This window comes from Rhodococcus sp. 06-1474-1B, from assembly GCF_002258885.1.
Lineage (GTDB): Bacteria > Actinomycetota > Actinomycetes > Mycobacteriales > Mycobacteriaceae > Rhodococcoides > Rhodococcoides fascians.
On sequence record NZ_NOYR01000023.1, the window covers coordinates 460,284 to 517,208 of the forward strand.

58 protein-coding genes and 4 tRNA genes (2 of these 62 running past the window's edge) are annotated in these 56,925 nt (G+C 65.2%); 33 read left to right on the top strand and 29 right to left on the bottom strand.

Annotated elements, in window-relative coordinates; genetic code table 11:
- Positions 1–227 carry the 3' portion of a dUTP diphosphatase gene (gene dut, locus CH266_RS12405; RefSeq protein ID WP_027496893.1) on the top strand. The gene continues 241 nt to the left of window position 1, outside the view, so 227 of the gene's 468 nt are visible here — the last part of the coding sequence; its start codon lies off the left edge, out of view; the stop codon is at positions 225–227.
- A 78-nt stretch (positions 228–305) separates the two neighbouring features.
- On the top strand, positions 306–1,130 hold the full coding sequence (locus CH266_RS12410; RefSeq protein ID WP_094715362.1) for a DUF3710 domain-containing protein: 825 nt from the start codon (positions 306–308) through the stop codon (positions 1,128–1,130).
- Between the two features lie 6 nt (positions 1,131–1,136).
- On the opposite strand, the gene CH266_RS12415 is transcribed toward CH266_RS12410, so the two are convergent.
- Complete coding sequence (locus tag CH266_RS12415) at positions 1,137–1,847, bottom strand: alpha/beta fold hydrolase (protein ID WP_255175893.1); 711 nt, start codon at positions 1,845–1,847, stop codon at positions 1,137–1,139.
- Between the two features lie 167 nt (positions 1,848–2,014).
- Here CH266_RS12415 and CH266_RS12420 point away from each other — a divergent pair, with 167 nt between their 5' ends.
- On the top strand, positions 2,015–2,392 hold the full coding sequence (locus CH266_RS12420) for an OB-fold nucleic acid binding domain-containing protein (protein ID WP_027496896.1): 378 nt from the start codon (positions 2,015–2,017) through the stop codon (positions 2,390–2,392).
- Positions 2,393–2,465: 73 nt separating this feature from the next.
- Positions 2,466–3,164, top strand: coding sequence for a DUF3159 domain-containing protein (locus CH266_RS12425; RefSeq protein WP_094715518.1), 699 nt, complete (start codon positions 2,466–2,468; stop codon positions 3,162–3,164).
- Here the strand turns inward: CH266_RS12425 and CH266_RS12430 are convergent.
- Positions 3,138–3,797, bottom strand: a complete 660-nt coding sequence (locus CH266_RS12430; protein WP_032365054.1) for a potassium channel family protein — start codon at positions 3,795–3,797, stop codon at positions 3,138–3,140. The genes CH266_RS12425 and CH266_RS12430 overlap by 27 nt on opposite strands.
- A gap of 49 nt (positions 3,798–3,846) precedes the next feature.
- Complete coding sequence (locus CH266_RS12435; RefSeq protein ID WP_027496899.1) at positions 3,847–4,512, bottom strand: potassium channel family protein; 666 nt, start codon at positions 4,510–4,512, stop codon at positions 3,847–3,849.
- Positions 4,513–4,692: 180 nt separating this feature from the next.
- On the opposite strand from CH266_RS12435, the gene CH266_RS12440 reads away from it, so the two are divergent.
- From CH266_RS12440 to CH266_RS12450, 3 genes are read left to right on the top strand one after another with little or no spacing between them, the layout of a single operon-like run.
- A complete protein-coding gene (locus CH266_RS12440; protein WP_032365101.1) occupies positions 4,693–6,690 on the top strand; it encodes an APC family permease in 1,998 nt (665 codons plus the stop codon).
- The gene (locus CH266_RS12445; protein WP_094715364.1) at positions 6,687–7,958 is read left to right on the top strand and encodes a class I SAM-dependent RNA methyltransferase; all 1,272 of its coding nucleotides are present in this window, start codon (positions 6,687–6,689) and stop codon (positions 7,956–7,958) included. The genes CH266_RS12440 and CH266_RS12445 overlap by 4 nt, the downstream gene beginning before the upstream one ends.
- A gap of 44 nt (positions 7,959–8,002) precedes the next feature.
- Positions 8,003–8,998, top strand: a complete 996-nt coding sequence (locus CH266_RS12450) for an iron-siderophore ABC transporter substrate-binding protein (RefSeq protein ID WP_230592979.1) — start codon at positions 8,003–8,005, stop codon at positions 8,996–8,998.
- Here the strand turns inward: CH266_RS12450 and CH266_RS25170 are convergent.
- Positions 8,950–9,147, bottom strand: a complete 198-nt coding sequence (locus tag CH266_RS25170) for a hypothetical protein (RefSeq protein WP_037219315.1) — start codon at positions 9,145–9,147, stop codon at positions 8,950–8,952. The two genes, CH266_RS12450 and CH266_RS25170, sit on opposite strands and share 49 nt — an antisense overlap.
- A 25-nt stretch (positions 9,148–9,172) precedes the next feature.
- Between CH266_RS25170 and CH266_RS12455 the strand changes: the two genes are divergently transcribed.
- Complete coding sequence (locus CH266_RS12455; RefSeq protein WP_027496903.1) at positions 9,173–9,694, top strand: CGNR zinc finger domain-containing protein; 522 nt, start codon at positions 9,173–9,175, stop codon at positions 9,692–9,694.
- 22 nt (positions 9,695–9,716) lie between these two features.
- Here the strand turns inward: CH266_RS12455 and CH266_RS12460 are convergent, their stop codons facing one another.
- Positions 9,717–10,556, bottom strand: coding sequence for an ABC transporter permease (locus CH266_RS12460; protein WP_027496904.1), 840 nt, complete (start codon positions 10,554–10,556; stop codon positions 9,717–9,719).
- A complete protein-coding gene (locus CH266_RS12465; RefSeq protein WP_045841783.1) occupies positions 10,553–11,566 on the bottom strand; it encodes a daunorubicin resistance protein DrrA family ABC transporter ATP-binding protein in 1,014 nt (337 codons plus the stop codon). Before CH266_RS12465 ends, CH266_RS12460 begins: the two co-directional genes overlap by 4 nt.
- A gap of 164 nt (positions 11,567–11,730) precedes the next feature.
- Between CH266_RS12465 and CH266_RS12470 the strand changes: the two genes are divergently transcribed.
- Entirely contained in the window at positions 11,731–12,486 is a 756-nt protein-coding gene (locus CH266_RS12470) for a sigma-70 family RNA polymerase sigma factor (protein WP_027496905.1), read from the top strand.
- Complete coding sequence (locus CH266_RS12475) at positions 12,483–13,241, top strand: anti-sigma factor (RefSeq protein ID WP_032382119.1); 759 nt, start codon at positions 12,483–12,485, stop codon at positions 13,239–13,241. Before CH266_RS12470 ends, CH266_RS12475 begins: the two co-directional genes overlap by 4 nt.
- A 42-nt stretch (positions 13,242–13,283) precedes the next feature.
- Here the strand turns inward: CH266_RS12475 and glsA are convergent, their stop codons facing one another.
- Positions 13,284–15,110, bottom strand: a complete 1,827-nt coding sequence (gene glsA, locus CH266_RS12480; protein WP_094643157.1) for a glutaminase A — start codon at positions 15,108–15,110, stop codon at positions 13,284–13,286.
- A 180-nt stretch (positions 15,111–15,290) separates the two neighbouring features.
- Between glsA and dxs the strand changes: the two genes are divergently transcribed.
- The gene (dxs, locus tag CH266_RS12485) at positions 15,291–17,171 is read left to right on the top strand and encodes a 1-deoxy-D-xylulose-5-phosphate synthase (protein WP_027496908.1); all 1,881 of its coding nucleotides are present in this window, start codon (positions 15,291–15,293) and stop codon (positions 17,169–17,171) included.
- On the opposite strand, the gene CH266_RS12490 is transcribed toward dxs, so the two are convergent.
- From CH266_RS12490 to CH266_RS12525, 8 genes are all read right to left on the bottom strand, one after another.
- On the bottom strand, positions 17,158–18,486 hold the full coding sequence (locus CH266_RS12490; protein ID WP_094715365.1) for an MFS transporter: 1,329 nt from the start codon (positions 18,484–18,486) through the stop codon (positions 17,158–17,160). The two genes, dxs and CH266_RS12490, sit on opposite strands and share 14 nt — an antisense overlap.
- Before the next feature lie 99 nt (positions 18,487–18,585).
- Positions 18,586–19,983, bottom strand: coding sequence for a sugar porter family MFS transporter (locus CH266_RS12495; protein WP_032365061.1), 1,398 nt, complete (start codon positions 19,981–19,983; stop codon positions 18,586–18,588).
- A 157-nt stretch (positions 19,984–20,140) separates the two neighbouring features.
- Positions 20,141–20,887 carry an SDR family oxidoreductase gene (locus CH266_RS12500; protein ID WP_094715366.1) on the bottom strand — a complete coding sequence of 249 codons (747 nt, stop codon included), beginning with the start codon at positions 20,885–20,887 and terminating at the stop codon, positions 20,141–20,143.
- 92 nt (positions 20,888–20,979) lie between these two features.
- The gene (gene sigJ, locus CH266_RS12505; RefSeq protein ID WP_094715367.1) at positions 20,980–21,840 is read right to left on the bottom strand and encodes an RNA polymerase sigma factor SigJ; all 861 of its coding nucleotides are present in this window, start codon (positions 21,838–21,840) and stop codon (positions 20,980–20,982) included.
- A gap of 97 nt (positions 21,841–21,937) precedes the next feature.
- Positions 21,938–24,043 (bottom strand): 3-hydroxyacyl-CoA dehydrogenase NAD-binding domain-containing protein, encoded by a 2,106-nt coding sequence (locus CH266_RS12510; RefSeq protein WP_094715368.1) that lies wholly within the window; start codon positions 24,041–24,043, stop codon positions 21,938–21,940.
- The gene (locus CH266_RS12515) at positions 24,040–25,266 is read right to left on the bottom strand and encodes a thiolase family protein (RefSeq protein ID WP_094715369.1); all 1,227 of its coding nucleotides are present in this window, start codon (positions 25,264–25,266) and stop codon (positions 24,040–24,042) included. Before CH266_RS12515 ends, CH266_RS12510 begins: the two co-directional genes overlap by 4 nt.
- A gap of 72 nt (positions 25,267–25,338) precedes the next feature.
- A complete protein-coding gene (locus CH266_RS12520; protein ID WP_094715370.1) occupies positions 25,339–26,619 on the bottom strand; it encodes an HRDC domain-containing protein in 1,281 nt (426 codons plus the stop codon).
- A 59-nt stretch (positions 26,620–26,678) separates the two neighbouring features.
- Positions 26,679–27,278: a DUF3000 domain-containing protein gene (locus tag CH266_RS12525; RefSeq protein WP_027496917.1), complete on the bottom strand. Its 600-nt coding sequence runs from the start codon at positions 27,276–27,278 to the stop codon at positions 26,679–26,681.
- A 164-nt stretch (positions 27,279–27,442) separates the two neighbouring features.
- Between CH266_RS12525 and hemE the strand changes: the two genes are divergently transcribed.
- From hemE to CH266_RS12550, 5 genes are read left to right on the top strand one after another with little or no spacing between them, the layout of a single operon-like run.
- The gene (gene hemE, locus CH266_RS12530) at positions 27,443–28,516 is read left to right on the top strand and encodes a uroporphyrinogen decarboxylase (protein ID WP_032370620.1); all 1,074 of its coding nucleotides are present in this window, start codon (positions 27,443–27,445) and stop codon (positions 28,514–28,516) included.
- Complete coding sequence (locus CH266_RS12535) at positions 28,513–29,868, top strand: protoporphyrinogen oxidase (protein WP_094715372.1); 1,356 nt, start codon at positions 28,513–28,515, stop codon at positions 29,866–29,868. The genes hemE and CH266_RS12535 overlap by 4 nt, the downstream gene beginning before the upstream one ends.
- Before the next feature lie 5 nt (positions 29,869–29,873).
- The gene (gene hemQ, locus CH266_RS12540) at positions 29,874–30,569 is read left to right on the top strand and encodes a hydrogen peroxide-dependent heme synthase (RefSeq protein ID WP_094715373.1); all 696 of its coding nucleotides are present in this window, start codon (positions 29,874–29,876) and stop codon (positions 30,567–30,569) included.
- On the top strand, positions 30,566–31,270 hold the full coding sequence (locus CH266_RS12545) for an HAD family hydrolase (RefSeq protein WP_235580079.1): 705 nt from the start codon (positions 30,566–30,568) through the stop codon (positions 31,268–31,270). The genes hemQ and CH266_RS12545 overlap by 4 nt, the downstream gene beginning before the upstream one ends.
- A complete protein-coding gene (locus CH266_RS12550) occupies positions 31,267–33,588 on the top strand; it encodes a molybdopterin-dependent oxidoreductase (protein ID WP_255175894.1) in 2,322 nt (773 codons plus the stop codon). The genes CH266_RS12545 and CH266_RS12550 overlap by 4 nt, the downstream gene beginning before the upstream one ends.
- Here CH266_RS12550 and CH266_RS12555 read toward each other — a convergent pair.
- The 6 genes from CH266_RS12555 to CH266_RS12580 all read right to left on the bottom strand — a co-directional run bounded on the left by CH266_RS12555 (position 33,566) and on the right by CH266_RS12580 (position 39,240).
- Complete coding sequence (locus CH266_RS12555; protein ID WP_176457078.1) at positions 33,566–34,024, bottom strand: MaoC family dehydratase; 459 nt, start codon at positions 34,022–34,024, stop codon at positions 33,566–33,568. The two genes, CH266_RS12550 and CH266_RS12555, sit on opposite strands and share 23 nt — an antisense overlap.
- A gap of 88 nt (positions 34,025–34,112) precedes the next feature.
- Complete coding sequence (locus tag CH266_RS12560) at positions 34,113–34,925, bottom strand: polysaccharide pyruvyl transferase family protein (protein ID WP_094715374.1); 813 nt, start codon at positions 34,923–34,925, stop codon at positions 34,113–34,115.
- Positions 34,926–35,050: 125 nt separating this feature from the next.
- On the bottom strand, positions 35,051–35,479 hold the full coding sequence (msrB, locus tag CH266_RS12565) for a peptide-methionine (R)-S-oxide reductase MsrB (RefSeq protein WP_027496925.1): 429 nt from the start codon (positions 35,477–35,479) through the stop codon (positions 35,051–35,053).
- Between the two features lie 27 nt (positions 35,480–35,506).
- On the bottom strand, positions 35,507–36,784 hold the full coding sequence (locus CH266_RS12570; RefSeq protein ID WP_239536511.1) for a glycosyltransferase family 87 protein: 1,278 nt from the start codon (positions 36,782–36,784) through the stop codon (positions 35,507–35,509).
- 47 nt (positions 36,785–36,831) lie between these two features.
- On the bottom strand, positions 36,832–38,406 hold the full coding sequence (locus CH266_RS12575; protein WP_045841772.1) for an alpha/beta fold hydrolase: 1,575 nt from the start codon (positions 38,404–38,406) through the stop codon (positions 36,832–36,834).
- Positions 38,407–38,454: 48 nt separating this feature from the next.
- A complete protein-coding gene (locus tag CH266_RS12580; RefSeq protein WP_032365069.1) occupies positions 38,455–39,240 on the bottom strand; it encodes a pyrimidine reductase family protein in 786 nt (261 codons plus the stop codon).
- Positions 39,241–39,274: 34 nt separating this feature from the next.
- On the opposite strand from CH266_RS12580, the gene zapE reads away from it, so the two are divergent.
- Positions 39,275–40,288 (top strand): cell division protein ZapE, encoded by a 1,014-nt coding sequence (gene zapE, locus CH266_RS12585; RefSeq protein ID WP_032365070.1) that lies wholly within the window; start codon positions 39,275–39,277, stop codon positions 40,286–40,288.
- A gap of 21 nt (positions 40,289–40,309) precedes the next feature.
- Here the strand turns inward: zapE and CH266_RS12590 are convergent, their stop codons facing one another.
- The 7 genes from CH266_RS12590 to CH266_RS12615 all read right to left on the bottom strand — a co-directional run bounded on the left by CH266_RS12590 (position 40,310) and on the right by CH266_RS12615 (position 42,753).
- A complete protein-coding gene (locus tag CH266_RS12590) occupies positions 40,310–40,837 on the bottom strand; it encodes a GNAT family N-acetyltransferase (RefSeq protein WP_255175895.1) in 528 nt (175 codons plus the stop codon).
- Positions 40,834–41,286: a hypothetical protein gene (locus CH266_RS25865; protein ID WP_255175896.1), complete on the bottom strand. Its 453-nt coding sequence runs from the start codon at positions 41,284–41,286 to the stop codon at positions 40,834–40,836. Before CH266_RS25865 ends, CH266_RS12590 begins: the two co-directional genes overlap by 4 nt.
- 17 nt (positions 41,287–41,303) lie before the next feature.
- Positions 41,304–42,011 (bottom strand): alpha/beta hydrolase family protein, encoded by a 708-nt coding sequence (locus CH266_RS12595; protein WP_094715376.1) that lies wholly within the window; start codon positions 42,009–42,011, stop codon positions 41,304–41,306.
- Complete coding sequence (locus CH266_RS12600) at positions 42,004–42,354, bottom strand: hypothetical protein (protein WP_052718683.1); 351 nt, start codon at positions 42,352–42,354, stop codon at positions 42,004–42,006. Before CH266_RS12600 ends, CH266_RS12595 begins: the two co-directional genes overlap by 8 nt.
- Before the next feature lie 126 nt (positions 42,355–42,480).
- Positions 42,481–42,555, bottom strand: a tRNA-Val gene (locus CH266_RS12605).
- Positions 42,556–42,593: 38 nt separating this feature from the next.
- Positions 42,594–42,664: transfer RNA gene (locus CH266_RS12610), tRNA-Cys, on the bottom strand.
- 17 nt (positions 42,665–42,681) lie between these two features.
- Positions 42,682–42,753 (bottom strand) — tRNA-Gly (locus tag CH266_RS12615).
- A gap of 265 nt (positions 42,754–43,018) precedes the next feature.
- On the opposite strand from CH266_RS12615, the gene CH266_RS12620 reads away from it, so the two are divergent.
- The 9 genes from CH266_RS12620 (at position 43,019) to pdxS (ending at position 51,220) form a co-directional block, all read left to right on the top strand.
- Positions 43,019–43,090, top strand: a tRNA-Val gene (locus CH266_RS12620).
- A gap of 147 nt (positions 43,091–43,237) precedes the next feature.
- Positions 43,238–43,630, top strand: coding sequence for a TIGR02611 family protein (locus CH266_RS12625; protein ID WP_094621941.1), 393 nt, complete (start codon positions 43,238–43,240; stop codon positions 43,628–43,630).
- A gap of 101 nt (positions 43,631–43,731) precedes the next feature.
- Positions 43,732–45,792 carry a threonine--tRNA ligase gene (gene thrS / locus CH266_RS12630; RefSeq protein WP_032391465.1) on the top strand — a complete coding sequence of 687 codons (2,061 nt, stop codon included), beginning with the start codon at positions 43,732–43,734 and terminating at the stop codon, positions 45,790–45,792.
- Between the two features lies 1 nt (position 45,793).
- Positions 45,794–46,348 carry an HIT family protein gene (locus tag CH266_RS12635; RefSeq protein WP_032400793.1) on the top strand — a complete coding sequence of 185 codons (555 nt, stop codon included), beginning with the start codon at positions 45,794–45,796 and terminating at the stop codon, positions 46,346–46,348.
- 25 nt (positions 46,349–46,373) lie between these two features.
- A complete protein-coding gene (gene pgsA / locus CH266_RS12640; protein WP_032400792.1) occupies positions 46,374–47,057 on the top strand; it encodes a phosphatidylinositol phosphate synthase in 684 nt (227 codons plus the stop codon).
- Positions 47,054–47,959 (top strand): phosphatidylinositol mannoside acyltransferase, encoded by a 906-nt coding sequence (locus tag CH266_RS12645; protein ID WP_032370467.1) that lies wholly within the window; start codon positions 47,054–47,056, stop codon positions 47,957–47,959. Before pgsA ends, CH266_RS12645 begins: the two co-directional genes overlap by 4 nt.
- The gene (locus CH266_RS12650; protein WP_094715377.1) at positions 47,956–49,080 is read left to right on the top strand and encodes a glycosyltransferase family 4 protein; all 1,125 of its coding nucleotides are present in this window, start codon (positions 47,956–47,958) and stop codon (positions 49,078–49,080) included. The genes CH266_RS12645 and CH266_RS12650 overlap by 4 nt, the downstream gene beginning before the upstream one ends.
- Positions 49,080–50,105: an NUDIX hydrolase gene (locus tag CH266_RS12655; RefSeq protein ID WP_032365079.1), complete on the top strand. Its 1,026-nt coding sequence runs from the start codon at positions 49,080–49,082 to the stop codon at positions 50,103–50,105. The genes CH266_RS12650 and CH266_RS12655 overlap by 1 nt, the downstream gene beginning before the upstream one ends.
- 239 nt (positions 50,106–50,344) lie before the next feature.
- Positions 50,345–51,220 (top strand): pyridoxal 5'-phosphate synthase lyase subunit PdxS, encoded by an 876-nt coding sequence (gene pdxS / locus CH266_RS12660; protein WP_094652899.1) that lies wholly within the window; start codon positions 50,345–50,347, stop codon positions 51,218–51,220.
- Between the two features lie 22 nt (positions 51,221–51,242).
- On the opposite strand, the gene CH266_RS12665 is transcribed toward pdxS, so the two are convergent.
- The gene (locus tag CH266_RS12665; protein WP_230073520.1) at positions 51,243–51,896 is read right to left on the bottom strand and encodes a hypothetical protein; all 654 of its coding nucleotides are present in this window, start codon (positions 51,894–51,896) and stop codon (positions 51,243–51,245) included.
- Positions 51,897–51,936: 40 nt separating this feature from the next.
- Between CH266_RS12665 and CH266_RS12670 the strand changes: the two genes are divergently transcribed.
- From CH266_RS12670 to yajC, 7 genes are all read left to right on the top strand, one after another.
- The gene (locus CH266_RS12670) at positions 51,937–52,788 is read left to right on the top strand and encodes an acyl-CoA thioesterase (protein ID WP_027496942.1); all 852 of its coding nucleotides are present in this window, start codon (positions 51,937–51,939) and stop codon (positions 52,786–52,788) included.
- Positions 52,785–53,387, top strand: a complete 603-nt coding sequence (gene pdxT, locus CH266_RS12675; RefSeq protein ID WP_094715378.1) for a pyridoxal 5'-phosphate synthase glutaminase subunit PdxT — start codon at positions 52,785–52,787, stop codon at positions 53,385–53,387. The genes CH266_RS12670 and pdxT overlap by 4 nt, the downstream gene beginning before the upstream one ends.
- Positions 53,388–53,475: 88 nt before the next feature.
- Positions 53,476–54,234, top strand: coding sequence for a YebC/PmpR family DNA-binding transcriptional regulator (locus CH266_RS12680; protein WP_027496944.1), 759 nt, complete (start codon positions 53,476–53,478; stop codon positions 54,232–54,234).
- A gap of 106 nt (positions 54,235–54,340) precedes the next feature.
- On the top strand, positions 54,341–54,958 hold the full coding sequence (gene ruvC, locus CH266_RS12685) for a crossover junction endodeoxyribonuclease RuvC (protein ID WP_032370470.1): 618 nt from the start codon (positions 54,341–54,343) through the stop codon (positions 54,956–54,958).
- The gene (gene ruvA / locus CH266_RS12690; RefSeq protein WP_094715379.1) at positions 54,955–55,560 is read left to right on the top strand and encodes a Holliday junction branch migration protein RuvA; all 606 of its coding nucleotides are present in this window, start codon (positions 54,955–54,957) and stop codon (positions 55,558–55,560) included. The genes ruvC and ruvA overlap by 4 nt, the downstream gene beginning before the upstream one ends.
- A gap of 54 nt (positions 55,561–55,614) precedes the next feature.
- A complete protein-coding gene (gene ruvB, locus CH266_RS12695; protein WP_045841916.1) occupies positions 55,615–56,643 on the top strand; it encodes a Holliday junction branch migration DNA helicase RuvB in 1,029 nt (342 codons plus the stop codon).
- 138 nt (positions 56,644–56,781) lie between these two features.
- A protein-coding gene (gene yajC, locus CH266_RS12700; protein ID WP_027496947.1) for a preprotein translocase subunit YajC crosses the window boundary here: on the top strand, positions 56,782–56,925 show its 5' portion. 282 nt of this gene lie beyond the right edge of the window; the window shows 144 of its 426 coding nt (coding positions 1–144); it begins with the start codon at positions 56,782–56,784; its stop codon lies beyond the right edge, outside the window.

Here is a 56,925-nt window from a genome sequence, read left to right on the forward strand (position 1 = left end):
ACACCCCTGGCACCATCGACGCTGGATACCGCGGGGAGATCAAGGTCTGCTTGATCAACCACGATCTCCGGACGCCCATCGTGCTCGATCGCGGCGATCGAATCGCTCAGTTGGTGGTGCAGCGCGTCGAATTGGTCGAGTTCGTCGAAGTGGATCGACTCGACGACACCGTTCGAGGGGACGGCGGTCACGGTTCGACCGGCGGACATGCGAGTCTGGTGCAGTGACGTCCTACGTAGTGCGTCTGTCGCGACGGTCGTCGGTGTACAGCGAACTGAATGCAACCGAGAAGAAGAGAGCTGAACATGTTCGGACGGCGTAAGAAGAACGACGCCGGCAGTGCCTCCGCGTCCAGCGCGGAGCCATTCGTCGACGGCCGCGACGACGACAACGACGATGCGACCGCGGACACCACCGAGGGGCCCCACGATCTCGGTGATCTGGACGAGGATCGCGAGAGCGTTGCGGCGAACCGGCTGGATCTCGGCTCGGTGTTGATCCCTCTCCCCGAGGGCGGGCAACTGCAGGTCGAGATGTCTCAGGCGGGCAGCCCGCAAGCAGTACACATCGTCACCCAGTTCGGGCGCATCACCATCGCCGCCTACGCTGCCCCGAAGTCTCCGGGGCAGTGGCGCGAGGTGGCAGCCGATCTGGCGACATCGCTCCGCAACGACAAGGCCGAGACGACCGTGGAGACCGGGCCGTGGGGCCGCGAGTTGGTCGGTGTCACCGCCAACGCCGATCTGCGCTTCATCGGTGTCGACGGGTATCGCTGGATGGTTCGATGCGTCCTCGCCGGGCCGTCGGGCGCGGTGGCGGAGGGCCAGCCCCTGGTCCAGCTCGCGCACTCGATTCTTCGACAGACCGTCGTCGACCGCGGCACCGATCCACACCCGGTGCGTACTCCGTTGCCGGTGGTTCTGCCGCAGGTGTTGGCCGAGCAACTGGCGGCTGCCGCGCAGCAGCAAGCAGCGCAGCAGGCCGTGCCGGCGCAGCCCACCGCCCCTGATGCGAACACCGATGCGGCGCAGCAGCAGTCGACTCCGCAACCGGACGCCGAACAACCCGGTGCCGAGCGCGCGCCGCGCCGCGGGGCGTCCGGATCGGCGATTCAGCAACTGGGGGGCTGATCGGCGTCAGCCGTCGAGCGCCGCGGTCAGAGCGTCGACGGCTTCTCGGCCCAGGACCCCCGGGTCGAGTCCGATATCCGTCAATGTCACGGTCCGCAGTACGCCTCTCGGTAGGGCGCGAGCCCACTGCTCCGCCACCGCGATCGGATGCACCGGGTCGTCGACCGCGCCGACCACGACGGTCGGCGCGTCGATCCGCGCGAGACGGTCCAACTCCGGGCCTCGGTACGAGGCCGCCTCGTCCAGCGCGCGGGGGAGCGCCGGCCACTGCGACGCCCAGGATCGCGCCAGGGTGCGCGCGAGCCATTCTGGGCTCGACTCGGCCATGGTCGCCGTGACGCTGTCGAGCCCGCGTTCGCGAAGCGACCCGGCCGTGAACCGTGCACTCAGTGCAGCCGGTGAGCCGGTGGGATCGCCCGTCCACGCCGGCAGCGCCAGCGCCAACGCGACTACACTCGAGCGGTTGCGTTCGGCCCAGTGCGCCGCGACGGCTGCACCCAGTGAGATTCCGGCGACCACGACGGGACCGTGCGCGCGTACAGCGTCGTCGAGGGCACCGAGGTAGCTCCTCACCACGCCGGTCGGGTCGGGTTCCACGGCGACAGTGGTCAATCCCACAACGTCGAACGCCTGCCCGAATGCCTCCTGCGCGAACTGCGCGTCCGATCCCGTCCCCGGTAGAACGATCGCGGTGGAGGTCTCGAATCGGGTGTGCACGAGACGATTGTGCACGCCCCCGTTCGACGGCGTGGCGGTGGTTGGTCAGCGCGCCGGATCGGGTCTACAGTGGCGAAGTACCAGCTATGACGAGGGAAACTCCCAGGTCGCCGCAACTGCTCCCAGGAGTGGAGCTGCGAGACGACCCCCACCCGCAGGAGCGCACAATGGCACCCGCTGCCGCAGGATACTTTCGCCGTTTGACGCGAAAGTTGACCGAGGACATCGATCAGCTCGACGCCGAGGAGATGGCCGAATCCTCCGAAGCGTCCGGAGCCCGACGCGCCTGCGATTGCTCGCGTGGCGAAGAGGTCACGATGTTGGGTCGTCTACGCAGCGTCGAAGCGTGTTCCAAGGCCGCGAACGCCAACATCGAAGCGGAGTTCTTCGACGGCACCGACACGGTGACCCTCCTGTGGATCGGCCGGCGCAAGATTGCCGGAATCGAGCCGGGCAAGACGGTCCTGGTGCGTGGCCGGGTCGGCGAACGCGATGGGCGCAAGATCGTCTACAACCCGTACTACGAACTGCGCGACGACAACTGATCGTCCCCGGTATGGCACTCTCGTTCTCGTGACGAACAGCGACGATGCAGTGCCGCACCCGAGAACGTCGAACATGCCGGAACCGGTACCCGACACGTCGACGCCGGACGCCGAGAAGACCGCCGCCCCCACCGTGCTCGAGCAGCTCGGCGGTGTGAGCGGATTGGTGTATTCCACACTGCCCGTGGTCGTCTTCGTCCCGTTCAACAGCTACTTCGGCCTGTCGGTCGCTCTGTGGGCGGCGTTGGGTGTCGCCGCGGCCGTTCTGGTGTGGCGGCTGGTACGCCGCAGCCCGTTACAACCGGCCATCTCCGGATTCTTCGGCGTCGGCATCTGCGCTTTCATCGCGTACCGCACCGGGGACGCCAAGGGCTACTTCCTGTTCGGCATCTATACATCACTCGTCTACGGCGGGGCGTTCGTGCTGTCGGTACTCGCCCGGTGGCCGCTCGTCGGCGTCATCTGGGGTTACCTCAACGGCAAGGGAACATCGTGGCGTCGGGAGCGGTCTGCGGTTCGTTACTACGACGTGGCCACCATCGCCTGGGCGTCGGTGTTCGCTGCGCGCTATATCGTTCAGTCCCAGCTCTACGACTCGGACCAGACCGGCTGGCTCGCGGTGGCACGGATCGGGATGGGGTGGCCCCTGACCGGCGTAGCCCTACTGGTGACTCTGTGGGCGGTGCGTCAAGCGGATCGAGCGCTCGACCTCGCATCGAACGACGAACAGGCCGACGAGCTGCCGTCAGGTCAGACCGACCGCAGCACGTAGTTCGTCCTCCACCTCTTTCGCCGCGACGAAAAGCAACTCGTCACCGCCTTCGAGCGGATCGTCGTGCTGCGGAACGATGACACGGCCACCGCGAAGAATCGTCACCAGTGCTGCGTCCCGCGGTAGCTGGAGCTTGCGTACCGGCTTGCCCGCCAGGGGCGTGTTCTCGGGCAGAGTGATCTCCACGAGATTTGCCTGTCCCTTGCGGAATGTCATCAGGTGGACCAGATCGCCTACCGAGACGGCCTCCTCCACCAGTGACGCCAGCATGCGCGGGGTCGAGACTGCGACATCGACACCCCAGGCCGCATCGAAGAGCCATTCGTTTCTGGGGTCGTTGACCCGGGCCACCACGCGGTTCACGCCGAACTCGGTTTTGGCCAGCAAGCTGAGCACCAGGTTCGCTTTGTCGTCGCCGGTAGCGGCGATCACCACGTCGTAGTTCTCGAGATGGGCGGCCTCGAGCAGACTCAACTCGCAGGCGTCCGCGAGCACCCATTCGGCCTCGGGTACCGCGGCCTGATCGACGTGGTCGAGTTTGCGTTCGAGGAGCATCACCTCGTGCTCGCTTCGGATCAATTCGCGTGCAATGGATCTGCCGACTGCGCCGGCACCGGCGATGGCGACTTTCATGGCTTCCCGTTCGGGTCGATGGGGGAGGAGAACAACGTACGGGCGAGCATCAGTCGTCCGACGGCGGCGGATTGCCGGCCAATGCGATGGCCTCGGCGACGGTCCCGGAGACGGCAGCGACGTACACCTCGTCGCCTGCCTGGATCACGGTGCGCTTGTCGGGCAGCAGTCCGGTGCCGAAACGGATGACGAACGCGGCCCGCGACCGGGTCGCATCCTCGAGTACCGACAATTTCTTGCCGATCCACGCATCGTGGAAGTCGAGCAGCACCACCGCGACGCTCCCGGACGGATCTCGCCACTTGGTGGTGGGGTCGTCCCGCAGAAGATTGTGCAGAAACCGGTCGGTCGCCCACGGCACTGTGGCCACGGTCGGAATACCGAGGCGCTCGTACACGGCGGCGCGTTTGGCGTCGTAAATCCGTGCGACGACCTTCTCGACGCCGAACGTCTCGCGCGCGACGCGCGCGGAGATGATGTTGGAATTGTCACCGGATGATACGGCTGCGAATGCCTCCGCCTTCTCGATTCCGGCGCGCACCAACACATCTCGGTCGAATCCCATACCGACTACTCGATGCCCGCCGAAGTCGGGGTCGAGGCGCAGAAACGCGGTTTCGTCGCGGTCGATGATCGCCACCTCGTGCCCGATGCGCTCGAGCGCCCCGGCCAGCGATGCGCCGACACGGCCACACCCCATCACAACTACGTACAACGCCCAGCTCCGTCCCGATCTCGATTGCCGACCAACACTGCCGACGACATTGCCACCGTGTGCATGCGAGCACCAACGTATCGGGGATTCGTCACCGGCTCGACCGTGGGTGGGCATCGGATGGAAGTCAAAGGGCGCGTGGTTGCGCCGCCGGCGACCCGACGGCCTACGCTTCTGATCGTGTCCAAGGTCTCGACTGCCGCAAAGCGGCTGGTTCTCGGTAAGCCGTTCCGCAGCGACAAGCTCGGTCATACCTTGCTACCCAAGCGAATCGCGCTACCGGTGTTCGCCTCGGACGCCATGTCCTCGGTTGCGTACGCACCCGAAGAGATCTTCCTGGTGTTGTCCGTGGCCGGGATATCGGCGCTCACGTTCACTCCGTGGATCGGTCTCGCGGTCTGTGTCGTGATGGCGGTGGTGGTCGCCAGCTACCGGCAGAACGTGCACGCCTACCCGTCCGGCGGTGGTGATTACGAGGTCGCGACCACCAACCTCGGTCCTGCGGCGGGTCTGACCGTGGGTAGTGCGTTGTTGGTGGACTACGTGCTGACCGTGGCGGTCTCCATTTCGGCGGCCGCGTCGAACATCGGTTCGGCCGTACCCTTCGTCGCGCAGCACAAGGTGCTGTTCGCGGTGGTGGCCATCGTGTTCATCACGTCGATCAACCTGCGCGGTATCCGCGAGTCGGGTGCCGCGTTCGCCATTCCCACATACGCCTTCATGGGCGGCATGTTCCTGATGTTGGGCTACGGGTTGTTCCGGGTCTACGTGCTCGGAGACGACATTCACGCCGAGTCGGCGACGTTCGATCTGAAAGCGGAGGACTCGCATCTGTACGGGATTGCGTTCGCGTTCCTCGTCGCGCGGGCGTTCTCGTCGGGTTGCGCGGCGCTGACCGGAGTCGAGGCCATCAGTAACGGGGTGCCTGCATTCGAGAAACCCAAGTCCCGTAACGCGGCAACCACGCTGTTGCTGCTCGGCGGTATCGGCATCACGTTGTTGATGGGCATCATCGTGCTGGCGCAGAAGATCGGCATCAAGTACGCGATGGACCCGGAGACGCAGCTGATCGGGGCACCGGATGGCTACCACCAGAAGACGTTGATCGCGCAGTTGGCGGAGGCAGTGTTCAGCGGGTTCCCCGTTGGGTTCTTCTTCATCACCGCCGTGACGGCGTTGATCCTGGTACTCGCCGCGAACACGGCATTCAACGGCTTCCCCGTGCTGGGCTCGGTGCTCGCTCAGGACCGGTATCTACCCCGACAGTTGCACACACGCGGCGATCGCCTTGCCTTCAGTAACGGCATTCTGTTCCTGTCCGGCGCAGCCATCGTGTTCGTCGTGGTGTTCGGAGCAGAGGTCACCAAGCTCATCCAGCTCTACATCGTGGGTGTGTTCGTCTCGTTCACCCTGAGCCAGACCGGCATGATCCGGCACTGGACCCGCCTGCTCCGAACCGAGACCGATGGCGAGCAGCGCGGCAGGATGCAGCGCTCGCGGGTGGTCAACAGCGTCGGTCTGGCCATGACGGCGACCGTTCTCGTGATCGTGTTGATCACCAAGTTCGCTGCCGGAGCCTGGATCGCGATCGTGGCGATGGTGGCCATCTTCATCCTGATGCGGATGATCAGAAAGCACTACGACACCGTGGCGCGCGAGCTCGAGAACGAGGTGTGGGACGGCGTACTACCCAGCCGCACGCACTCGATCGTGCTGGTGTCCAAGCTGCACATGCCGACCCTGCGGGCTCTCGCCTACGCACGCGCGACCAGGCCCGACACTCTCGAAGCCGTCACCGTCAACGTCGACGAGGTGGACACCCGAGCATTGGTACGTGAATGGGAGGCCAGTGACGTCTCGGTACCCCTCAAGGTCGTCGAATCGCCCTACCGCGAAGTCACCAAGCCGGTTCTGGACTACGTCAAACGAGTTCGACGCGACTCACCACGTGATGTGGTGACCGTCTTCATCCCCGAGTACGTCGTCGGTCACTGGTGGGAGCAGGTCCTGCACAACCAGAGCGCGCTGAGATTGAAGTCCCGACTGCTGTTCCAACCCGGCGTGATGGTCACCAGCGTTCCGTGGCAGCTGCGCTCGTCGGAGAAGGCCAGGCGCGAGGTGCTCGGAAATGCGCCGGGTGCATCGCGTCGCGGCTACGAACCGCCGGCGGGCAAATGACCGAGAACTGGTTCGGGCTGATGCTCGACGTCGAACTGGGCGCTCCCGGACACGGTGGGTTCTGCGTGGCCCGTCACGAAGGTCGAGTGGTGTTCGTGCGCCACGGGCTACCGGGGGAACGCGTCATGGCCAAGGTGACCGAGGATCGCGGTGGGTCGTTCTGCCGCGCCGACGCGATCGAGATCCTCACCGCGTCGCCGGACCGCATCGACGCTCGCTGCCCCATCTCCGGCCCCGGTGGTTCGGGATGCTGCGACTATTCTCACGCGACCCCCGAAGCCGGTCGTCGACTCAAGTCCTCCGTCGTCGCCGAACAGCTGCGCCGCGTCGCGGGCATCGAGCGGGACGTTCCGGTCGAGGAGTTGCCGGGTACCGGCGACGGCACCGGATGGCGGACCCGTGTTCGGCTGGCAGTGGATTCGGGTGGACGGCCCGGCTACCACCGCTATCGAAGCAGTTCGATCGTCATGGAGTTGTCGTGCCCGCAAATGGATCCGGTTGCGTTCGACGGATTGTCGGATCGTGAGTGGCGCGCAGGTGCCGAATTGCAGGTGGTCCTCGACGGTACGGGTGAACGCCATGTGGTTGAGGTGGCACCGGCCCAGTTGACGCGAACCGGACGCCGGTCTCCGGGCCGCCGCGGTGCGTCGGCGCGTCGAGCAGCGTCGTCCCGGGCCAGGCCTGAAAGGGCCGTCATCGGCTCGGGTCGCGTCACCGAATTCGTCTCGGCGCGGCCATGGACACTCGATGCCACCGGCTTCTGGCAGGCGCACAAGGGAGCGGCTCAGGTGTACACCGACGTCGTACGCGACTGGGCGGACGCCGAGCCGGGTGACGGCGCATGGGATCTCTACGGCGGTGTCGGCGTGTTCGCGGCGGCTCTCGCCGAGCGGGTGGGATCGAGCGGACAAGTCACCAGCGTCGAGTTCTCGCGCCGGGCCGCCGAGGACGGGCGTTCGGCGCTGCGCGACCTTGCTCAGGTCTCGTTCGCGCCGGGCCGGGTCGAGCGATCGATGGATTCGTTGCCGAAATCGGTGGCGGTGGCGGTACTCGATCCGCCGCGAGCCGGTGCCGGACGCGACGTCATCGAAGGTCTCGCGACGCGGTCTCCCCGCACGATCGTCCACATCGGCTGCGATCCGGCATCGTTCGCGCGGGACGCGAGCCTCTACCGGGCAGCCGGTTACGAGCTGACGGACGTGCGCGCGTTCGACGCGTTTCCTCTGACCAGCCACGTCGAATGTATCGGCCGCTTCGTCCGTAAATAGGGTTGCCTCACCAATCTTGGCGAGTCTGACGTACCGTTTCTCGGGTGAGAATTCGTCGCACCGTCGGTGCTGTGTCGGTCGCCATGCTGTTCCTGACCGCCGTCGTCTCGTGTGGGTCGGGCGGGGACGACGGACCCGGATCGGAGGCGCCGTCCGACGGATCGGCGGCTGCGTTCCCTGTCACGATCGATACCGAGTTCGGCGACGTGACCGTCGACAGTGCCCCGCAGCGCGTCGTCGCGCTCGGCTGGGGCGACGCGGAAACCGCACTCGCGCTCGGTGTCTCACCGGTCGGTGCGAGCGACTGGCTCGCCTTCGGCGGCGACGGCGTCGGTCCGTGGGCGGCCGGGCTCTACGACGCACCACCGCAGATCATCGGGACGCAGGAGCCGTCGTTCGAGCAGGTCGCGGCGCTGGAGCCGGATCTGATCCTCGACACCAAGAGCTCCGGTGACGCCGATCGGTACGCCACGCTGTCCGCCATTGCTCCGACGGTGGGTATACCGGCGGGGGCGGACAACTACCTGACAACGCTCGAGCAGCAGGTCACGATGGTGGCCACGGCACTCGGCAAGCAGTCCGAAGGGGACGCGCTGCTCGCAGGAATCGCCGACCGTTTCGATGCAGCGGCCGCTGCCCATCCGGAATTCGCCGGCAAGACAGCGGTGGTCGGGGCCTACAGCGGCACCGGATACGGCGCATACATCTCGTCGAACAGTCGACTCGAGTTCATGAAGAAGCTCGGCTTCGTCACCAGCCCGACCATCGATTCTCTTCCGCCGCGCGGCTTTTCGGTTCCGATTTCCGGGGAGGAGCTCGACCTGCTCGACGCCGACGTACTGATCGTCTTCCCCATCCAGAAGGCGCCGTCCGAGGTGACCGACAATCCGCTGTTCCAACGGATTCCGGCTGTCGCGGACGGTCGCTACGTCGTGTTCGACGACCCGGAAGTCGCGAAGTCCTACGCCACCAACTCGGCGCTGTCCATCGGCTATGCACTCGACACGGTGGTGCCTGCGGTGGCGAACGTGCTGGGGTGATCCACTTCGGCAACCGGGGCGAATGTCTGCGCGGGTACCGAGACGATGCGTTGAGCTCCGCAGTGGCAGCCCTGGTAGCCGACGAGTCCTTCGCTGGTGTCGTGGAGCGAGCGGGTGGTCCAGGAGTGTGTGCTGTGTTCGATGTCCATGCATCCACTGTGATGTAATGGTCTTGTGCACATCAACCCTTACGGAGAATATGCCGTGAAACTGGGCATCGACCTCCTCAACCGGCCACCCACGTCGCCGAGCGAATTGGGGGCCCGCTGCATCGACGCCGGCCTCGTTCCCGACTGGACTGCCACCGACGCCGATCTCGCGGACACACTCGAATTCCTCCGCGAGTGGGCTCGCGTGGTGGATGCAGAGACAGCCGAGGAGCGCGCCGAGGCCCTGAACGCCCTCCTTGCACAGGCATCCGCGTACCCGCGACTGACCAACCATGCCGACGACGGCTGGCACATGCATTATCGCGACCCCAACATCGCGTTGGGCGGCGTCATCAGGGCACTGGTCGGTGTCGGTACCGCGCTGCACTTGACCGGTCGAGGAATGGACAGACTCCATCGGTGCGCCGCAGCCGACTGCACGACCGCCTTCGCCGACACCTCACGTACCGGACGGCAGCGGTACTGCGGAACCGTGTGCTCGAACCGGGACGCAGTCCGCCGACACCGAGCCCGCGCCGCATCCTGACGCTTGCACCGGGAGGCGCGGATCAGGACTTGCGGTTGTACAGCCGCATCGTGATCGGTCCGAAGATCGCCAGCATCGCCGCCGACAGCACCAGAGTCACTCCGAGTTGGCCGGTGTCGACATCGCCCTGCATCAGGCCTCGAAGTGACGTCACCAGAAAGCTGACCGGGTTGACGTCGACGAACGCACGAAGCCACCCCGGCATCGTGTTGGGGTCGACGAAGATGTTGCTCGCGAACGTCAGCGGAAACAGGATGAACATCGACATCCCCATCACGGCTGCCTCGGTGCGCACGATCATGGCGATCATCGTCCAGATCCAGGACAGACAGAACGAGAACACGAGCAACAGCACGATCGATGCGATCACACCGAGTAGCCCGCCTTGAGGCCGGAAACCGAGAATCAGCCCCAAGATCAGTACGATCACCGACGCCAACGTGTAGCGTACGACGTCACCCAGCAACGCACCGACCAGCGGCGACGGACGCCAGATCGGCAACGATCGGAACCGGTCGAACACACCCTTCTCGATGTCCTTGTTCATCGTCACGCCGGTGTACATCGTGATCATCACCACGGTCTGCACCAGGATGCCCGGCAGCAGAAACTGGATGTACGCGTCGGTCGAACCGGCCAGAGCGCCACCGAACAGGTACGTGAACAACAGCGTGAACATGATCGGAAACGCCGTCACGTCGAACAACTGCTCCGGTACGTGCTTGATCTTCAGCAACGCCCGCCAGCCGAAACTCAGCGAGGTCGACAGCGACGACGGACGCTCCGGCCTCGGACCTGCGGCTGAGAGAACATCGATGATCGTCGACGCCTGTGGGGCGGATCGTTGGGCCTCGGTGGTCATGACGCGATCTCCCCGTTGTCGATTTCAGCTTTTTTCGCACCCACCGGCTCCACTCCCGCTCCCGCGTCGTGCCCGGTCAGCGCCAGGAACACCTCGTCCAGACTCGGCTGACCGAGGGTGAAGGATGCGATGGCGATTCCGGCGGATTCGAGAGCAGGAAGGATCGGTGCCGCCTGCGCCGGATTGTCCAGTCGTGCGGACACGGTGAACGGGTCGGCGTCCTCGGTCACGGTGCTGCCGACCAGATCTCGAACGATTCTCGCCGCGGCATTCCGGTGCCCGGCATCGAGCACGCGCAGGTGCAATGAGTTCGATCCCACCGATGCCTTCAGCTCGCCCGTCGTGCCCTCGGCGATGACTTTGCCGTGGTCGATCACCGCCACGCGCCCGGCCAGGTGGTCGGCCTCGTCGAGATACTGCGTCGTCAGCAGTACCGTCGTGCCGCCTGCCACCAGTGCACGGACGATCTCCCAGACGTGATTGCGACTGCGCGGGTCCAGGCCGGTGGTGGGTTCGTCGAGAAAGATCAGCTCGGGGGTGACGATGATGCTCGCCGCGATGTCGATGCGCCTGCGCATGCCACCGGAGTAGGTCTTGACCTGTCGCGGTCCGGCGTCGGCGATGTCGAATGCTGTCAACAGTTGATCAGCGCGCGCTCGGGCGGCCGGACGTGAGTAGCCGAGCAGCCGCGCCAGCAGAACGAGATTCTCGGTGCCGGTCAGATCCTCGTCGAGCGAGGCGAATTGACCCGTGAGAGAGACTTTTCGGCGAACGGCCTCCGGCTCGGTTGCCACGTCGTGTCCCAGGACTCGTGCGCTGCCGCCGTCTATCGGAAGAAGTGTCGCCAGCATCCGGATGGTCGTGGTTTTCCCGGCCCCGTTGGGTCCGAGTACGCCGTACACCCCGCCGGACGGGATCGACAGATCCACGCCGTCGACTGCGGCGGTGGTGCCGAAATGTTTGACGAGCCCGTGGGTTTCGATGGCCGTCATGCGTGTCCGTCCCTCCATCGAGCTGTCCGCCCGATTGCCCGCGTTTGTCCGATTCTCGCACCCAGGATGAAGCCCGGTCCAATTCTGCGCAAACGAATTTCGGTCGCGGACCATCCCTCGGGGTGTTTGTTCCGAATATGTACTGCGGCGGGAAAACGCGGAGGTTTCGATATGAGGGCTACATGACCACTAGTGTCATGATCGATGAACTCGATCATGAACCCGTCTGCTGGGACGACAGTCCGATGAGCGTGCCGTTCTCCGACGCTTCCGGATCTGCGGGCACCGGCCGTGACCGAACGCCGCCCGAGTCCGAGGACAGCACCTCGGTCGAGGATGCGGTGTGCGCAGTACCGAGCCCGCAGCTGAAGAATCTGCGTGCCGAGGAGACGGACCGTCTCCGTCGCCTGATGGCCGCCGTTGCCCAGGGCGACCGGTCGGCCTTCGCCGAACTGTACGACGCCACGTCCTCCCGTGTGTACGGGATGGTGGTGCGCGTGCTTCGCGATCCGGGGTACAGCGAGGAGACCGCGCAGGAGGTGTTCCTCCAGATCTGGCGTGCGGCACCGAATTACGATCCGAGCCAGGGGAGTCCGCTGGCGTGGATCATGACGCTGGCACATCGCCGGGCGGTCGATCGGGTACGTAGCGAACAGTCGGGTACCGACCGCGAGGCGGCGTACGGTGCCGTGAGTCACACACCCGAGCACGACGAGGTACTCGAGACGGTGACCCAGCGGCTCGAATCGGAGGCGGTCGTGGCCTGTCTCGACACTCTGACCGATACGCAGAGCGAGTCGGTACGAATGGCTTATTACAGCGGGTACACCTATCGCGAGGTTGCCGAACGGCTCGGGGTGGCCGTGCCGACGATCAAATCGCGCATACGAGATGGATTGATCAAGTTGAAGACATGCCTGGGGGTGATCCCGCAATGAGTGAAGCGTCACGGCAACGACTGCTGGACGAAGCGGAGGTCTATGCCCTCCACGCGATGAGCGAGTCCGAGCGGCGCGCCATCGAATCCGAGCGAATCCGCGTCGACGAGACGACCCGGGCACAATTCGACATCCTCGTGGGTGAGATTCACGAAACGCTGGCGTTGGCTGCGGCGGCAGACGCCACTCCCGCACCCGAACGCGTGCGGGAGGCCGTGCTAGCGCGTGTCGCCGCGAGCGATCAGGAGCCGACGGTCCGAGAACTTCCGCCGAACGTCACTCCACTGCACCGGCACCGACGTGAGCGCTCGAAGACGTGGCGATACTCGATGGTGTCCGCGGCTGCCGCGATCGTCGTCGCAGTCGGCGGTGTAGTCGTCGTCACGCAGACCATGGGCTCGGACCCGCAGCCTTCCCAGGCCGAGCAGATCGTCGCAGCGCCCGACGCTCGTGAGGCGTCCGCGGAGTTCCCGGGTGGCGGCACTGCAAAGGTGTCGTACTCGCTGAGCCGAGATGCGGTCGTGGTGACTCTGAACGGTGTCCCGGAGCCGCCCTCGGGCCGGGTCTACCAGATGTGGTTCGTCGACGGTGCGCCGCGCTCCGCCGGCGTTGTCACCGAGGATCAGCTCACGTCGAGCGACGGCACCGTGGTGGACGGCATGGGAGCGTCGACCAACTTCGCGTTCTCGCTCGAGCCTGCCGGCGGCTCGGCGCAGCCCACCGAGGTCCTCACGATGATCACGCTCGACGCCTGATCAGGGGCCAAGCACGTCCACTCGGGCGGTTCGACAGTCGGATCAGATGCCGATGTCGAACCGCCCGAGCGTCTTGACGACGGCCGCCATCTGGCCGTACGCGCCGCTGGCCAGATTTTCCAGTAGCGCCAGCTTCACTTCCGGGGCGTCCCGAGTCAGTGCCTCGAAATGCGATACCGACACGACCACCAGATCGACAGGGGTGTCGGCCACCATGTCCAGCAGGAACGGCACCGACATCAGCAGCGGCATCTCGCCGAAGCTCATCCCGGGGGAGAGCGTCGTGATGCGGTGTGTGCCCCCGTCTGCGGACACGGCCGTCGATGTCACTTCTCCGCGCAGAATCAAGAACAGACCCGCTGCAGGCGCACCACGGTGAACGATGACGTCGCCCCGTGCGTAGTGACGTTTCTCCAGATAAGGAGTCACCGAGTCGAATTGCTCGGTGGACAGACCGGCGAGCAACGGGTGCTCGGCCGGAGTGATCTCTGCCGGTTGCCGCGCGCCGGAGCAGTGCCGATCGAGCAGCAGGTTCTCTGCCCACTGGATGGCCGAGCTCAGACTCGAGTACACCCGGCCCGCCGGATCATTCGGGTCCAGGCTCGACGTCGTGTGGCCCATGATGGCTCTGGGATCCACCAGGCACACCACACAGCCGTGGTCGGCGAGATCGCGGCGTAGGTCCTCGAACATCGAACGGGCGATGTCGCTCACCTCGTCGACGCCACGAACGTCGATGACGAGTGCATCGAGATTCCGGTCGAGGTTGCCGATCTCGCGGACCGCTGTCTCGGCACCCGAGAACAGCAGGTCCCCGTGCAACTCGTAGACCCGCGCGCGGTCGCCGACTGCAGCGAGTGTGGCCTGTTCGATCTCGGATCGTCGTTTTCGCGACGGTGCCTCGGTGAGAACGTACCGACGTCGAATCGACGATTTCGCGGCCCGAGTGACGTGCAGAAAGTGCAATTCGAGTCTGGTGGAGAGTTCTCGGCAGGCAGCAACGCCGCGCACGCTGTTGCCGTGCGAATCGAGGCGGGGGGAGTAGACGGCGATGCCCATCTGCCCGGGAAGCACCGCCAGGATGCCGCCGCCGACCCCACTCTTGGCCGGCATACCCACCCGCGCCACCCAGTCGCCTGCGCCGTCGTACATGCCACAGGTCGTCATCACCGACAGCACGCGTTCGACCAGTGCGGGTGCCAGGGCGCGCTCCTTGGTGTGGGGATTGACTCCGTTGTTGGCCATCGTGGCGGCCATCATGGCCAGATCAGCCGCCGTGACGTCGATCGAGCACTGGCGGAAGTACAGGTCCACGGCGGCCTCCGGATCGTGGTCGATGATGCCGAAGGACCGCAGCATGTAGCCGATGGCGCGATTGCGGTGTCCGGTGCGCGCTTCGGATCGATACACCGCGTCGTTGAAGCTCAGAGACCTTCCTGCGTACCGGGAATACGACGCTCGGATGCGCTCGAATCGTTCCTCTGCGGTGCGGCCGCCGATGAGCGACGCGGACGTGATCGCACCCGCGTTGATCATCGGGTTTCGGGGCCGCTCGGTGACGGCGTCCAGGCTGATCTCGTTGAACGGCTCACCCGAGGGTTCGACGTCGATCTTGCCCGCGACGACGTCGAGGCCGCGGTCGGCCAGCGCGAGTGCATAGGTGAAGGGCTTGGAGATGGATTGGATGGTGAACGGCATCCTCGTGTCGCCGACTTCGTACACGTAGCCGTCGGTGGTCGTCAGGGCGATACCGAAGCCGTCCGGCGTCACGGCTGCGAGTTCGGGGATGTAGTCGGCAACCTGTCCCGACGCGTCGTCCCGGCACAGTTCGTGAACCCGGGTCAGGATGGCATCGACGACGTTGCTCATGGGCGACACTGTATGTCGGGTGTCCGTTTCGAGCGTATTCGAGGTTAGGGGCGACTGACCCCGGGCACCTGCCTACTCGACGGTAGTGTCGGCGAGACAATGCTGGACGGGGCGGCTGGGTGCAGCCACTCCGTAGACTGGTTTTTCGAATATGTTTTCCGGCCGGAGGGAGCGATCTCGTTGGGTGTCCTAGCGCGAATTCAGACGCCCGAGGACTTGCGCGACCTCGATAGTGCGGAGCTGGCCGAACTGGCTCGCGAGATCCGCGCCTTCCTGGTCGAGAAGGTATCGGCAACAGGGGGCCACCTCGGTCCCAATCTGGGAGTGGTGGAGCTGACTCTGGCGATCCACCGCACCTTCGACTCACCGCGTGATCCGGTCATCTTCGACACGGGCCACCAGGCCTACGTGCACAAGATGCTCACCGGACGCGCCGGAATGTTCGACACACTCCGCAAGCAGGGCGGGCTGTCCGGCTATCCGTCTCGGGTCGAGAGCGAACACGACTGGGTCGAGTCCTCGCACGCATCGGCATCCTTGTCGTATGCCGACGGGTTGGCCAAAGCGTTCGCCCTCAAGGGAGAGACCGACCGGCATGTCGTGGCTGTGGTCGGTGACGGCGCGCTGACCGGCGGTATGTGCTGGGAGGCGCTGAACAACATCGCAGCCGGCCGAGACCGGTCGCTGGTGATCGTCGTCAACGACAACGGCCGTTCGTACGCCCCGACCATCGGCGGGCTGGCCGATCACCTGGCAGCTCTGCGACTGCAGCCGGGATACGAGAAGATTCTCGACAACGGCCGCCGGATCGTGCGACGGATCCCCGTCGTCGGCCGCGCCGCCTACACGATGCTGCACGGCATGAAAGCCGGAGTGAAGGACGCCATCAGCCCGCAGGTCATGTTCACCGATCTCGGCATCAAGTACCTGGGCCCGGTGGACGGTCACGACCAGCACGCCATGGAATCGGCACTGCGCAGAGCCAAGGCGTACGGCGGCCCGGTCATCGTGCATGCGGTGACCCGCAAGGGCATGGGCTACATCCATGCCGAGAACGACGTGGCCGACCAGATGCACGCCACCGGCGTCATCGATCCTGCGACCGGCCTGGCCCGATCCAAATCGGCTCCGGATTGGACGTCGGTATTCTCGGCGGCGCTCATCGAGCAGGGCGAGCAGAACGAGGACGTCGTGGCCATCACCGCCGCAATGGCCGCGCCCACCGGGCTCGCGGCGTTCGGGGTGCGGTTTCCGGACCGAATGTTCGACGTGGGTATCGCCGAGCAGCATGCGATGACGTCGGCCGCCGGGCTTGCGCTCGGCGGCATGCATCCCGTGGTCGCCATCTACTCCACGTTCCTCAACCGCGCGTTCGATCAACTGCTGATGGACGTCGCCCTGTTGGGTCTTCCCGTCACCATCGTGTTGGATCGCGCGGGAGTCACCGGTGCCGACGGCGCGTCCCACAACGGCATGTGGGACATGTCTCTACTCGGCATCGTTCCGGGCATGAAGGTGGCAGCGCCACGAGACGCCGCCACTCTTCGAGAGGAGCTGGCCGAGGCGATCGCCACCTCGGACGGCCCTACGGCTCTTCGCTTCCCGAAGGGCGCGGTCACCGAGACGGTGCCTGCGGTGCGCAGGTTGGACGGAATACTCGACGTGCTGACCGAGCCGTCCGAGGCCACCGGCGACGTGCTGATCGTTGCCGTCGGGGTGTTCGGGTCGCTCGCCCTCGACGCAGCGAAAAAGCTGGAAGCAGAGGGTATTTCGGTTGCCGTCGTGGATCCACGCTGGGTGCTCCCGGTCCCGCAGTCGCTGCTCAAGATGGCCGAGGATTACCGGTTGGTCGTCACCGTCGAGGACAGCGGCCTGCACGGCGGGATAGGTTCGACGCTCTCGGCCGCGCTGCGCGGTGCCGGTGTCGACGTGCCCTGCCGCGATCTCGGTGTGCCGCAACGATTCCTGGACCACGCATCTCGGGAGCAACTGCACCACGAGTTCGGACTCACCTGCGAAACCGTGGTGCAGCAAGTTTCGCATTGGGTCAAGAGCCTCTGACGGCGTCGGCCGGCTCCGCCTCGCTTCCGACCACGACGCGGCGGCCGGCCACCGCACCTGCTGCAGCCATGGGGATCGTCACCACCAGAAGAAACACAATCGACGGTTCCCACCGCTGCGTCGCCGAATGAACGGCCCCGCACACCAGCGGACCGGTAGCAGCCAGCACGTATCCGACCGTCTGCGCCATGGAACTGAGCGACGCAGCATCACGGGCGTTCGCGGCCCGCAGGTTCATCAGCGTCAGCGCGAGCGACAACTGCCCGCCCTGGCCCAAACCGAGCAGTACCGCCCACACCAGGGACCAGGAATCGGCCGACGACACTATCCCGAGCAGGCCCACGCACGTCGGTAGCGTCACGGCGACCGCCAACGCGCTCTGATTCCCCAACCTTGTCGCGAGGCTCGGAACCGTCAATGCAGTCAGCACGCTGCTGACCGACAATGCCGTCAACAGCAGACCGGCATCACGCGCGTCCACCCCGCGGTCACGAAAGATCGTCGGTAACCACGCGATCATCGAATACGCCATCAGCGACTGCAAACCCATGAATGCCGTCAACGACCACGCCACGGGCGATGTCAGAACCCCCGTGCGACTCCCAGGAGCGTCGTCGGGGAGTGTCGCCGACCCGGCAACCGACCGCCCGCGCGACAGCGTTCGCCCGAAGATCGCCATACATCCGGCGGCCAACACGACCGGAATCGACCACAGCCCCAGAACAATCCGCCAACCACCGTCGAAGGCCTCGGCCAAGGGAACGGACACTCCCGACGCCACTCCCGCACTGGCACTGATCACAGCGGTCAACACCCCGGTCAACAACCCCAGTCGTCGCCCCGCCGCCGCATCGGGTTCACCTATCGAACTCCACTCTCTGCCCCTGGGTCGTTCCGACAGGCTCCACTCCCTGCCCCTGGGTCGTTCCGACAGGCTCCACTCCCGCACCACCAGACGGACGAAAACCGGACCCAACACATTCGCCACCGCGATACCCGCCGCCGCGACGAGAGTGCCGACCACGAGGATCGGCCACGACGGCACCGCGCGTACAGCTGTGCCGACGGCCACCAGGAACAGGCACACCACGAGAACGTGCGTGACCTGGGCGCGGCGCACGAAATAGCGTGCGGTGGCGGCGAATACACCGAGGCAGATCACCGGACCCGTGGTCAGCAACGCCATGGATGTCGAGTTCGCGGAGTAGAACTCGGCGATGTCGGAGGTGAGTGCCGACGTACTGCCGAACAGCAGGCGCAGGCTCAGTCCGAACACCACGACGGTGCCCACGGCGCATGCGATACGAAGCTTCATGTCCTACTTTCGACGGCAGATCGACCGACAGAGTGCACCCCCACCCTGCCTTATCGGTCGAGAGAACCGCGGACCCGCCGTCGTTCGGGCAACCTCGATTCAGACGCCCATCTCTTCGAGTTCCATCCCCTTGGTCTCGGTGATCTTGTATTTGACGAAGAAGAAGGAAAGGAGAGCGAACAGTGCGAAGAACGAGTAGATGAAGCCGAGTCCGATGGTGTCGGACAACGGCGGGAATGCCAATGTGATGGCGAAATTCGCTATCCAGTTCGCGGCGGTACTGATGCCCAACGCCACGGCACGCATTCGATTGGGGAACATCTCTCCGAGCATCACCCACATGATCGGTCCCCATGTTGCTGCGAAGAAGACCACGAACAGATTTGCGCCGACGAGCGCGACCGGGCCCCACGGCGACGGCAATTCCAGTTGGTCGCCGCTTCCGACGGCTTGCGTGAACGAGACTGCGGCCAGGACCAAACCGACGAACATGCCGATCGAGCCGATCATCAACAGATTTCGGCGACCGAATCGATCGACGAACAAGATTGCGACGAATGTCATCGATACATTGATGACGGACGTGATCACCGACGTGACGAACGATTGATTCTCGCTGAAGCCCACCGATTTCCACAGCGTCGTCGAGTAGTAGAAGATCGCGTTGATCCCGACGAATTGCTGCAGAATCGCCATCGTGATACCGACCCACACGATCGGCTGCAGACCGAATTTGGGTCCTCGGATATCGGCGAACGAGGATTTGGATTCTCGCCGGAGAGTCAGGCGAATTTCCCGGATGCGTTCGTCGGGGTTCACTTCGCCGGTGATGTCGCCCAGAATGCGCGCAGCTTCCTCGTCGAGGTGTTTACCCACCAGGTACCGAGGTGATTCTGGAATGAGTGTCGCGAGAAATCCGTAGACCAGTGCGGGCGCGACGCCGACCAGGAACATCCACCGCCACGCTTCGAGGCCGAACCACAGATCGTTCGACGGTCCGCCTGCCGCGTTCTGAAGAACCGCATCCGAGAGCAGCGCGGCAAAGATTCCGACGGTGATTGCCAATTGCTGCAGCGATGCCAATCCACCGCGATAGCGAGCCGGTGCTATCTCCGAGATGTACGCGGGCGCGATCACCGACGCAATTCCGATACCCAGCCCGCCGAGGACCCTCCACAACATCAGATCGGGGACGCTGAAGGCGAACCCGGACCCCACCGAGGAAATGGTGAACAGCGCAGAGCCCAGCAGCATCACCTTCTTGCGGCCCCAACTGTCGGCCAGGCGACCGGCGAACCAGGCTCCGACCGCACACCCGAGTAGCGCGATTGCGACCGCGAACCCCGTGACGAACGACGACAGAGCGAAATTTTCCTGGATCGAGTCGACTGCACCGTTGACGACGGACGAATCGAATCCGAACAGAAACCCGCCGACAGCGGCGGCGATGGTGACTCCGATGACCTTTGCGGTGTGCCGATCGGTCGATTGCGTCATGGCATGAACCAGCTTTCGGGTGAACAGCGTCCATGGTGGTCATCGCCATCTTCGTCCTCGCACACACGGAATGGGAGCGAAATCGCCTCGATATTCGTGGCGTGCAGCAATCCAAGTGCCGAAATAGGTGAATTGTCCGATATTCCGAAGATGCGACTCAGTGCGACTGGGCGACCACCCATTCCTCGAAGCTCTGCCGGCCGTGGTCCGCATCGGGTGTCGGCACCAACGTTCCGTCTCGCATCGCGCGACCGTATGCGCTGGGAATTGGGACCTCGAGCACCACGCCGCGGGCACCGATGGCACGTGCATAGCGCCGCACCATCTCGGCCATGCGTTCTTCACGTGGTCCACCGAGGTCGGCAACCCGACCTGCCGGGGACCGCTCCGCGAGGTCGATCAGTCGTTCGGCGACCTCGCGGGCGGCGATCGGTTGCGAGACCATCTTCGGGACGATGCTCACCGGACCGAACGACGCGCGTGCACGGATCTGAGCGGCGAATTCGTGGAATTGAGTGGCTCGCAGGATCGTCCACGGCACCGACCCGGACCGAATCATGTTCTCCTGCTGGACTTTTCCGGCGTAGTACGAGCGCGGAGCTTTGTCTATCCCCACGATGGACAGCGCCACATGGTGGGCGACTCCAGCCTCGATCTCGGCCGCCAGCAGGTTGCGGGTGACGGCGGAGAAGAACGCCGTCGATTCCTTCGCCGAGACCGTTTGTGTCGACGCGACATCGACGGCGGCGTCGACGCCGGCCAGAGCGTCGGACAGGCCGGTCCCGTCGACGAGGTCGACACCGGCCGACCGCGACAGCACGACGACCTCGTGCCCACGCTCACGCGCCACGTCGACGACATGCGTTCCGACGGTTCCTGTTCCACCGGCTACGGCGATCTTCATCGTGTGTCCACCTGTCCTGTTCGGAGTCGATCGGCTCGAGAAGTTCGGGCCTCACCTGCACTGACGACGTAGCCCACGAGAATGTATGGCCGTCACGACCAGTGTCGAAGTTTCTCCGGGTTGAGCACGATCCACACGTCGGTGACCACAGCGGAATCGGTGCGGAAACCGATCACACCGGTGACCACACCGTGTCGGCGAAGGACTATCCCGGTCAGGCCGTTGACCGATTCGATCGACCGGTCGAGGTCGGTGGACTTGACGGTGATACCCAGAACGAAGCGGGCGACCCGATCGGCCCCGCGAACCGGGTTGCGGGCCGCCGACACCCGTCCGCCGCCGTCACTGACGAGGGTGATGTCGGGGGCGAGCAGTGCGACGAGCGCATCGAGATCTCCGCCGGCGGCGGCAGCCACGAAAGCGCGGACGACGCGGTCGTGGGTGTTGGGTGCGCTCGGGCCGCGGCGATCGTCGTGCACCCGTCGCCGGGCGGCCGAGGCCAGTTGGCGGCAGGCGGCGGGGGTCCGACCGAGAACGTTCGCGATGTCGTCGAATGGAACCGCGAATGCATCGTGCAGCACGAACGCGACACGTTCTGCCGGGCTCAGTGACTCCAGAACGACGAGCAACGCCAGGCCGACGGACTCATGGAGGGCGACTCGGTCGGCCGGGTCCGATGTGCCGTCGTCGCCGGTCGCAAGGGCTCGGACGGGTTCGGGAAGCCATTGCCCCACATAGTGTTCCCGGCGTACGCGGGCGGATCCGAGCAGGTCCAGACAGATGCGGCCGACGACGCGGGTGAGCCACGCACGGGGGACGTCGATGGCGTCACGTTCGGCGTCGGTGAGTCGGTACCAGCGGAGCAGCGCTTCCGATGCTGCGTCCTCGGCGTCGCTGTAGGAACCCAGCATTCGATAGGCGATGCCGATCAACCGACTGCGTTCGCTGTTCATCGGATCAGACCTTATCCCGACACGAAAAAACCGAGTTCGAGGTTATGGACGAAAATCCGGAGAAATCTGTCCATAACCTCGAACTCGCCGGGTAGAGCTAGACGCTGGCCACACCGGGCGCGAGGAAGCGCTGACCGGTCGCGGCCTCGGACGCTCCGCTGCGATCCAGGTACGGAGTGATACCGCCGTTCCAGAATCCGAAGCCTCCGCCCAGCAGCAGGCAGAGATCGATGTCCTCGGCTGCTGCCACGACCCCTTCGTCGAGCATGATCTTGATCTCGTCGGCGAAAGCGTTACGGGTTCGCTCGAGAACCTGTTCCGCCGTCGACGGTGAATCACCCTGCGGCCACAGTGCGGCCACCTCAGGGTCGACGACCTGGCCCTCGGGTCCGTAGGTCCACACACCCGGCTTCTTCGCCTCGACGAGTGCACGGAATCCGGCGGAGTCCTTGAATCGCTCCGGGTACGCCTCGGCCAGTGTTTCCGCGGTGTGCAGAGCGACGGCCGGTCCGACGAGTGCCAGCAACGTCAGCGGGCTCATCGGCATGCCGAGTTCGCCCACAGCGCCGTCTGCCACATCGAACGGGGTGCCCTCGTCGATCGCGCTGATGATCTCGTTGGACGCGCGAGTAACGAGACGGTTGAAGACGAATCCGGGGAGATCCGCCGACAACACGGCCGACTTCTTCAGTGTCTTCGCCGTCGCGAATGCTGTTGCGAGAGTGGCATCGTCGGTCTTCTCGCCCTTGACGACCTCGAGCAGCGGAAGTACGGCCACGGGATTGAAGAAGTGGAAGCCCACCACGCGCTCGGGGTGCTTCAGGTCGGCCGCCATCTTCGTAATCGACAACGACGAGGTGTTGGTCGCGAGAATCGTCTCGGCAGAGACGAATTCCTCGACCTCGGCGAACACCTTCTTCTTGACGTCCAGGTTCTCGAAGACTGCCTCGATAACGAAGTCGGTGTTCGCGAATGCGGACTTGTCGATCGATCCGGACACCAACGCCTTCAAGCGATTTGCGGCGTCGGGGGACAGGCGCTTCTTGCCGAGCAGCTTGTCGATCTCGCTGTGAACGTAGCCGACGCCCTTGTCGATGCGCTCCTGATCGATGTCGGTGAGAATCACCGGCACCTTCAGCTGGCGCACGAACAGCAACGCGAGCTGGCTGGCCATCAGACCGGCACCGACGATGCCGACACCGGAGATCTTGCGGGCGAGCGACTTGTCGGGCGCACCGGCGGGACGCTTCGCGCGCTTCTGAACCAAGTCGAAGGCGTACAAACCGGCACGCAACTCGTCCTTGACCAACAGCGTCGACAGCGCGTCGTCCTCGGCCGCGAAGGCCTTGTCGAGAGACGCGGAATCGGTGATGTCGGTGTTCTTGGCCAGCTCGAGCAGGTCGACGGCAGCGACCGGTCCCGGTGCGAAATTGCCGGTCTTGCCGGCCACGATGCCCCTGGCGCGGGCGATGGCGTCGTCCCAGGCCTGCCCGCGGTCGATCTCGGGACGAGCAGGGGTGATCTCGCCCTTGATGACCTGAGCGGCCCACGCGAGAGACTGCTCGAGGAAGTCGGCTCCGCCGAAGAGGGCGTCGGCGATGCCGAGGTCGAGTGCCTGCTTCGGCTTGAGGACGCGGTTCTGGTTCAGTGCGTTCTCGATGACGACGGTGACGGCGTTCGAGGCACCGATGATGTTGGGCAGCAACTGAGTTCCGCCCCATCCCGGTACCAGGCCGAGGAAGGCCTCGGGCAGGCCGAGCGCGGCAGCGTTCTCCGCGACGGTGCGGTAGTGCGAGTGCAGTCCCACTTCGAGGCCACCGCCGAGTGCGGCACCGTTGATGAAGGCGAACGTGGGAACCGTCGACTCGCGCAGGCGGCGGAAGACCTTGTGGCCGAGCTGCCCGATCTGCAGCGCCTCGTCCTTGGTCTTGATGTTCGGCACACCGTTGAGGTCGGCACCGACGGCGAATATGAACGGCTTGCCGGTGACGGCGATGGCGACCGGGTTCGCTGCGAATGCCTCGTCGAGTGCGGCGTCGAATTTGGCGAGTCCGCCGGGACCGAAGGTCGACGGCTTGGTGTGATCGAAGCCGTTGTCCAGGGTCACCAGTGCGATGGAGCCGTCGAGCCCCGGTACGGACACGATCTTGGTGAACGCGTTCGTGACTACCTCGTCCTCGAACGCCGTCGTGATGTCACTCATGCCTTGGCTCCTGAGTAGTCAGCGTGGTTGGGGTTCTCCCAGATGACGGTGCCGCCCATGCCGAGACCGATGCACATGGTCGTCAGGCCGTAGCGGACGTCGGGTTGCTGGGCGAACTGACGGCTGAGCTGCGTCATCAGGCGGACGCCCGAGGAAGCGAGGGGGTGGCCACACGCGATGGCACCGCCCCACTGGTTGACGCGGGAGTCGTCGTCGGCGATGCCATAGTGCTCGAGGAAGGCGAGAACCTGGATGGCGAAGGCCTCGTTGATCTCGAACAGACCGATGTCGTCGATGCTCAATCCTGTTCGGCCGAGCAGCTTTTCGGTGGCAGGAACCGGGCCGATGCCCATGACGGCGGGATCGACGCCGGCGAAGCTGAAGCCGACCATCCGCATCCCGATGTTCAGGCCGAGCTCGTGCGCGGTGTCCTCACCGGCGAGGATCGCCGCGGTGGCGCCGTCGTTGAGTCCCGCGGCATTGCCTGCGGTGACGCGACCTGCGGGCCGGAACGGCGTCTTGAGCTTGGCGAGGTCTTCGACGGTGGTGCCGGGACGAGGTGGCTCGTCTTCGGTGGCCAGACCCCATCCTGCGGCGGATTTCGTGGCGACCGGAACGAGAGTGTCGGCGATGTAGCCGGCTTTCTTGGCGGCGTCGTACTTGTTCTGGCTCGCGACGGCGTAGGCGTCGGTGCGGTCCTTGGTGATGCTCGGGAACCGGTCGTGCAGGTTCTCGGCGGTGTTGCCCATCACCAGTGCACTGGGATCGACGAGCTTGTCGGCGAGGAAGCGCGGGTTGGGGTCGACACCCTCACCCATCGGGTGGCGGCCCATGTGCTCGACTCCGCCTGCGATGACGACGTCGTACTGGCCGAATCCGATTCCCGATCCGGTGGTGGTCACCGAAGTCATCGCACCCGCGCACATGCGGTCGATCGCAAATCCCGGGACGCTGCGGGGGAGCCCGGCCAGGAGAGCGGAGGTCCGGCCGATGGTCAGGCCCTGATCGCCGGTCTGTGTGGTCGCAGCGATCGCGACCTCGTCGATGCGCTCGGGAGGAAGATTGGGGTTCTTGCGGAGAAGCTCGCGTATTGCTTTGACGACGAGGTCGTCTGCGCGAGTGTCGGCGTACATGCCCTTGGGGCCTGCTTTGCCGAACGGGGTACGGATGCCGTCGACGAAGACAACATTCCTCTGTGAGCTGGTGGACGGGGGTACAGACACGCTTTTCGATCCTCCCGACAGATGCGGACGACTCGTCCGGGTGCCCGGACGCGCCACCCACTGTAGCGGGTATTACCCGTCGGTAACTTGGGAAGGGTGCAGTGCCTTCGTCAGAACCGGCACCACCAGCGAGCGTTGCCACGGCCGAGCCCCGCCCTCGGTCAACCGAGCGTCGATCATCTCTCCTGGGTCGACGCCGTCGTCGTCGGGAGTCTGCCAATCCCATACGAGTCGCCGAAGTAGATCCGGCATCAGCAGGTTCTCGACCGGTACCGACACCGATTCACTCAGCTCGGTCATCGCCGCTCGCACATCGGCCAGTCGGGACGCTGCGTCCGGATCGCGGCGGGCCCACCGGTTGACCGGGGGCGGCCCGTCGAACGATGCCGCCATCGACGGCAACTCCGCGGTGGGCAGCGCCCGTGCTCGGGTCAGGGCCGAGGCCCACAACCGAGAGGACCGACGCTGACGGGGGCCGCCGAAGACCGGTAGCTGTTCGAGTTCGCGTGAGGACTTCGGATCGGCCGTCGCCGCGGCGACGATCGCCGAGTCGGGCAGGACCCGGCTGGGCGCGACGTCGCGCTTGGCCGCCAATTCGTCTCGGGTGGTCCACAATTCGCGGACGGCAGCCAACGTTCGTGGTGACTTGATCGCATGGATTCCCGATGTCCGACGCCATCTGTCGGTTTTCGGTTTGGGCGGCCCCAGGGCGAGGATGTGGGCGAACTCCTGTGCTGCCCACTCGGTTTTGCCCTGTGCCTCGAGTTCGGTGGCCATCGCGTCTCGCAGCTCGAGCAGAACTTCGACGTCGAGGGCGGCGTAGTTGAGCCAGGTGTCGGGGAGGGGTCGGGTGGACCAGTCGGCCGCGCCGTGCCCCTTCTGTAGGGCCAGGCCGAGGGTTCGCTCGACTATCGCACCGAGGCCGACGCGGTCGAATCCGGCCAAGCGGCCGGCGAGTTCGGTGTCGTACAGCGTGGCGGGGACGAGCCCCAGTTCGGCGAGACCGGGCAGGTCCTGGTCCGCGGAGTGCAGTACCCATTCGAGCGGGTTGATGACCTCGGCCAGGGGTGCGAGGTCGCCGGTGACGGGTATGGGGTCGAGCAACACGGTGCCTGCGCCGCGGCGGCGGAACTGCACGAGGTACGCACGTTGGGAGTAGCGGAAGCCGGACGCGCGCTCGGCGTCGACGGCGAGGGGCCCGTGGCCTGCGGCAAGTGCCTCTGCGGCTGCGCGAACGGCATCGACGGTGTCGACGACGTCGGGAACCCCGTCAGCGGGGGCCAACAACGGAACGGCGACAGGCTCGTCCGCTTCTACATCCGACGCGGCGTCCGGGGAACTCTCGGCTGACATGAGATGTGACTCTAGGCCCTGGGGCCGAACGGACCGGCAACTATGTACGACTGGAACTGCTATGTCCGACTGGAACTGCGCTGACCGAGGGTGGTGATGCCCGCGGGCGGTAGGCCCGCGGCGTAGGCGAGCACCTCGCAGAACGCCTCGACGTGAGTCGAGAGATCCTCCGACGTCGCCGTCCAGGACGCGCGAAGTTCGAGTTGGTGAGCCTTCGGCGGGCCGGCGATGTCGCCGTACCGAACCGAGCTGGTCGAGGTGACCGTGCCGCCGAGCGCGTTCAACGGTTCCGATCGCGATTCGAGGGCGTCGACCAGCCAACTCCAGCCGACCTCGGGGAGCAGCGGATCGTCGGCGAGGGACTCGTCCACGTCGGCCTGGATGTACGCGACCAGGCGGTGAGTGCCGTTCCAGGCCTCGGCACCGTCGGGGTCGTACAACAGGATCAGACGGCCGAACGCGTCGCCGTCGCTCTGTTCGTCGATCTGCTCGGAGTCGGCGTGCTTGACCTCGGCACCGATCGCATAGCTGTACGGAGCGAGTCTCTGCGGCGGCCGAATCGGACCGATTTCGATTGCCGGGTGTACCTGCGCCCGATGCATCGCGTCGATGGCGGCGCGGAAAGGCGCAGGTTCGGCGTCAGATCGGTGCTCGGTCACGTCACCGGACGTTAGACGCGTCACGTTGCCCTGCGATGGAGGCGCGCCGAGCCGTGATCGAACTGCGCCGAGCGTCCGTCGAACGATCCGAGTGTCCTGAACTGCGATGAGTGTCTCGCCCTCGAGGGTAGCGGCGGTTCTCGCACGTGGCAGCATGGACGGTGATGAACGCCGAATCGCACACCGCAGCCCCCGCCCGACGAGAACTTCCGGAGGCGCCGTTTCTGGCCGCGATCGACGGTCGACCGACGTCGAGGCGGCCGGTGTGGTTCATGCGTCAGGCCGGCAGGTCCCTTCCGGAATACCGCAAGATCCGTGCAGGCATCGGGATGTTGGACTCGTGCTTCCGGCCCGATCTGGTCGCCGAGATCACCCTGCAGCCCGTACGTCGTCACGACGTCGACGCAGCGATCCTCTTCTCCGACATCGTGGTTCCGCTCAAAGCCGCGGGCATCGATCTCGACATCGTCGCCGGTACCGGACCGGTGGTTGCGCATCCGGTGTGTTCGGCTGCGGACGTCGCGGCTCTGCCCGTCCTCACCTCCGACCAGGTGCAGCCGGTGGCCGACGCCGTCCGCATTCTCACTCGTGAGCTGGGAACCACCCCGCTGATCGGATTTGCCGGCGCACCCTTCACCCTTGCGTCGTACCTGGTCGAGGGTGGTCCGAGCCGCAATCACGAGAAGACCAAAGCTCTGATGCGGTCCGATCCGGCCACGTGGCACGCCTTGCTCGACGCATTGGCCTCCACCACGATCACCTTTCTGCAGGCCCAGCTGGCTGCGGGCGTCGACGCCGTTCAGGTGTTCGACTCCTGGGCGGGTGCACTCTCGCTCGCCGATTACCGCGAGTACGTATTGCCGCACTCGACACGAGTGTTCGACGCCGTGTCCTCGGCCGGCGTCCCGAAGATCCACTTCGGGGTCGGCACCGGAGAACTCCTCGGTGCCATGGGCGAGGCCGGTGCCGACGTGGTCGGGGTCGACTGGCGGATTCCGCTCGACGACGCGGTGCATCGGGTGGGCCACGGCAAGGCTCTGCAGGGCAATCTCGATCCCGCAGTGCTGTTCGCGGGCTGGGACGCAGTCGAGGTCGAGGTGCGACGCATTGCCGCCGAGGCGGATCGTGCGATCGCGGCCGGTGCCCGCGGCCACGTGTTCAATCTCGGCCACGGCGTACTTCCCGATACCGATCCCGACATCCTGACTCGCGTCGTCTCGTTGGTGCATTCGTTGTGACCGTCCGGCGTTACGCCGTCGTCGGCGGCGGAATTTCCGGCCTCGTCGCGGCGTATCGCCTGCGACAGGCGTGCGGGCCCGACGCAGAAATCACCGTGGTCGAGGCATCGTCCCGGGTGGGCGGCACCCTGCGCACCACCTCGGTCGGCGAACAGTCGCTCGATGTCGGTGCCGAGGCATTCATCGGTCGCCGCCCGGAGGTGCCCGCCCTGCTTGCGGAACTGGGGCTCACCGAACAGCTCGTGCACCCGTCGACGGTGCGACCGCTCGTCTTCTCCGGTGGACGCACTCATCCACTACCGGTGGGCACCCTGATGGGTATCCCGTCGTCGGCGGAGTCCGTCCGAGAGCTGGTCGATCCGTCCGAGCTGCACATCATCGACACCGAGACCGAGCGGCCGTTTCGATGGGTCCGGGGCTCCGATGCCAGCGTGGCCGATCTCGTGGGCACACGTTTCGGGAACCAGGTGGTGAGCCGTTCGGTCGATCCACTGCTCGGCGGGGTCTACTCCGGTTCGGCGAGCTCCATCGGTGTCCGTGCTGCGCTGCCGACGCTGGCCGCTGCGTTGGACAACGGCGCGGCGAACCTGACCGAGGCTGTGCTGAAGGCACTCCCGACTCCGTCCCCGGGGCCGGTGTTCGGTGGACTCCGGGACGGCTACGCGGTGCTGCTCGATGCCTTGGTTACAGCCACCGACGCTCGCGTTCTGCGCGAGACGAGCGTCGGCGAGATCCGCCGTGAGTCGGGCGGCTGGTTCGTCGATCGGGTGGGTGTGGTCGACGGGGTCGTGCTGGCGGTACCGGCACCGATACTGGCCGATCTCATCGCAGACCTCGCACCGGACGCGTCGCGCGCGGCCCGTGAGATCGAACTGGCGTCGTCGACGGTCGTGGCCATGGCGTTTCCGACGTCGACCGAGCTGCCGCAGAATTCGGGAATTCTGGTGGCGACGGACGCGGGGCTGGACGTGAAGGCGTTCACGCTGTCCAGTCGAAAGTGGCCGCACCTGGCCCAGCGTGACGCGGTACTGCTGCGAGCCTCGCTCGGGCGTTTCGGCGACGACACTGCCGCGCAGCGATCCGACGAGGACACGATCGACGTTGCGCTCGCCGACCTGGCCACGGTCGCGGGTATCGACACCAGGCCGCTGGCAGTGACCGTCCAGCGGTGGCCGGGCGGATTGCCGCAGTACGCTCCCGGACACCTCGACCGCGTCGCCGCCATCGAATCCGGAGTGTCCGAACTCGCCGGGCTCGCCGTGACCGGAGCGTGGCAGCGCGGCGTCGGGGTACCGGCCTGTATTGCGTCCGCCACCACCGCTGCCGCCCGTCTGGTCGAGGTGGCACGATAGGGGCCATGGCACGCCTCGATTACTCAGCGCTCAATTCGACTCTTCGGTACTTGATGTTCTCGGTCTACAAGGTCGCACCCGGGGTTCTGGGCGACGACCGCGCGGCCGCTGCGAAGGAAGCCCGGGCATTCTTCGAGGGCCGTGAGGACAAGGGTGTCGTCGTGCGCGGGGTCTACGACATCGCCGGCATGCGGGCCGATGCCGACTTCATGGTGTGGACGCACGCCGAGCGCGTCGAGGACCTGCAGGCGACGTACTCCGACTTCCGGCGCACCACCGCGCTGGGCAAGGCGAGCACGCCAGTATGGAGCAACACTGCTCTGCACCGCCCCGCCGAGTTCAACAAGAGCCACGTGCCTGCGTTCATCGCGGGCGAGGATCCGGGCGCGTACATCTGCGTGTACCCGTTCGTCCGCTCGATCGACTGGTACCTGCTGCCCGACGAGGAACGTCGGACGATGCTCGCCGATCACGGGAAGGCAGCACGCGACTACAAGGACGTGCGCGCCAACACCGTCCCCTCGTTCGCGCTCGGTGACTACGAGTGGATCCTGGCTTTCGAAGCCCCGGAGCTCGACCGCATCGTGGACCTGATGCGCGATCTCCGGGCCACCGAGGCACGCCGACACGTGCGCGAGGAGACGCCGTTCTTCACCGGCCCTCGGGTCGAGGTGGACGCGCTCGTCGAATCACTACCGTGACGGGGACGGACACACCCATCGTCGACGCCGTTCTCTTCGACTTCTCCGGCACACTCTTCCGACTGGAAGAGGAGCCGTCGTGGTTCGACGGTGTGCACGATGCCGACGGCGTTCCGGTCGACGGAGCCGGAGCCGCCGAGCTCATGCGACGCATGACCGCTCCGGTCGGCGAGACCGTCGAGTTCGACGACGCCACTCGGCACGCATGGCGTCATCGCGATCTGGATCCGGCCCTGCATCGGCAGGCGTATCTGCACGTTCTGGCGCAGTCCGGCATCACCGCCGAGGCACAGGCCGAATCGGTGTACGGACGAGTCATCGACGCCGACTCCTGGACGCCCTATCCCGACACGGAAGCGGCACTGTCGACATTGGCGGGACGGTCGATTCGCGTCGGGGTGCTGAGCAACATTGCCTTCGACATCCGTCCGGCGTTCACTGCCCGGGGCCTGGACCGGTACGTCGACGAATTCGTGCTCTCGTTCGAGGTCGGGCACGTCAAACCGCAACCGGAGATCTTCCGACATGCGGTGGCCGCTCTCGGCGTCGAGCCCGCGCGGACGCTGATGGTGGGCGACAGCGCCGAGGCCGACGGCGCGGCACAGGAGATCGGGTGCAGTTTCGCACTCGTCGATCCGGCGCCGACGGCCGAGCGTCCCGACGCACTGCTGGCAGCGTTGAGCGCGTTCGGGATTCGATGACCGGAGCGACCGGCGTCCAGCACATGGGCCACTGGGGGATGTTCCGCGCCGACTCGGACGGACGTGACGTCACCGCGATTCATCCTCAGGTGACGGACAGCAATCCTTCCCCGGTGCTGGGCAACCTCGTCGGCTCGGTGACCCATCGATCCCGCGTCACCTCGCCTGCGGTACGCAGGGGCTGGCTCGAGAACGGTCCCGGCCCCACCGACAGGCGCGGTAGCGAGGAGTTCGTCGACGTCTCGTGGGACGAGCTCACCGACCTGTTGTCGCGCGAGTTGCGCCGCGTGGTGGACACATTCGGCAACAACGCCATCTACGGCGGGTCGTACGGTTGGGCCAGTGCCGGCCGCTTTCATCATGCGCAGAGTCAGGTACACCGCTTCCTGAACTGCATCGGCGGCTACACGCGATCCGTGCACAGCTATTCGCTCGGTGCGACCGGCGTCATCATGCCGCACGTGCTCGGCGCGCACTGGAAGATGTTCTCCCGCTCCACATCCTGGTCCGTGATCGCCGAACACACCGAACTGCTGGTGGCGTTCGGCGGAGTTCCGGTGAAGAACACCGGCATCAATCACGGTGGTACGTCGGATCATCCGACCGTCGGTTCGCTCGACGCGATGCGCGCCCGCGGCGGGCAGATCGTCACCGTCGGTCCATTGCGCAACGACATGTCGGGCGAGGCGCGGTGGATCGCCCCACGACCCGGAACCGACGTGGCGATGATGCTGGCTCTGGCATACGTCCTGGCCGACGAAAAACTGCACGACACAGCGTTTCTGGAGAAATACTGCGAGGGTTACCCCGAGTTCGAGCGCTACCTTCTCGGTGTCTCGGACGACACTCCCAAGACCCCGCAGTGGGCGTCGGAGATCTGCGGTATCGAGCCGTCCGTAATCGCAGAGCTGGCACGGGACATGGCGTCGAAACGCACGATGGTGACCGTCACGTGGTCCCTGCAACGTACGCAGCACGGTGAACAGGCTCCGTGGATGGGCATCACGTTGGCAGCGATGTTGGGCGAAATCGGCGTGCCCGGTGGGGGATTCGGACACGGATACGGCTCGATGAACGAGCCCGGCCTCGCTCCTGTGCCCTATCCGTTGCCGACACTGCCGCAGGGAATCAATCCGGTGGCCGATCTGATCCCGGTCGCAGCTGTCTCGGACATGCTGCTCAACCCAGGGCACGAATTCGACTACGACGGCCGACGTTTGGTCTATCCCGACATCAAAGTGGTCTATTGGGCGGGCGGCAACCCGTTTCATCACCACCAGGATCTGGGACGATTGCGCCGGGCACTCGGCAGGCCCGATACCGTCGTCGTCCACGATCCCTACTGGACGCCGATGGCCAAGCACGCAGACGTCGTAGTCCCGTCGACCACATCGCTGGAACGGTCGGATCTGAGCTGCACACGCAACGATCCACTGCTCGTGGCCATGGCGCCGGCTGCCGAGCGATTCGCCGATTCGCGCGACGATTACGACACTTTCGCGGAACTCGCTATGAAACTCGGTGTGGGGCAGCAGTTCACCGAGGGGCGCACGTCACAGCAATGGCTCGAGCACATGCACGGGCAGTGGCGCGAGTATCTGCGGGCCGACGGCGTGCAGACCCCGGAATTCGACGACTTCACGCGTGAGGGTTCGTTCCGGATGAAGACCGAGGACGAGTTGACGTTTCTGGAGGATTTTCGCCAGGACCCGATCGGCAACGCGCTGCGGACACCGAGCGGCAAGATCGAAATCTTCTCGGCGACGGTCGCGGGGTTCGATTACGACGACTGCCGAGGGCATCCGATGTGGTTCGAGCCGCAGGAGTGGCTCGGCGGGGCGCGGGCCGAGCAGTTTCCTCTGCACTTGATCGCCAACCAGCCGCGCACCAGGCTGCACAGTCAGCTCGATCACGGTGCGGTGAGCCGGAATTCGAAGGTTCAGGGCCGAGAGCCGATTCGAATGCATCCGTGTGCGGCGGAGGCCAGGGGAGTGTCGGACGGCGATGTGGTGCGAGTGTTCAACGACCGCGGTTCGTGCCTGGCCGGTGTGGTCGTCGACGACGCGATGCTCGAAGCGGTAGTTCAGTTGTCGACCGGGGCCTGGTACGACCCGCTCGATCCGGCTGATCCCGATTCGATGTGCAAGCACGGCAGCGTGAACGTTCTCACCGCCGACGTCGGGTCGTCGTCGCTCTCGCGAGGGTGCACCGGGCAGCACGTGCTGGTGGAGATCGAACGCTACGACGCGCCGCTGCCGCCGATCACTGCGTTCGATCCACCGGTGACACGATCGGTCAGAACACCACCCGCGAGATGATCTCGGCAACCAAGGCCGGCTTGGCCTCGCCTTCGATCTCGAGCGTTGCGGTCGTCACGATCTGCAACGCTCCGCCCGACGCGTCCTCGACAGAGGTGAGGGTGGTCCGCAACCGGACATGGGATCCGACCTTGACAGGGTTGATGAAGCGAACTTTGTTGGAGCCGTAGTTGATTCCGAGTTTGGTGTTCTCGATGGTGTAGATCTGCCAGTTCAGCATCGACACGAGCGACAGACTCAGGAATCCGTGGGCGATCGGCGCGCCGAACGGGCTCTCTTTTTTCGCTCGTTCGACGTCGACGTGGATCCACTGGTGGTCGCCGGTGGCGTCGGCAAAGGTGTTCACCCGTTCCTGGGTGATCTGGAGCCAGTCGCTGGTTCCCAGTTCTTCGCCGACGGCCGCCTTGATCTGCTCTGGTGAGGTGAAAGTGCGCATGCTCACAGTATGCACCGTCGCAATAGGGCGCTCGAAAGCGATCATGTGGGAGCGAATGATGACCGGCTCGAGTGTCGGCCTGTCGAATTCAGGCTGTGTAGGGCGGAGCGAAAGGAAAGGCTCCGATCAGTTTGTTCTGAATTTCTTTCAGATTCGGGACCGGCCGATATTCGTGCTGTAGCTGCGCGATTCGATCGTGATCTCGCGCAAGGTCCGACGAATGCTGGACAGCTTCTCGGTCGAAAGCAGAGTAATAATCGTCGAATTTGTATCCGTTGCCGCCTATGTCTTGCGGCAGCTTTATCCATGCGTTGGGGATGCCGTACGAGTCTGCGACGATCAACCCGTGCAGACTCGTGGACATCACGAAGTCACATGCAGTGATGTCGGCGATGACCTTGGCCGGCTTTCTGGACGGGTCGATCAACGTGACGCTCTTGTCTCGCGCAAGCGAGCGCACTACGGGATCCTTCTTGTGCACCCAGTGGTAGACGAGGCCGATCCGGCCGGGTACCCGTGGGGAGCGTGCATAGACTTTGTTCGCCAGCAGCCCGGGGTCCCCGACCGCGACTTCGCGCTCGGACTTGATGCGTCCCAGCGACAGCTGTCCGCGAACCGCGTAGAAGTCGAAATCGGGGTAGCTGAAGTCTCGTTCGTGGGCGGCGTCACTGAGCATGAAACCCGAGCCCCAGACCTTGAGACCCTTCCGGGCCTGCATGAGCTGGACCATTTCCAGGGTGGAACCTGCCCCGATCATGTCGCAGCTCTTCGCGCGACGCCAGGAACACTTCTGCCCGAACAATGTTCCGACCAGTCCCGGCGTCAATTCGTCACCGAAATTGGGTGTGACGCCGGTGATTTTCACCTGGCGCCACCAGAAGGTCTTGATCGACGTGGCCACAACCCCAAAGCTACCCTAACGATCGGGTCAAGCAGAGGTAATCTCCGGAGTTCGCGGCTCGGTTTCGACGCATCCTCAGCGCAGGTTCGCCGAGTGCGCGGCGATCCCCGGGATGTCCGGACCGATCAGGATGCAGGCTTGAGCACCAGAGAAATCGAGTTGATGCAGTACCGCTGGTCGGTCGGGGTGGGGTAGCCCTCGCCCTCGAAGACGTGGCCGAGGTGGCTGTGGCAGTTGCGGCAAACGACCTCGACGCGGCGCATGCCGAGAGTGGTGTCCTCTTTCAGAATGACGGCGTCGCTGTCGGCCGGGTCGAAGAAAGACGGCCATCCGCAATGCGATTCGAACTTCTCGGTGCTGCGGAACAGTTCGGCTCCGCAGGCGCGGCACTCGTAGATGCCTTCGGTGGTGGTGTCGGTGTATTCGCCGACGCCCGGGCGCTCGGTACCGGCCTGACGCAGAACCGCGTACTCCTCGGGTGTCAGCTTCTCCCGCCACTGCGCGTCGGTGAGCTGGACGGCCGGAGCGGCATTGTTGTCTGTTGCTGAACTCATGCTGACACGCTAATACGATTTGCCGGGTTATGCCGTTTTCGCTGGTGACGCGGTCGGTAACAGGTAGCTGGGCTCGATTCCCTCGTCGAGCCGTCCCTCTGATCTCGCGGCGAACCAGCGTCCGACGAGCACTCCGAAGATCACGACGATCAGCAGCGCCCAACCGAAGGTGGTGCGGAGATAGTCGAGGGCCCGTCCGGTTTCGATCCACCGTCCGGACAACCAACGATCGGCGTTCATGAACCCGTAGATCGCGAGCCAGGCCGGCCAGTTCCGGAGTAGCGAGTTCCTGAGCACGACCGTCATGAGCAACGGGAACAGCATCATCGAGTAGTACATCTGGCCCAGTGAGCCCAGCAGCCAGTGCGCGGTGAGGATCAGGCCGGAGGTGGTGGCGAAGAAGAACAGTCGATCTTCTCGGCAGTACCGGTAGAGCAACCACAGCGAGACCAACACCATGATGCCCAGGACGGCGCGGATGCCGAGGGTCAGGAACTCGGGCACTCCGTAGTAACGGCCGTTGCCGACGACAGCGCTGTTGAAGTAGTCACGCGTCTGCAGCAGGTACGGCAGCGTCCGATCGATGAAATTCATGGGATCGACGGACAACGGCCAGGCGATGGCCATCATCACCACCGGGATGGCAATCGAGGTGATGAACACCTTCCACTGTCTCGTCATCAGGGGGAGCAGCAGCAGTGGTGCGAGCATCGGCTTGATCGCCAGGGTCAAGCCCATCGCGACACCGGCGGACAAATCCTTGCGCTGCAACAGGAATCCGAGAAACGCCACTTCGCCGAGGAGTACGAAACCGTTGAAGTTGGTGAACACCAGTGTGTTCGTCACCGTCTCGCTGACGAAGGCAGCCAGGAGCAGGGCGGGTGCAGCCACCGAGTCCAACCGGAAGCCGAAGATGCGCAGCAGGATGTACAGCGCGACGAGGATGGCCACGGTGCTGGCAAGGATGAACAGCCAGCGAGAGCGCTCCGGGTCGATGATGGCGATGGGGGAGAGCAGCATCGTCGCGCTCGGCTGGTACAGGTAATGAGGATCGACCGAATCGAAGTTCGCGGTGTACACCGGCTGCCGGTTGAGGAACGCGAGAGCTGCGTTGTACACCGGGTTGAAGTCATTGGTGACATCGCCGTTGACCGCCCTGATCACCACCCGATGCACGACGGTCATGATGGCGATCGGCCAGAGCGCGTACTTGATTACTTCGGCGGTGGTCCGCCCGGTACGCGGCTCCAGAAAGCTAAGTGACACCCGCGAACGGTACCCGAGACGGTCGGTGCGCCCGTTCAGGACACCCCGCGGGGCCCGTGTCTTTCGCGACCCTCCGAGGAGTCGAGTCAGGCCGGACAGACGGTGCCGTCGGTCGGAAGCGTCGTGTCTCGGGCGTATGTGACAGCAGCACTCTGCAGGCACTGCGACCCGCCGATGCTCGGATGCCCGCTGCCCTGCCAGGCGGCCGACGCGACGGCGGCACCGGTCGCACCGATCAGGCCGGTGACCGAGGACAGGCCGCCGTTGCCGACGATCGGGTCGCCGGCGTTGGACAGAACCAGGACCGGAACGTCCAGCGAGGTGGGCAGTGGGACGGAGGGAGCTGTCGGCCAGGACGAGCACAGCAATGCCGTCAAGGCAGCATCGGTTCCGTAGATCGGGTAGCGGTCGGTCCACCCCGGCGCCAGGTCGCGGACGCCCTGCGGAGATGGCCACTGCTGCCCGTCCGTGCAGCGGGCGACGAACTGGCCGTCGGTGCTGTACGCCGCCCGGCCTCGTTCGGCGAGCGCTGCGAGCGCTGTCGTGTCGGAGGCGGCGGCAGCGGAGAGCGTCGAGGACAGATCTCTCGCCCGCGTCGACGCGTCTCCCGCGGTCGAAGCCAGGGCAAAGGTGATCGCGTCGAGAATTTCGTGTGTGGACAGCGGTGCGAATTCGCCGCCGGCGGCGCGCTTGATCAACTGTGCCACTGCGGCCGTCGGGTCACTTCCGAGCGAGCAGTTCAGCGCGACGCAACGCTGTGCGAAGGCAGCGAACGCCGCTTCCTTGCCCTGAGTTCGCTGCTCGGCGAGCGTTGCCTGGTCGGCGTTGACGCCCGTCGGCGAATCGAGGATCAGGCGCGCGACGTTGTCGGGAAACTTCGCGGCGTAGGCCATGGCGGTGAGAGAACCGTTTCCCGCTCCGATCAGGCCGATCCGGTCCACGCCCCACAACTGTCGAAGCCGATCGAGATCGTCCGCGGCGTACCCGGTGCCGAAGGCGAGCTCCTGCGGCTGCAGGGTGTCGGTGCATTCGATGGTGGCGTCTCGTCCGGCGTCGACCGCGCGGTCGACGGAGTCCGAGTCGGATCTGGAGAACTGTCCCAGGGCATCGACGGCAGCCTTGGTAGGCGCCTGGGGTGTGTCGTCGATGCAGTCCACGGCCGTCGAGCGTCCGATGCCGCGGCGATCCACGGCAACGATCGGATGTGCCTCGAGCAGCGTGGCGAGTGGGCCGGCGGCCATCGTGGCCAAGGTTGCGATGGACGAACGATCCGAACCGGACGTGAACACCAGGGGCCCGGCATCGACGGGTGTCCGGTCGAGCGTGGCCCGAAGCGCCCCGACGGCGAAGGTGCCGAACATCTGACCGCTGGCGTCGACATCGGCCTCGTACTCACCGCATTCGAGCGTCAGGCCCGGCGTGGTGGCGGTGAGCCCGAACATTCCGAGGGTGGCCGAGGTGCACTCGGACCAATCGAGGTCGGTGGTCGGAACAGCGAGTGCAGCCGGTTCGGGCGGGGTTTCGGGCGACGACTCGGCGGGCTGACCGGGCGAGCGCTGCTCCACCGCCACTTCGGGACGGATCGACGGGCCGCCTCCACAGGCCGCGCAGACCGTGGCGACGAGGAGTACTGCGGCGAGCAACGAACGTTTCTGCGTCACGGTGCGAGGCTATCTACTTTTGCTTCGCTGCCGCGCCCGCGTCTCTCGTCACGGCCGCACCCAGCGGGTCAACAGCGTGCCGTCGGTGTCGCCGAGCACGAGTGCGCGCTGCATGGACGTATCGGCGGCGTGTGCGGCATGGGCGATGCGGCCGGCAGGCCCACTGATCACCTTCGGTGAGATCGTCAGGCACACGTCGTCCGCCGCCCCGTCGGTCACCAGCTGACCGAACAGTCCTGGTCCGCCCTCGCACAGCACGCGACCGAACCCGAGCTGGGACAGAGACTCGACAATGTCGGTGGTCGACACCGATTCGCCGGACACCTCGAGCACCGTCGCCCCGGCCGTCCGGAGTTCGCCTACCGCAGAGCGGTCCGCCGCGGCGGACGTGAGCACCACCGGCATCACCGCTGTGTCCGTCAGTAGGCGAGACCGCGCATCGATGGAGCCGGAGGCGGTGACGACCACGATGGTCGGCACCGATTCCTGACCGTTCGCCTGCCGGCGAGAGATGACATCGGGAGACAGGGCGACCCCGCCGTAGTTCTCTCCGCGCACGGTGCCGGCGCCGACGAGCACCGCATCGCACAGCTCACGCAGGATGCCGAACAACCGGGTGTCTGCCGGGGTGCCCAATCCGGCCGAGGCACCGTCGGAGGTGACGGACCCGTCGATACTGGAGACGAAATTGGTACGGATCCACGGTCGGCCCACATCGGTCGGGTAGGCATACAGCGATCGCAGACCGTCGTCGTCCACTTCCGTTCCGATGGCGGGGAGCGCTGCGGCGGCCTGCTCCGATGTGAAGTAGGTCCCAATATCGAGAAGCTGCATGAGTCACATGAGACCACGTCGTTACGCTCGATCAATGCCCGCACGCCTTGTCGACCGAAATCCCGTGGTCCCCTCCGATCAGCTGATCGCGCAGATGGTTCCGCCGGCGATGTTCGACGACGTCAGCTTCTCCTCGTACATTCCCGATCCCAAGGAGCCGACGCAGGCCGCTGCAGTCGCGAAAGCCGAGGAATTCGCGAACAAGGTGCAGAAGATTCGCGGCAAGGGCAAGCGCGGACTGTTCGGTAAGAAGACCCCGGCCACCGGTGCGGGGCTCTACCTCGACGGCGGCTTCGGCGTCGGTAAGACCCACTTGCTGGCCTCGATCTATCACAGCGTCCCCGAACCGAAGGCGTTCGGCACGTTCGTGGAGTTGACGCACGTCGTCGGTGCATTGGGCTTCAACAAGGCTCTCGAAGAGCTCTCGAACCACAGTGTTCTGTGCATCGACGAGTTCGAGCTCGACGATCCGGGCGACACGATGTTGGTCTCGCGACTGCTGTCGGAGCTCTCGCAGCGCGGCGTGTCCATCGTGGCGACGTCGAACACCCTGCCCGGCCAGCTCGGCGAAGGCCGCTTCGCGGCCGAGGACTTCCTGCGGGAGATCAAGAAGCTCGGTTCGATCTTCGAGTCCGTCCGCGTCGACGGTCCCGATTACCGGCACCGCGATCTGCCGCCGGCCCCGGAGCCGACGTCGGAGGCCGAGCTCGTCGAGCGTGCCGACGGTATCGAGGGCGCGACCCTGGACGACTTCGACGACCTGCTGGCGCACCTGAGCACGCTGCACCCGTCGCGCTACGGCAAGTTGCTGGACGGCATTCCCGCGGTGTTCCTGAAGAACGTGCACCCGGCTTCCGATCAGGCAATTGCGTTGCGACTGGTCGTCCTCGCCGACCGCCTGTACGACGCGGGTATTCCGGTGACGGCCTCGGGTGGCAAGCTCGACGAGATCTTCACCGAGGAGATGCTCGCGGGTGGTTACCGGAAGAAGTACCTCCGTGCGACGTCCCGTCTGCTCGCGCTGTCTCGTTTCGCTGCCGTCGGCTGACCTGCTTCGGTCGCGGCAGGCTCAGAGCTGCACCTGCATGACGTAGTCGTCGTGCGTCCGGTCGCCGACGACGAACGTCTTGGTGCCGGCTATCTCGAATCCGTGTTTGGCATAGAACTTCTGGGCGCGGACGTTCTGTTGGTTGACGCCCAGCCACGCCCCTCGGCAGCCGTGCCTACGAGCACTGTCCAGCGCCGACGTCATCAGGCGCGCTGCGACTCCGCCGCCGTGTTCGGAGGGTCGGACGTACAGCTTGCTGATCTCTACCGTCGGCTCGTGGGACAGCGCCGAGCGGATGCCGGAGTCGGTGGGAGTGCCGAACACCAGCATCGCGTATCCGAGTACCTGTGCCTCGGCCGACTCGTCGAGCAGTACGGTCCTGTTCGGGTCGTCGATGTACGTCTCGAAGTGCTTGGCCGACAACACGTTCGAGACGAAAGTCTCGATATCGCCGGGTTGCGTTCCCGGTGGGCAGGCCAACGGGAAGGTCAGTGCGGCCAGGTCGGCGACTCGGTGCGCATCCGCCGGGCCCGCCTCACGAACGCTCACAGCTGATCGACGGCATTCTTCGCGTCCCGCAACGACAGCCCTGTTCGATCGCGCAGCAGCTTGATCGCCGCAATCGCTTTGCCTTCCGATTTGAGTGCCGTCAATCGGGGGAGGAGGTCGTCCCATCGCACGGGACCCGAACTCGCTGCATCGAGAATGGTCGACGGGGGAGGAAACGGTGCTCCGCGTTGCATCGTCTCGATTGCGTTCTTGGCATCGAGCAATCCGGCACCGGTTCGATCACGGAAAACCTTGATGGCCTGAATCTTCTTGTCGGCGGCCAACAATTGGTGAATTTCTGCTCGCGCACCGTCGTCCAGTCCTACCAGCTTCAGGCTCTGGGACGTGGCACGCGATCTGTCCGGCTTTCGACGCGCGAGGAACCAGGCCGCGAGCACCGCGGTATCGACGAGGACCAGCGCAACGATGAACCATCCCCAGGTCGGCATAACGTCAGTACACCACTTCAGCGTGACGGGTCGAAGAGCGGGACGACGCCCGACGGATCGGCGAGCGGCGATTCGAACAGTGAGACAGCAGCATCGAGAGTCCGCTGCGCTGCGTCGTACTTCGCCGGTGCGAGATCGTGGCCTGCACCGTCGATGTCGATCAGCAGTGTGGGCGCGGGAACCAGAGCGAACGCCGCCCCGAGTTCTTCGGTGGTAGCGAACGGATCCTTGGTGCCGTGCAGCACGACAGTGGGGGTACGTAGGTCGGGCAGATGGTGGGTCCGAAGCTTGTCGGGCTTTCCCGGTGGGTGCAGGGGATAGGACGTCAGCACCAGACCGTCCACGAGACCCGGCTGCTCCGACGCGATCATCGATCCCTGCCTGCCGCCGTACGAATGCCCGCCGAACACGACGAACCCGTCGGTTTCTGCACGTAGTCGATCGACGGCCGCGGCGATCCCCATCCGGTCCTCCTCGGAACGGGAGGGATGCGGAGGACCCTTGGCCTTGCGGACTCGGAACGGGAGGTCGAACCGCAACACCGTGAAGCCGGCCGCCGCCCACACCGACGCAATGTTCTGTAGGAGCACCGACCCACAGTTGCCGCCCGCACCGTGAGTGAGAGCGAGCCCTCCGCGCGACGGGATCGGCGGCGTGTGAAGAAACGCGACGCCCCCGCCGAGTTCGATGTCGGCGGGGGCGTCGGGAACGTCGTGTTCAGCCATCGGTCGAGGACGTTACCTTTTCGTCGCTGCCGGCGTGATGGGTGTCCGTGCTGTCTGTTTCGGAGCTGTCGGATGCATCCTGATCGTCGGCATCCACCATCTCACCGTTGTCGTCGACCATGTCGGCAAAGGCTGTACCCGCGACGGTGCCGTTGGTTCCGGGGAGAGCCACAGTGGGCCGAGCGCCGGGTCGGTATCGGTCGTCGAGTCCCTCGACCGATTTCTTCGCTTCTTCGAGTGTGGCGTCGTCGACCTGAGGCTCTTCGCTGTCGGTCGCGCTACCGGGGCCGGCCGTGTCGGTGGGTGTTTCGTCCGTGGGTGCACTGCGAGCGTCGTCCGACACGTGAGTGTCCTTCCATCGAAGTGTGTGCGTCGTCTCCACTGTGCACTTCTATGGCGTGAATCACCACCGAGACTGGGCAAGACACAAAAAAGGACCCCCTCGAAAGGGGGTCCTTTGTTCTGACTGTGGTGCGCGATACTGGGATTGAACCAGTGACCTCTTCCGTGTCAGGGAAGCGCTCTCCCGCTGAGCTAATCGCGCATGTCCTCGCATCGGCCTTCGCAACCGATGCACTAGCGAGGTGGAGACGGGAATCGAACCCGTGTGCACGGCTTTGCAGGCCGTTGCCTCACCACTCGGCCACTCCACCATGGGTCGAGACCCTCGAGCGGATGACGGGATTCGAACCCGCGACCCTCACCTTGGCAAGGTGATGCGCTACCACTGCGCCACATCCGCATACCCCGGAGGCAATCACTGCTGGGCAGTTGCTGTCTCCGTGGTGCGGGGAAAACATTAACCCAACGGGAGTGAAACTCACAAATCTCGTGGTCAGCCCCAGAATTCGGGTCTCTGGCGGCTGTGAACCGTGTGAAAGATGGGGTCGGGCCGGGTCCGGGGGAGCGAGGTCTGCGCTCGATGCAGGCGTCGAATGCGACATCGACGAGCCGGAGCAGGCGATTCGATCCACTGCGACACCTCGTGTTAATGTTTTGCCTCGTTCGGTCCCGTGGCTCAGTGGAAGAGCGTCCGCTTCACACGCGGAAGGTCGCTGGTTCGATCCCAGCCGGGACCACAGACGAAGAAAGCCCGCACCGCTTGTCGGTGCGGGCTTTTTGGTGTTCCGTCCCGGTAATCTGACCCGGTGAGCACCGACGGATACACGTCCCGCGAGGCGGACGGCAAGACCAGCACAGCGGACTCGAGTGGTCCGGCAGAACAGCTGGCGAAGAAGCATCGACGGTTTCGGTCTCGCATCGCCGAGAACAAGTCGCTCGATCTCGCCTACCGGATCACTGTCGGTGTCGTCGGAGCTCTGGTGTTGGCGTTGGGTGTGCTGGCCATTCCGTACCCCGGCCCCGGCTGGCTGATCGTGTTCGCAGGACTGGGCATCCTGGCCTCGGAGTTCGAGTGGGCCAAGGGCGCGCTGCGCTTCGTCCGCAAGAGGTACGACGCGTTCATGGCCTGGTTCTCGAAGCAGTCGATCGTCGTCAAGGGACTCGGCGTGTTGTTCACGACGGTCGTCGTGCTCGCAACACTGTGGCTTCTGGGCACTTTCGCGCTGGTCGGAGGTTGGTTCGGCCTCGACTGGACCTGGCTCGAGAGTCCCTTGTGACGCACGCGCCGCGCTGAGGGCCGCGCGGTGGCCCGTTGCCGATAGGCTGTCGGAGGCCTTCCTGGCCAGATGAACCGATCGAGGAGTACATCGCTGTGAGCATGCCCGTTGTCGCCGCCGTCTCGCCCGCCCGCATCTCGGTGCAGGCAGGAACGACCGCAGGTACGGCGCTACGCGACACCGGCCTGCCGAACAAGGGTCCCGACGCGATCGTCGTCGTGCGAGATCCGGAGGGCAAACTCCGTGATCTGTCGTGGGCTCCCGACTCCGATACCGAGGTCGAGCCCGTGCCGGCCAACACCGAGGACGGGCGAAGCGTCATCAGGCACTCGGCTGCGCACGTTCTCGCTCAGGCCGTCCAGGAACTCTTCCCCGATGCCAAGCTGGGCATCGGACCGTTCATCAAGGACGGCTTCTACTACGACTTCGACGTGAAGCAGCCGTTCACCCCAGAGGATCTGACTGCACTCGAGAAGAAGATGAAGCAGATCGTCAAGGCCGGGCAGCGGTTCTCGCGTCGGGTGTACGAATCGGTGGATCAGGCCCGTGAAGAGTTGGCGAACGAGCCCTACAAACTCGAACTGATCGACGACAAGTCCGGGATCGACGATCCCGAGGTCATGGAAGTCGGCGGGGGAGAGCTCACCGCGTACGACAACCTCAATCCCCGTACCGGTGAACGCATCTGGGGCGATCTGTGCCGCGGCCCGCACATCCCCACCACCAAGTACGTGCCGGCGTTCAAGCTCACCCGCAGCTCGGCTGCGTACTGGCGGGGCAACCAGGACAACGCCGATCTGCAACGCATCTACGGCACCGCGTGGGAGTCCACCGAGGCGCTCGATGCGCATCTCGAGTTGCTCGCCGAAGCCGAACGTCGTGATCACCGCAAGCTCGGTTCCGAGTTGGACCTGTTCAGCTTTCCCGACGAACTGGGTTCCGGTCTTCCGGTGTTCCACCCCAAGGGCGGCGTGATCCGCAACGAACTCGAGAACTACTCACGTCAGCGCCACATCGAAGAGGGCTACGAGTTCGTCAACACCCCGCACATCACCAAGGGCCATCTGTACGAGGTGTCCGGTCACCTCGATTGGTACCGGGACGGCATGTTCCCGGCGATGCACCTGGACGCCGAACTCGACGAGAACGGCGACGTGCGCAAGCCCGGCCAGGACTACTACCTCAAGCCGATGAACTGCCCGATGCACAATCTGATCTTCCGCTCCCGCGGCCGCTCGTACCGCGAACTGCCGCTGCGTCTGTTCGAGTTCGGAACGGTGTACCGCTACGAGAAGTCCGGCGTCATCCACGGTCTGACCCGAGTACGCGGCATGACTCAGGACGACGCGCACATCTTCTGCACTCGCGACCAGATGCGCGACGAGCTGACTCGTGCTCTGGAATTCGTTCTCGGACTGCTCAAGGACTACGGACTCGACGACTTCTACCTCGAACTGTCGACTCGCAATCCGGCGAAGTCCGTCGGCAGCGACGAAGTTTGGGAGGAGGCGACCACCACCCTCGCCGAGGTGGCCGAGGCGTCGGGTCTCGATCTGGTGCCCGACCCGGGCGGTGCCGCGTTCTACGGTCCGAAGATCTCGGTGCAGGCGAAGGATGCGCTCGGCCGCACCTGGCAGATGTCGACCATTCAGCTCGACTTCAACCTGCCCGAGCGTTTCGAGCTCGAGTACACCGGTTCCGGTGGTACCAAGGAGCGCCCGGTGATGATTCACCGTGCCCTGTTCGGATCCATCGAGCGGTTCTTCGGTGTGCTGACCGAGCACTACGCCGGTGCTTTCCCGGCCTGGCTGGCGCCCGTGCAGGTCGTCGGAATTCCGGTGGCCGAGGTGCATCAGGACCACCTCTTCGCGGTGGTGAAGGAACTGAAGAAGCGCGGAGTCAGGGCCGAGGTCGACGCGAGCGACGACCGAATGCAGAAGAAGATCTTCAATCAGACAGCGCAGAAGGTCCCGTTCATGCTGCTGGCCGGCGAGCGCGACGTCGAAGCAGGTGCCGTCAGCTTCCGATTCCGGGACGGCACTCAGGTCAACGGGGTTCCGGTGGCGGAGGCCGTGACCGTGATCACCGAGTGGATCGCCGCGCGCAACAACGCATCACCGACCGCCGAACTCGTGCAGACCAGTACCGCCGGAGTGAGCTGACATGGAAGAACACGACGAGTCGATCGTCGCCACCGGTGCCGGTGAACCGGATCGGCTGCAGCGATTGTGGACCCCGCATCGGATGTCGTACATCGCCGAGGCTCCACAGGGTTCGGCGCAGGGTTCGGCGAAGTCGACCGAGCCGTTCTCCGACATCCCGAAGATGACGGACGAGGACGGACTGGTCGTCGCGCGCGGCGAATCGGTGTATGCCGTACTCAACCTGTACCCGTACAACCCCGGCCACACGATGATCGTGCCGTACCGACGTGTCGCGGCGCTCGAGGATCTCACCCCCGCCGAGAGCTCGGAGCTGATGGCATTCACGCAGAAGATGATTCGCGTGATCAAGCGAGTGTCGAGCCCGCACGGTTTCAATGTCGGCCTCAACCTCGGGGCGGCTGCAGGCGGTTCGCTGGCCGAGCACCTGCACCAGCACATCGTGCCGCGGTGGGGTGGTGACGCCAACTTCATCACGGTGATCGGCGGTGCCAAGGTGATGCCGCAACTGCTCCGCGACACTCGGGCCCTGCTTGCCTCGGCCTGGAACGAATGAACCACCGGCAAGGGGAGCGTGCGGCGTGCTGAGCATCTTCGGCCGTGCGCCGGTCTCGAAGTTGACGGCCCCGTTGGGCCGCGCGCTCAACAGCACCGGCCTGACTCCGGACTCGGTGACCGTCATCGGCACGGTCGTCACCGTCACCGCTGCGGTGACGATGTTCCCTGCCGGCTATCTGTGGTGGGGCTCGATCGTCATCACCCTGTTCGTTCTGTTCGACATGCTCGACGGCGCGATGGCTCGCGCACGAGGAGGCGGCACCAAATACGGTGCCGTTCTCGACGCAACGTGCGACCGCGTTGCGGACGGCGCGATCTTCGGCGGCTTGGCCTGGTGGGCCGTGTATTCCGAGAACGACAAGCTACTGCTCGTTGCCACTCTCGTCTGCCTGGTCACCTCGCAGGTCATCTCGTACGCCAAAGCGCGCGCCGAGGCCAGCGGCCTGTCCGCGGACGGTGGTTGGATAGAACGACCCGACCGCCTCGTCATCGTTCTGGTCGGGGCCGGGCTCACCGGTGTCGGAAGACACTTCGACATTCCGTGGCTGGACAGTCTCATCTATCCGGCAATGTGGATTCTTGCTGCACTGAGCATCGTGACCGTGTTCCAACGAGTGCTCGCCGTCCGCGGATCCGAGGGTGCCCGCGACATCATCGTGCCGCCGGCTCCGTCGGTCTCCGACGACGGCGGTGTGGAGCCGACATGAATCTGTCGGAACGCGCGTCCGACGCCGGGTACGCCGCGGGGTGGCGTCTCGTCCGGTCGTTACCCGAGGGTGTCGCCCGTCGGTTGTTCGACCGCGGCGCCGACTTCGCCTCGTCCCGTAACGGCGGCCCGGATCAGCTGCGCCGCAATCTCGCTCGGGTGCTGGGGACCACGGCGGAGCAGGTCCCGGACGACCTGATCCGAGACAGTGTTCGCTCCTACGCCCGGTACTGGCGTGAGGCATTCCGGCTGCCGTCGATGGACCTGGCTGCTCAGGCGGCCGTCATCGATCGGTGCGTGTACGGCAAGGAACATCTCGAAGCGGCGCTCGGTGCCGGCAAGGGAGTGGTGCTGGCACTACCGCACAGCGGCAACTGGGACATGGCCGGAATGTGGTTGGTGCGGACGCACGGTGGCCTCTCGACCGTGGCCGAGAGGCTGAAGCCGGAGTCGCTGTACCAACGCTTCGTGGCGTATCGCGAGAGCCTGGGATTCGAGATCTTTCCGCTCAGCGGCGGCGAGCAACCGCCCCTGCTCGCGTTGTCCGACAGACTGCGCCAGAACAAGGTGGTCTGCCTGCTCGGCGAACGAGACCTGGCCAAGCACGGAGTACCGGTGACTTTCTTCGGGGAACCGACACGAATGCCGGCGGGTGCGGCCAAGCTCGCCATCGACACCGGTGCCACGCTGCTCCCGGTACACGGCTATTTCGACGGCGACGGTTGGGGATTCGACATCTCGCCCGCGGTGGACGTCTCGCAGGGAGTAGCCGCTGCGACCCAGACGGTTGCGGATCATTTCGCCGCCGGAATCCGCGCTCATCCCGCCGATTGGCACATGCTGCAGCCGCTGTGGATGAGCGACTGGTCGGCAGAGCGACGAGCCCGAATCGAGGGCACATGAGAATCGGCATGGTGTGCCCGTACTCGTTCGACGTGCCGGGCGGAGTGCAGGCCCACGTCCAGCAGCTGGCCGAGGTCTTCATCGAACGCGGTCACCGGGTCAGCGTTCTGGCTCCCGCCTCGGACGGCGTCGAGCTCCCCGAATTCGTGGTGTCGGCCGGAGAAGCCTTGGCCATTCCGTACAACGGGTCGGTCGCCCGGCTGCGATTCGGCCCGGTGACGTACTCACGGATCCGAAAGTGGATCTCGGAGAACGACTTCGACGTGCTGCACATTCACGAGCCCAATGCGCCGAGTCTGTCGATGCTGGCACTCAAGGCCGCGGACGGCCCGATCGTGGCCACGTTCCACACATCCACCACCAAGTCTCTCGTGCTCAGCACGTTCCAGGGCGTGCTGCGGCCCTATCACGAGAAGATCAGCGGCCGGATCGCCGTGTCCGAGTTGGCACGGCGATGGCAGGTCGAGGCGCTCGGGTCCGATGCGGTCGAAATTCCGAACGGAGTCGACGTGCCGGCGTTCGCCGACGCAGACGTGCTCGACGGCTATCCGCGTCGGGGCCGGACGGTGCTGTTCCTGGGCCGCTTCGACGAACCGCGCAAGGGAATGGCCGTGCTGCTGGGCGCGCTACCGGCCCTCGTCGAATCTCACCCCGACATCGAAATTCTCATCGTCGGCAGGGGCGACGAGGACAAGCTTCGCAAGGAAGCAGGCGCGCTGGCCTCGCATCTGACCTTCCTCGGCCAGGTGGACGACGCGACGAAGGCTTCCGCGATGCGTAGCGCCGACGTGTATTGCGCCCCCAACCTCGGCGGCGAAAGCTTCGGCATCGTTCTGGTGGAGGCGATGGCAGCCGGAACCCCCGTGGTGGCAAGCGAACTGGACGCTTTCCGTCGGGTCCTACGCGACGGCGCATGTGGCCTGCTGGTTCCGATCGACGATTCCGCGGCCCTCGCGGCAGCGGTCACCTCCATTCTGTCCGACGACGCCGTCCGCGAGCGTCTCGTCGACGCCGCCTCGGCGGCCGTGTCCACGTACGACTGGCCTGTTGTCGCCGAGCAGATTCTGCGCGTGTACGAGACGGTCACCCTCGGCGGACAGAAAGTGCGAGCCGCGAGCTGATGACACTGTCTGCCGTCACCATCCTGGTCCTCGGACTGATCGCGGTTCTGATCCTCGTCGTCGGGCTGTGGGCCTACGGAACCGCCAACCGACTCGATCGGCTCCACGTTCGCACCGACCTCGCCTGGCAGGCCCTCGATGCTGCACTCGCGCGCCGAGCCGTCGTCGCGCGAGCCGTGTCGGCCGCCACCCGGGGCTCGGTGTCGTCGAGCAAAGAGCTTGCTGCACTGGCAGATCGAGCCGAACGCGCCGACCGATCGCAGCGGGAGGAAGCGGAGAACGCGGTGTCCATGGCACTCGCCGTCGTCGAACCGGCCGCGCTGCCACCACAACTTGTCGCCGAACTCGCCGACGCCGAAGCACGCGTGTTGATCGCACGACGCTTTCACAACGACGCCGTCCGAGACACCCTCGCTCTGCGGGTTCGCCGTCCGGTGCGGTGGCTGCATCTCGGCGGCACCGCGGCCCTGCCGTCGTACTTCGAGATCGCGGAGCGCTCGGCCGCGGCAACGTTCGGTAGTGAGACTCGGGCGACGCCGCGTACCTCTGCGCGGGTGGTGTTGCTCGACGAGCGTGGCCGTGTCCTGCTCCTGCGTGGACACGACCCCACGGTGCCCGAGACGTTCTTCTGGTTCACCATCGGAGGTGCGGTCGAAAAGGGGGAGTCCCTTCGCGAGGCAGCGGTACGCGAAGTGCACGAGGAGACCGGCCTGACCGTCGACGCGTCCGACCTGCGCGGACCGTTGTGGCGTCGAGTTGCGACCTTCCCGTTCAACGGAACGTTGATTCGGTCCGAGGAACTGTTCTTCGCGCATCGGACGCAGGAGTTCGAGCCCGAGAGTGCCGGGTTCACGGACTTCGAGCGACGAACCGTCACCGGGCATCGCTGGTGTACCGAGGCAGACATCCGGGCGCTGAGTGCGGTCGGCGAAAACGTGTACCCACAGGATCTGGCCGAACTTCTCGACGAGGTCAACGTAGCGCTAGCGCGGCGCGGCGACCCGGATGTCAGGGCCATCCGCTGACAATCTGGACCTTTCCGACCAGTCCAGCAATCGTCAAGTGGTTATGGGAAACGACGCGGTAGCGGCCTACAGTTCTGGGCGCGTCGCCGCGCCGGCCCGCCCCTTCGAGGGCAGGGCCGCGGCTCTGCGCGAAGATCCGGACTGCCGAGAACACAGGAGTTGGCTTGAGTACCCCACACGCCCCCAATTCGCCCGCTGCTTCCACTGGATCCGCTGACGGCGGGTCCAACGAGAACGGAATCGGCACCGCTCGCGTCAAGCGCGGTATGGCCGAGATGCTCAAGGGCGGCGTCATCATGGACGTGGTCACCGCAGACCAGGCGAAGATCGCCGAGGATGCCGGTGCCGTTGCCGTCATGGCGCTCGAGCGCGTTCCCGCCGACATCCGCGCGCAGGGCGGGGTGTCGCGGATGAGCGATCCGGACATGATCGACAGCATCATCTCCTCGGTCAGCATTCCGGTGATGGCCAAGGCCCGCATCGGGCACTTCGTCGAGGCACAGATCCTGCAGAGCCTGGGCGTCGACTACATCGACGAGTCCGAGGTCCTCACCCCGGCCGACTACGCCAATCACATCGACAAGTGGAATTTCACCGTTCCGTTCGTGTGTGGTGCCACCAACCTGGGTGAAGCACTGCGTCGAATCACCGAGGGCGCAGCCATGATTCGCTCCAAGGGCGAGGCCGGCACCGGCGACGTCTCGAACGCGACGACCCACATGCGCAAGATTCGCGACGAGATTCGTCGTCTCACATCACTTCCCGAAGACGAGCTGTACGTCGCGGCGAAGGAACTGCAGGCTCCGTACGATCTCGTCGTCGAGATCGCCCGTGCCGGAAAGCTGCCCGTCACGTTGTTCACCGCCGGCGGCATCGCCACCCCGGCCGACGCAGCGATGATGATGCAACTCGGTGCCGAGGGAGTGTTCGTCGGATCGGGAATCTTCAAGTCCGGCAACCCGAAAGAACGTGCCGAGGCAATCGTCAAGGCCACTACCTTCTTCGACGACCCGGATGTCCTCGCCAAGGTCTCCCGTGGACTCGGCGAGGCGATGGTCGGCATCAACGTCGACGACCTGCCCGTCGCACACCGTCTCGCCGAGCGCGGTTGGTGACCGTCCTCTTCCGGTTGCGTAGCTACTGACTGCGTTCCAGTGCCGGGCGGTCCGGATGGTCCCACCGGACCGCGAAGTCCGGCCGCTCGGCGTACTCGTCGATCGAGTCGTAGTACTCGAGCAGTGCCGTGCAGGTCCATTGGTCGGCTGTGTCGGTTCTCCGACGCAGCGCACCCTCGGACAACCGCAACTGCACTCGAAGATCGACGTCCAGTCCTCGGCCCAGCAGCATCGGACCGGCAATCAGGACTATGTGATTCGGCGCGGCCTCGACGGTACGAGCGCGGGCGGATCGATCGGTTGCCTCATCCCACAGACGCGGCAGATAGTGACCTCGGCCACCGGCACGCAGCGGCGCGATGACCTCGCGGATCACGGCATCGTAGTCGAACCACACAGTGCGGTAGCTCAATTCGTCCGTTCGCGAATACTCGAATCGAATGGACGCCGGCCGGACGTAATCGTGCAGGTCGACGACGTCGGCACGCCTGCCCTGTGCGCGGGCGTGTTCGGCTGTGCGAGAGGCGAAGTCGACCGGCTTCGCGGCGTCGGCACCGTCGACGACAACGATCGTTCGCGACTCGGCGGGGCACGCATCGACGATCGACCTGGTCAGAAGATCGGGAAATATCGGTATCGGTTGACCCACACCGACCATCTTGCCTGGTCCACTCATTGTTAGCCTGAGCCGTTGTCACAGAAAGGTGGACACAGCCATGGCCAGCATCGAGGACATTCTCGAATTGGAACGAATCGAGAACGACATCTATCGGGGACGCACGTTCCCGAGCCGGCTGCCGCGGACGTTCGGCGGCCAGGTTGCCGGCCAGGCGCTCGTCGCGGCCGTGCGCACCGTGGCACCCGAGTTCCGCGTGCATTCGCTGCACGGCTACTTTCTCCGGCCGGGTAACCCGAACGAGCCGGCCGTGTTCATGGTCGATCGCATTCGGGACGGCCGGTCGTTCTGCACTCGTCGAGTGACCGGAATTCAGCACGGCAAGGCCATCTTCACGATGTCCGCCTCGTTCCACGGCGACGACGATGGGATCTCCCATCAGGACCTCATGCCCGAGGTAGTCGGACCGGAATCGTTGCCCGACCCCACCACTCTGGCGGAGTACGACACCTCCTACTACAAGGAGTGGTCCGAATGGGACATCCGTCTCATTCCCGACGATCAGACCGTCAAGCATCCCAGTTTCGCTGCGCAGCAACGGGTCTGGTTCAGGTATCGCGACACGCTGCCCGACGATCAGGTGTTCCACGTCTGCGCGCTCGCCTACATGAGCGACATGACGCTCATCGGATCGGCCAAGGTGCCGCACCCGGACGCCGTCACGCAGACGGCCTCCCTCGATCACGCGCTGTGGTTCCTCAGGCCGTTCCGAGCGGACGAATGGCTGCTCTACGACCAGACGTCGCCGTCCGCTGATTTCGGACGGGCACTGGCGCAGGGGCGAATCTTCGACATCTCCGGTCGTATGGTCGCTGCCGTCGTCCAAGAGGGACTGATGCGCTTCGAGCGCGACACCTCGAAACCGCACGTCGATCCCTTCGGATTGAAGTGACGCCGCCGACGATCGGCGTACTCGCACTGCAGGGCGATGTCCGCGAGCACTTGGCCGCACTGGAGTCGAGCGGTGCGCACGGAATCACCGTGCGGCGGCCGGACGAACTCGCCCGAATCGACGGGTTGATCATTCCCGGCGGCGAATCCACGACGATGAGCACTCTGCTCGGTGTCTTCGATCTGCTCGGGCCGCTGCGGGCTCGTCTGGCCGACGGCATGCCCGCGTACGGATCGTGCGCGGGGATGATTCTGCTGGCGTCGGACATTCTCGACACCAGGCCCGACGCGGAACACCTCGACGGTCTCGATATCACCGTGCGCCGCAACGCTTTCGGTCGACAGGTCGACTCGTTCGAGACCGATCTCGATTTCGCCGACATCGAGGGCGGACCGATGCGCGCAGTGTTCATTCGCGCGCCCTGGGTCGAGCGTGTCGGTGCGGACGTCGAAGTACTCGCCACCGTCCCGAACGGGCCAGCTGCGGGCCGCGTGGTTGCCGTGCGGCAGAACCGAGTGCTGGCCACCAGCTTCCATCCCGAGGTCACCGGAGACGATCGAGTGCACCGACTCTTCGTGGACATGGTGCGCAGCGCGTAGAAACCCGTAATCGCCGGTTGGGGCGGAGCGATGACACGGGCGAGTAAAGTCGACAACACCGAATTCGAGCAGGAAGGGGCTCTATCGCATGAGCGGCCACTCAAAATGGGCCACCACCAAGCACAAGAAGGCGGTGATCGACGCCCGACGCGGCAAGTCGTTTGCCAAGCTCATCAAGAACATCGAGGTGGCGGCCCGCACGGGTGGTGGTGACCCCACGGGCAACCCGACGCTCTACGACGCCATCCAGAAGGCGAAGAAGACGTCGGTTCCCAACGACAACATCGAACGTGCGCGCAAGCGCGGAGCCGGCGAAGAAGCGGGCGGAGCCGACTGGCAGACCATCATGTACGAGGGTTACGGCCCCAACGGTGTCGCCATCCTCATCGAGTGCCTCACCGACAACCGCAATCGTGCAGCAGGCGAGGTTCGAGTAGCAATGACTCGAAACGGCGGAAACATGGCCGATCCGGGTTCGGTGTCCTACCTCTTCTCACGCAAAGGCGTCGTGACGCTCGAGAAGAACGGACAGAGCGAGGACGACGTGTTGATGGCGGTTCTCGAGGCCGGTGCCGAGGAAGTGAACGACAACGGCGACACGTTCGAGATCGTCAGTGAGCCGACCGATTTGATCGCAGTGCGTACCGCACTGCAGGACGCGGGCATCGACTACGACTCCGCGGAGGCGAGCTTCCAGGCTTCGGTCAACGTCCCGGTGGACGCGGACGGAGCGCGCAAGGTCTTCAAGCTGATCGACGCCCTCGAAGACAGCGACGACGTGCAGAACGTCTGGTCCAACGTCGACCTGTCGGACGAGGTCATGGCCGAACTGGACGACGAGGACTGACCCGGTCCTTTTGCTCACGGTGATCGACCGGGTGTCGTAGCCCTGATCCGTCGGTGCGCTCCGCTACGCTATCGAACAACAGTTCGTAAGCGGAAGGTGTGGTGGCGTGCGGGTGATGGGTGTCGACCCCGGTCTCACCAGGTGTGGGCTCAGTTTGATCGAGGGAGGCGTCGGTCGCACAGTCGTCGCTCTCGACGTGGATGTGGTCCGGACTCCCGCCGACATGGATCTCGCGCAGCGTCTGCTGCGGATATCCGAAGCAGCGGAATACTGGCTCGATACACACAAGCCGTCGGTCGTGGCGATCGAGCGAGTGTTCGCTCAGCACAACGTACGGACGGCCATGGGCACCGCGCAGGCAGGCGGCGTCATCGCACTGGCTGCGGCCCGGCGCGGTATCGACGTCTGCTTCCACACTCCCAGTGAGGTGAAGGCAGCCGTCACCGGCAACGGTTCGGCCGACAAGGCGCAGGTCACCGCCATGGTCATGCGCATTCTCGGGCTGCAGACCGCGCCGACTCCCGCTGATGCCGCAGATGCGTTGGCTCTGGGTATCTGTCACTGCTGGCGCGCCCCGATGATCGCCCGGATGGCCAAAGCCGAGGCGATGGCCGCCGAACAGAAGCGCAAGTACGACGCGCGTCTGGCCGAGGAACGCAAAGCTCGCGCCGCCGTGGCGCGCAAAATCGAGAAACTGGCCAAGAAGGAGGCGGGCGCACGGTGATCGCATCCATTCGCGGGTCGGTGATCGACATCGCTCTCGATCACGCAGTACTCGAGGCGGCCGGTGTCGGATATCGCGTCAATGCCACACCGGCGACGTTGGCGACGCTGCATCGGGGGAGCGAGTCCACTCTGCTCACCACCATGATCGTTCGCGAGGACTCGCAAACGCTGTACGGGTTTCCCGACAAGGAATCACGTGAGCTGTTCGAGCTGCTGCTCACGGTTTCCGGAGTCGGGCCACGAATTGCGATGGCCACACTTGCGGTACACGAACCCGACTCCCTGCGAACAGCTTTGGCGGACAGCGACATCGGGGCCCTCACCAGAGTTCCCGGTATCGGCAAGCGCGGGGCCGAGAGGATGGTGGTCGAGCTGCGAGACAAGGTCGACGCCGTTGTCTGCCGTGCCGGCAGTTCCGCGGTGCCCGGTTCCGGGGCCGGCAACTCGATGCGCGATCAGATCGTCGAAGCCCTGATCGGTCTCGGATTTCCGGCGAAGCAGGCCGAGGAGGCCACCGACGCGGTACTCGCACAGCAGCCCGAGGCCACGACGTCCACCGCACTGCGGGCCGCGTTGGCGTACCTCGGTAAGTCCAGGTAGGTCGGCGTGACCGAGGACGACGAGTTCGGGGAATCCCAGGTCGGTGCGGAGGCCATGTCCGACGACCTCGACATCGAGACCAGTCTGCGTCCGAAGAACCTCACCGATTTCATCGGTCAGCCTCGGGTGCGTGAGCAACTGCAGCTGGTGCTCTCGGGGGCGAAGATGCGCGGCGGCACCCCCGATCACATCCTGATGTCGGGTCCGCCCGGCCTGGGAAAGACCAGCATGGCGATGATCATCGCCGCGGAACTCGGCACGTCACTGCGGTTGACCTCCGGGCCCGCCCTCGAGCGTGCGGGCGATCTGGCCGCGATGCTCAGCAACCTCGTCGAAGGGGACGTGCTGTTCATCGACGAGATTCATCGGATCGCCCGGCCGGCCGAGGAAATGTTGTATCTGGCCATGGAGGACTTCCGTGTCGACGTGATCGTCGGCAAGGGGCCGGGAGCGACATCCATTCCCTTGGAGGTCGCCCCGTTCACTCTCGTCGGTGCGACCACCCGGTCCGGCGCGCTCACCGGACCGCTGCGCGACCGCTTCGGGTTCGTGGCGCACATGGATTTCTACGAGCCGAGTGAACTCGAACGAATTCTGATGCGATCCGCCGGGATTCTGGGTGTCCCCATCGACCGTGACGGCTGCGCCGAGATCGCAGGACGCTCGCGTGGCACACCCCGAATCGCGAACCGACTGCTGCGCCGAGTTCGCGACTACGCGGACGTGCGCGGGGACGGCACCGTCACCCAGGACACCGCCAAGGCCGCGCTCGTGGTCTACGACGTGGACAAGCTCGGACTGGATCGCCTCGACCGTGCCGTCCTCAGCGCGCTGATCCGAAGTTTCGGCGGGGGACCGGTGGGAGTGTCCACTCTCGCTGTCGCCGTCGGCGAGGAGCCCTCGACGGTCGAGGAAGTGTGTGAGCCGTTCCTGGTACGGGCCGGGATGATCGCCCGCACGCCGCGCGGTCGCGTCGCCACCGCCGCCGCCTGGCACCACCTCGGTCTCACCCCACCGCCGGACCTCGCAGTCGGGGGAATTTCGGTGCGATCGGCCGAGGTCCAGCAGGGATTATTCGAGTGAAACGGCCGCAACACGAGACGAACGGACCGAGCGGGCCACAGGTGATGGCACACTGGGTAGCTGCGAGGCCCGCACCAGCGATGTTCTCGCACGAGACAATGACGATTATCGAACCGAACTTCGAGGACTGACCTTCCGATGGATTTGCTGTTTCCGCTGCTGATCGTGGCCCTTCTGGTACCGCTGTTTCTCAACGCGCGCCGACAGAAGAAGGTGCTGGCCAAGACCACGGAAATGCAGGACTCGCTGAAGGTCGGCGACGAGGTCGTCACCACCGCAGGC

Bases quoted from the DNA above. Each gene is read 5' to 3' on its own strand.
- CH266_RS12410 (WP_094715362.1), top strand. From the start codon at position 306: ATGTTCGGACGGCGTAAGAAGAACGACGCCGGCAGTGCCTCCGCGTCC.
- CH266_RS12420 (WP_027496896.1), top strand. From the start codon at position 2,015: ATGGCACCCGCTGCCGCAGGATACTTTCGCCGTTTGACGCGAAAGTTG.
- CH266_RS12425 (WP_094715518.1), top strand. From the start codon at position 2,466: ATGCCGGAACCGGTACCCGACACGTCGACGCCGGACGCCGAGAAGACC.
- CH266_RS12430 (WP_032365054.1), bottom strand. From the start codon at position 3,797: ATGAAAGTCGCCATCGCCGGTGCCGGCGCAGTCGGCAGATCCATTGCA.
- CH266_RS12445 (WP_094715364.1), top strand. From the start codon at position 6,687: ATGACCGAGAACTGGTTCGGGCTGATGCTCGACGTCGAACTGGGCGCT.
- CH266_RS25170 (WP_037219315.1), bottom strand. From the start codon at position 9,147: ATGGACATCGAACACAGCACACACTCCTGGACCACCCGCTCGCTCCAC.
- CH266_RS12460 (WP_027496904.1), bottom strand. From the start codon at position 10,556: ATGACCACCGAGGCCCAACGATCCGCCCCACAGGCGTCGACGATCATC.
- CH266_RS12465 (WP_045841783.1), bottom strand. From the start codon at position 11,566: ATGGAGGGACGGACACGCATGACGGCCATCGAAACCCACGGGCTCGTC.
- CH266_RS12470 (WP_027496905.1), top strand. From the start codon at position 11,731: ATGACCACTAGTGTCATGATCGATGAACTCGATCATGAACCCGTCTGC.
- CH266_RS12475 (WP_032382119.1), top strand. From the start codon at position 12,483: ATGAGTGAAGCGTCACGGCAACGACTGCTGGACGAAGCGGAGGTCTAT.
- glsA (WP_094643157.1), bottom strand. From the start codon at position 15,110: ATGAGCAACGTCGTCGATGCCATCCTGACCCGGGTTCACGAACTGTGC.
- CH266_RS12490 (WP_094715365.1), bottom strand. From the start codon at position 18,486: ATGAAGCTTCGTATCGCATGCGCCGTGGGCACCGTCGTGGTGTTCGGA.
- CH266_RS12495 (WP_032365061.1), bottom strand. From the start codon at position 19,983: ATGACGCAATCGACCGATCGGCACACCGCAAAGGTCATCGGAGTCACC.
- CH266_RS12500 (WP_094715366.1), bottom strand. From the start codon at position 20,887: ATGAAGATCGCCGTAGCCGGTGGAACAGGAACCGTCGGAACGCATGTC.
- sigJ (WP_094715367.1), bottom strand. From the start codon at position 21,840: ATGAACAGCGAACGCAGTCGGTTGATCGGCATCGCCTATCGAATGCTG.
- CH266_RS12510 (WP_094715368.1), bottom strand. From the start codon at position 24,043: ATGAGTGACATCACGACGGCGTTCGAGGACGAGGTAGTCACGAACGCG.
- CH266_RS12520 (WP_094715370.1), bottom strand. From the start codon at position 26,619: ATGTCAGCCGAGAGTTCCCCGGACGCCGCGTCGGATGTAGAAGCGGAC.
- hemE (WP_032370620.1), top strand. From the start codon at position 27,443: ATGAACGCCGAATCGCACACCGCAGCCCCCGCCCGACGAGAACTTCCG.
- hemQ (WP_094715373.1), top strand. From the start codon at position 29,874: ATGGCACGCCTCGATTACTCAGCGCTCAATTCGACTCTTCGGTACTTG.
- CH266_RS12550 (WP_255175894.1), top strand. From the start codon at position 31,267: ATGACCGGAGCGACCGGCGTCCAGCACATGGGCCACTGGGGGATGTTC.
- CH266_RS12555 (WP_176457078.1), bottom strand. From the start codon at position 34,024: ATGCGCACTTTCACCTCACCAGAGCAGATCAAGGCGGCCGTCGGCGAA.
- msrB (WP_027496925.1), bottom strand. From the start codon at position 35,479: ATGAGTTCAGCAACAGACAACAATGCCGCTCCGGCCGTCCAGCTCACC.
- CH266_RS12580 (WP_032365069.1), bottom strand. From the start codon at position 39,240: ATGCAGCTTCTCGATATTGGGACCTACTTCACATCGGAGCAGGCCGCC.
- zapE (WP_032365070.1), top strand. From the start codon at position 39,275: ATGCCCGCACGCCTTGTCGACCGAAATCCCGTGGTCCCCTCCGATCAG.
- CH266_RS25865 (WP_255175896.1), bottom strand. From the start codon at position 41,286: ATGCCGACCTGGGGATGGTTCATCGTTGCGCTGGTCCTCGTCGATACC.
- CH266_RS12595 (WP_094715376.1), bottom strand. From the start codon at position 42,011: ATGGCTGAACACGACGTTCCCGACGCCCCCGCCGACATCGAACTCGGC.
- thrS (WP_032391465.1), top strand. From the start codon at position 43,732: ATGCCCGTTGTCGCCGCCGTCTCGCCCGCCCGCATCTCGGTGCAGGCA.
- CH266_RS12635 (WP_032400793.1), top strand. From the start codon at position 45,794: ATGGAAGAACACGACGAGTCGATCGTCGCCACCGGTGCCGGTGAACCG.
- CH266_RS12645 (WP_032370467.1), top strand. From the start codon at position 47,054: ATGAATCTGTCGGAACGCGCGTCCGACGCCGGGTACGCCGCGGGGTGG.
- CH266_RS12650 (WP_094715377.1), top strand. From the start codon at position 47,956: ATGAGAATCGGCATGGTGTGCCCGTACTCGTTCGACGTGCCGGGCGGA.
- CH266_RS12655 (WP_032365079.1), top strand. From the start codon at position 49,080: ATGACACTGTCTGCCGTCACCATCCTGGTCCTCGGACTGATCGCGGTT.
- CH266_RS12665 (WP_230073520.1), bottom strand. From the start codon at position 51,896: ATGAGTGGACCAGGCAAGATGGTCGGTGTGGGTCAACCGATACCGATA.
- CH266_RS12670 (WP_027496942.1), top strand. From the start codon at position 51,937: ATGGCCAGCATCGAGGACATTCTCGAATTGGAACGAATCGAGAACGAC.
- CH266_RS12680 (WP_027496944.1), top strand. From the start codon at position 53,476: ATGAGCGGCCACTCAAAATGGGCCACCACCAAGCACAAGAAGGCGGTG.
- ruvB (WP_045841916.1), top strand. From the start codon at position 55,615: ATGTCCGACGACCTCGACATCGAGACCAGTCTGCGTCCGAAGAACCTC.